At 40.0% G+C, this 57671-nt stretch carries 44 protein-coding genes (2 of these 44 cut by a window edge); 22 read left to right on the top strand and 22 right to left on the bottom strand.

The window, feature by feature from the left end; translation table 11 throughout:
* From AAEY62_RS10660 to AAEY62_RS10630, 7 genes are all read left to right on the top strand, one after another.
* A protein-coding gene (locus AAEY62_RS10660) for a glycoside hydrolase family 31 protein (protein WP_350634933.1) crosses the window boundary here: on the top strand, positions 1–661 show its final stretch. Its footprint begins 1400 nt before the window's first position; only the last 661 of its 2061 coding nucleotides appear in the window; its start codon lies off the left edge, out of view; it ends in the stop codon at positions 659–661.
* Positions 662–763: 102 nt separating this feature from the next.
* On the top strand, positions 764–2503 hold the full coding sequence (locus tag AAEY62_RS10655) for a solute:sodium symporter family transporter (RefSeq protein WP_024589599.1): 1740 nt from the start codon (positions 764–766) through the stop codon (positions 2501–2503).
* Positions 2504–2708: 205 nt separating this feature from the next.
* The gene (locus tag AAEY62_RS10650) at positions 2709–5144 is read left to right on the top strand and encodes a TonB-dependent receptor (protein ID WP_024589600.1); all 2436 of its coding nucleotides are present in this window, start codon (positions 2709–2711) and stop codon (positions 5142–5144) included.
* A 210-nt stretch (positions 5145–5354) separates the two neighbouring features.
* Positions 5355–6944 (top strand): alkaline phosphatase, encoded by a 1590-nt coding sequence (locus tag AAEY62_RS10645; RefSeq protein WP_350634932.1) that lies wholly within the window; start codon positions 5355–5357, stop codon positions 6942–6944.
* 11 nt (positions 6945–6955) lie between these two features.
* The gene (locus AAEY62_RS10640; protein ID WP_350634931.1) at positions 6956–8746 is read left to right on the top strand and encodes an alkaline phosphatase; all 1791 of its coding nucleotides are present in this window, start codon (positions 6956–6958) and stop codon (positions 8744–8746) included.
* A gap of 138 nt (positions 8747–8884) precedes the next feature.
* Positions 8885–9598 (top strand): hypothetical protein, encoded by a 714-nt coding sequence (locus tag AAEY62_RS10635; RefSeq protein ID WP_350634930.1) that lies wholly within the window; start codon positions 8885–8887, stop codon positions 9596–9598.
* 264 nt (positions 9599–9862) lie between these two features.
* Positions 9863–10939, top strand: coding sequence for a toll/interleukin-1 receptor domain-containing protein (locus AAEY62_RS10630; RefSeq protein ID WP_350634929.1), 1077 nt, complete (start codon positions 9863–9865; stop codon positions 10937–10939).
* 83 nt (positions 10940–11022) lie between these two features.
* Here the strand turns inward: AAEY62_RS10630 and AAEY62_RS10625 are convergent, their stop codons facing one another.
* The 11 genes from AAEY62_RS10625 to AAEY62_RS10575 form a co-directional block, all read right to left on the bottom strand.
* Positions 11023–12912 (bottom strand): monovalent cation:proton antiporter-2 (CPA2) family protein, encoded by a 1890-nt coding sequence (locus tag AAEY62_RS10625; protein WP_282115002.1) that lies wholly within the window; start codon positions 12910–12912, stop codon positions 11023–11025.
* A 162-nt stretch (positions 12913–13074) separates the two neighbouring features.
* The gene (locus AAEY62_RS10620) at positions 13075–15471 is read right to left on the bottom strand and encodes a PKD domain-containing protein (protein ID WP_350634928.1); all 2397 of its coding nucleotides are present in this window, start codon (positions 15469–15471) and stop codon (positions 13075–13077) included.
* Between the two features lie 298 nt (positions 15472–15769).
* Positions 15770–16663, bottom strand: coding sequence for a DUF4097 family beta strand repeat-containing protein (locus AAEY62_RS10615; protein ID WP_350634927.1), 894 nt, complete (start codon positions 16661–16663; stop codon positions 15770–15772).
* Between the two features lie 203 nt (positions 16664–16866).
* Positions 16867–18870 carry a methyl-accepting chemotaxis protein gene (locus tag AAEY62_RS10610; RefSeq protein ID WP_182672113.1) on the bottom strand — a complete coding sequence of 668 codons (2004 nt, stop codon included), beginning with the start codon at positions 18868–18870 and terminating at the stop codon, positions 16867–16869.
* A 288-nt stretch (positions 18871–19158) separates the two neighbouring features.
* Positions 19159–21690 (bottom strand): TonB-dependent receptor plug domain-containing protein, encoded by a 2532-nt coding sequence (locus tag AAEY62_RS10605; protein WP_350634926.1) that lies wholly within the window; start codon positions 21688–21690, stop codon positions 19159–19161.
* Between the two features lie 268 nt (positions 21691–21958).
* Positions 21959–22804 (bottom strand): DUF4198 domain-containing protein, encoded by an 846-nt coding sequence (locus tag AAEY62_RS10600; RefSeq protein WP_350634925.1) that lies wholly within the window; start codon positions 22802–22804, stop codon positions 21959–21961.
* 34 nt (positions 22805–22838) lie between these two features.
* A complete protein-coding gene (locus tag AAEY62_RS10595; protein WP_350634924.1) occupies positions 22839–23348 on the bottom strand; it encodes a DUF2271 domain-containing protein in 510 nt (169 codons plus the stop codon).
* Positions 23348–23980, bottom strand: coding sequence for a PepSY-associated TM helix domain-containing protein (locus AAEY62_RS10590; protein ID WP_007580451.1), 633 nt, complete (start codon positions 23978–23980; stop codon positions 23348–23350). The genes AAEY62_RS10595 and AAEY62_RS10590 overlap by 1 nt, the downstream gene beginning before the upstream one ends.
* A gap of 124 nt (positions 23981–24104) precedes the next feature.
* A complete protein-coding gene (locus tag AAEY62_RS10585) occupies positions 24105–24500 on the bottom strand; it encodes a YbaN family protein (protein WP_350634923.1) in 396 nt (131 codons plus the stop codon).
* A gap of 127 nt (positions 24501–24627) precedes the next feature.
* A complete protein-coding gene (locus AAEY62_RS10580) occupies positions 24628–25953 on the bottom strand; it encodes a putative porin (RefSeq protein ID WP_007580455.1) in 1326 nt (441 codons plus the stop codon).
* A 99-nt stretch (positions 25954–26052) separates the two neighbouring features.
* Complete coding sequence (locus AAEY62_RS10575) at positions 26053–26535, bottom strand: MarR family winged helix-turn-helix transcriptional regulator (RefSeq protein ID WP_007580457.1); 483 nt, start codon at positions 26533–26535, stop codon at positions 26053–26055.
* Between the two features lie 427 nt (positions 26536–26962).
* Between AAEY62_RS10575 and AAEY62_RS10570 the strand changes: the two genes are divergently transcribed.
* From AAEY62_RS10570 to AAEY62_RS10555, 4 genes are all read left to right on the top strand, one after another.
* Complete coding sequence (locus tag AAEY62_RS10570; RefSeq protein WP_007580460.1) at positions 26963–27811, top strand: D-hexose-6-phosphate mutarotase; 849 nt, start codon at positions 26963–26965, stop codon at positions 27809–27811.
* A gap of 36 nt (positions 27812–27847) precedes the next feature.
* Complete coding sequence (locus tag AAEY62_RS10565; RefSeq protein ID WP_024589616.1) at positions 27848–28381, top strand: PH domain-containing protein; 534 nt, start codon at positions 27848–27850, stop codon at positions 28379–28381.
* Positions 28374–29921 carry a PH domain-containing protein gene (locus tag AAEY62_RS10560; protein ID WP_350634922.1) on the top strand — a complete coding sequence of 516 codons (1548 nt, stop codon included), beginning with the start codon at positions 28374–28376 and terminating at the stop codon, positions 29919–29921. The genes AAEY62_RS10565 and AAEY62_RS10560 overlap by 8 nt, the downstream gene beginning before the upstream one ends.
* 122 nt (positions 29922–30043) lie before the next feature.
* Positions 30044–32860, top strand: coding sequence for a TolB family protein (locus AAEY62_RS10555; protein ID WP_024589618.1), 2817 nt, complete (start codon positions 30044–30046; stop codon positions 32858–32860).
* Positions 32861–32876: 16 nt separating this feature from the next.
* Here AAEY62_RS10555 and AAEY62_RS10550 read toward each other — a convergent pair whose 3' ends face one another.
* Positions 32877–34037, bottom strand: a complete 1161-nt coding sequence (locus tag AAEY62_RS10550) for a tetratricopeptide repeat protein (RefSeq protein WP_024589619.1) — start codon at positions 34035–34037, stop codon at positions 32877–32879.
* 49 nt (positions 34038–34086) lie between these two features.
* Positions 34087–35220 (bottom strand): PepSY-associated TM helix domain-containing protein, encoded by a 1134-nt coding sequence (locus AAEY62_RS10545; protein ID WP_350634921.1) that lies wholly within the window; start codon positions 35218–35220, stop codon positions 34087–34089.
* A gap of 290 nt (positions 35221–35510) precedes the next feature.
* Here AAEY62_RS10545 and AAEY62_RS10540 point away from each other — a divergent pair, with 290 nt between their 5' ends.
* The 4 genes from AAEY62_RS10540 (at position 35511) to AAEY62_RS10525 (ending at position 38298) form a co-directional block, all read left to right on the top strand.
* Positions 35511–36125 carry a PQ-loop repeat-containing protein gene (locus tag AAEY62_RS10540; protein ID WP_033012533.1) on the top strand — a complete coding sequence of 205 codons (615 nt, stop codon included), beginning with the start codon at positions 35511–35513 and terminating at the stop codon, positions 36123–36125.
* A gap of 70 nt (positions 36126–36195) precedes the next feature.
* Positions 36196–37020 (top strand): hypothetical protein, encoded by an 825-nt coding sequence (locus AAEY62_RS10535; protein WP_350634920.1) that lies wholly within the window; start codon positions 36196–36198, stop codon positions 37018–37020.
* A complete protein-coding gene (locus AAEY62_RS10530; protein ID WP_154903804.1) occupies positions 37017–37490 on the top strand; it encodes a pilin in 474 nt (157 codons plus the stop codon). Before AAEY62_RS10535 ends, AAEY62_RS10530 begins: the two co-directional genes overlap by 4 nt.
* A 19-nt stretch (positions 37491–37509) precedes the next feature.
* Positions 37510–38298 carry a PhzF family phenazine biosynthesis protein gene (locus AAEY62_RS10525; RefSeq protein ID WP_350634919.1) on the top strand — a complete coding sequence of 263 codons (789 nt, stop codon included), beginning with the start codon at positions 37510–37512 and terminating at the stop codon, positions 38296–38298.
* A 69-nt stretch (positions 38299–38367) separates the two neighbouring features.
* Here the strand turns inward: AAEY62_RS10525 and AAEY62_RS10520 are convergent, their stop codons facing one another.
* Positions 38368–40875, bottom strand: coding sequence for a zinc-dependent metalloprotease (locus tag AAEY62_RS10520; RefSeq protein WP_350634918.1), 2508 nt, complete (start codon positions 40873–40875; stop codon positions 38368–38370).
* A gap of 287 nt (positions 40876–41162) precedes the next feature.
* Here AAEY62_RS10520 and AAEY62_RS10515 point away from each other — a divergent pair, with 287 nt between their 5' ends.
* Together AAEY62_RS10515 and AAEY62_RS10510 are read left to right on the top strand one after the other, a co-directional pair.
* Complete coding sequence (locus AAEY62_RS10515; RefSeq protein ID WP_007580481.1) at positions 41163–42341, top strand: efflux RND transporter periplasmic adaptor subunit; 1179 nt, start codon at positions 41163–41165, stop codon at positions 42339–42341.
* Positions 42342–42353: 12 nt separating this feature from the next.
* Positions 42354–45476, top strand: a complete 3123-nt coding sequence (locus AAEY62_RS10510; RefSeq protein ID WP_024589624.1) for an efflux RND transporter permease subunit — start codon at positions 42354–42356, stop codon at positions 45474–45476.
* A 90-nt stretch (positions 45477–45566) separates the two neighbouring features.
* Here AAEY62_RS10510 and AAEY62_RS10505 read toward each other — a convergent pair whose 3' ends face one another.
* Positions 45567–46019, bottom strand: a complete 453-nt coding sequence (locus AAEY62_RS10505) for a c-type cytochrome (RefSeq protein WP_197236933.1) — start codon at positions 46017–46019, stop codon at positions 45567–45569.
* A gap of 226 nt (positions 46020–46245) precedes the next feature.
* Between AAEY62_RS10505 and AAEY62_RS10500 the strand changes: the two genes are divergently transcribed.
* Both AAEY62_RS10500 and AAEY62_RS10495 read left to right on the top strand, forming a co-directional pair.
* Positions 46246–48579, top strand: coding sequence for a S8 family serine peptidase (locus AAEY62_RS10500; RefSeq protein ID WP_101163831.1), 2334 nt, complete (start codon positions 46246–46248; stop codon positions 48577–48579).
* 11 nt (positions 48580–48590) lie between these two features.
* A complete protein-coding gene (locus AAEY62_RS10495) occupies positions 48591–49124 on the top strand; it encodes a serine protease external chaperone (protein ID WP_101163830.1) in 534 nt (177 codons plus the stop codon).
* A 74-nt stretch (positions 49125–49198) separates the two neighbouring features.
* Here AAEY62_RS10495 and AAEY62_RS10490 read toward each other — a convergent pair whose 3' ends face one another.
* Entirely contained in the window at positions 49199–49669 is a 471-nt protein-coding gene (locus AAEY62_RS10490) for a DUF2721 domain-containing protein (protein ID WP_024589627.1), read from the bottom strand.
* 191 nt (positions 49670–49860) lie between these two features.
* On the opposite strand from AAEY62_RS10490, the gene AAEY62_RS10485 reads away from it, so the two are divergent.
* Positions 49861–52035: a S9 family peptidase gene (locus AAEY62_RS10485; RefSeq protein ID WP_024589628.1), complete on the top strand. Its 2175-nt coding sequence runs from the start codon at positions 49861–49863 to the stop codon at positions 52033–52035.
* A 37-nt stretch (positions 52036–52072) separates the two neighbouring features.
* Here the strand turns inward: AAEY62_RS10485 and AAEY62_RS10480 are convergent, their stop codons facing one another.
* The 4 genes from AAEY62_RS10480 to AAEY62_RS10465 all read right to left on the bottom strand — a co-directional run bounded on the left by AAEY62_RS10480 (position 52073) and on the right by AAEY62_RS10465 (position 55805).
* Positions 52073–53560, bottom strand: coding sequence for a sensor histidine kinase (locus AAEY62_RS10480; protein ID WP_024589629.1), 1488 nt, complete (start codon positions 53558–53560; stop codon positions 52073–52075).
* Positions 53561–53570: 10 nt separating this feature from the next.
* Positions 53571–54296 carry a response regulator transcription factor gene (locus AAEY62_RS10475; RefSeq protein ID WP_024589630.1) on the bottom strand — a complete coding sequence of 242 codons (726 nt, stop codon included), beginning with the start codon at positions 54294–54296 and terminating at the stop codon, positions 53571–53573.
* 62 nt (positions 54297–54358) lie between these two features.
* Positions 54359–55093: a spondin domain-containing protein gene (locus tag AAEY62_RS10470; protein WP_024607274.1), complete on the bottom strand. Its 735-nt coding sequence runs from the start codon at positions 55091–55093 to the stop codon at positions 54359–54361.
* 10 nt (positions 55094–55103) lie between these two features.
* On the bottom strand, positions 55104–55805 hold the full coding sequence (locus tag AAEY62_RS10465) for a spondin domain-containing protein (protein WP_350634917.1): 702 nt from the start codon (positions 55803–55805) through the stop codon (positions 55104–55106).
* 184 nt (positions 55806–55989) lie between these two features.
* On the opposite strand from AAEY62_RS10465, the gene AAEY62_RS10460 reads away from it, so the two are divergent.
* A complete protein-coding gene (locus AAEY62_RS10460; protein WP_007580507.1) occupies positions 55990–56355 on the top strand; it encodes a DUF4870 domain-containing protein in 366 nt (121 codons plus the stop codon).
* 227 nt (positions 56356–56582) lie between these two features.
* The gene (locus tag AAEY62_RS10455; protein WP_024589631.1) at positions 56583–57017 is read left to right on the top strand and encodes a YqaA family protein; all 435 of its coding nucleotides are present in this window, start codon (positions 56583–56585) and stop codon (positions 57015–57017) included.
* A gap of 19 nt (positions 57018–57036) precedes the next feature.
* Here the strand turns inward: AAEY62_RS10455 and folX are convergent, their stop codons facing one another.
* Positions 57037–57393: a dihydroneopterin triphosphate 2'-epimerase gene (gene folX / locus AAEY62_RS10450; RefSeq protein ID WP_007377309.1), complete on the bottom strand. Its 357-nt coding sequence runs from the start codon at positions 57391–57393 to the stop codon at positions 57037–57039.
* A gap of 4 nt (positions 57394–57397) precedes the next feature.
* Positions 57398–57671, bottom strand: partial view of a GTP cyclohydrolase I FolE gene (gene folE / locus AAEY62_RS10445; RefSeq protein WP_002962341.1) — the 3' end only. The gene runs 281 nt beyond the window's last position; only the last 274 of its 555 coding nucleotides appear in the window; its start codon lies beyond the right edge, outside the window; the stop codon is at positions 57398–57400.

Here is a 57671-nt window from a genome sequence, read left to right as displayed (position 1 = left end):
CAGCCAACGTTTTCCTGCACAGTGGGGCGGCGACCCGCAAGCCGATTGGCAGGGTTTAGCGGCAAGCATTCGTGGCAGTTTAGCGTGGGGTATGTCGGGTGGGCCATTTTTTGCAACTGACATTGGTGGTTTTTACAAAGACACCCGCGACGCAGAACTTTACGTGCGCTGGGCACAAGCGTCGGTATTTAGCGCACATATGCGCTTACACGGTATTGGTCCTCGCGAACCGTGGTCTTACACCGAGCAAGCAAGTGATGCGGTATTTGCAGCACTTAAATTACGCTACCAGTTAATTCCGTACTTACAAACATGTGCAGAGCAAGCGCAGCAAACAGGCTTGCCGATTCAGCGTGCCATGGCATTGGCATTTCCTGATGATGTACTGGCACATAGTTTTGATCAGCAATTTATGTGCGGTGAAAAATTACTGGTTGTGCCGTGTGTAGTACCAAACGGTAAAGTTAAGTTTTATTTACCGCAAGGCAATTGGATTCGCTTCCCCGATAAACAAATTTACGAAGGGAGTAAGTACTACGAGCACACACTCGCACTTGAAGAAATGGCAGTATTTGTACGCGAAGGCGACAGCCTAATGCTTGGCCCAGAGGTTCAACACACAGAACAAGACATGAGCCAATTAACAGCATGGCCTAAATAAAACTCGGCTTAATAAAAAACACACACAACACATATACAACACACAATAATAAAGATATTAGCTTACTTTTTACCGAGTAAAGTAAGCTAAAAGGGGCGCAAGATGGAAGGTATGAACATTACCATGACACTGCTATCGTGCTTGGCGTTTATGGCGCTGGTGGGATATATCTCGTACCAAAAAACCAAAGGGGAAGTTAACACCCAAGATGGCTACTTTTTAGCGGGTCGTGGGTTAACAGGTACATTTATAGCAGGGTCGATGATCCTCACTAACTTATCGGCCGAGCAACTAATTGGCCTTAATGGCTCAGCTTATGGTTACAACCTAAGCTCAATGGCGTGGGAAGTAACCGCAGGGATCTCAACCATTATTATGGCGTTGATCTTTTTGCCTCGTTATTTAGCGGGCGCGTTTTCTACCTTACCTGAATTTTTACGGGATCGTTTTGACGATACCGTACGACGCATGACGGTGATCTTATTTATGGTAGGGTATTGTTTTATAACGATCCCTTCTGTTTTGTACTCAGGATCAATTGCCGTACTTAGACTTTTTGATGTACCCACCTTATTAAATATGAGCTACCAAGCAAGCCTAATTGTGACCATTATTACAGTGGGTTCAGTTGGGGCTATTTATGCTGTATTTGGTGGTTTAAAGGCGGTTGCGGTATCAGATACCATTAACGGTGTTGGGTTATTAATTATTGGTATTTTAGTGCCAACACTGGGCTTAATTGCATTGGGTGATGGTAGTTTTTCAGAAGGGTTAAGCACCCTAGTAAACACCGACACAGAAAAGCTCAATGCTATTGGTAGTAGCGATGATCCCGTGCCATTTGGCACTATTTTTACAGGGATGATCTTAGCTAATTTGTTTTATTGGGGCACTAATCAGTATGTGATCCAGCGTACATTGGGCGCTAAAAACTTAGTTGAAGGTCAAAAAGGGGTGTTGTTTTCAGGGTACTTTAAAGTGCTAGTACCGTTTATGATGATGATCCCAGGCGTTATTGCTTACCATCTTTATAAACACGAAAGCCTGCCAACTATCGATTTAGCTTACCCACATTTGGTAAAAGAAGTACTTCCACAGTATTTATCTGGCTTCTTTTTGGCCGTATTGCTAGGTGCTGTATTTAGCTCATTTAATTCATTGCTCAATAGCGCGGCGACCTTATTTTGCTTAGACGTTTATAAGCCAATGAAAAAAAATAAAGTAACAGACGGCCAACTTATAAAAGTAGCCAAAATTACCAGTATTGTTATTGCCATATTGTCGTTTATAACTGCGCCATTATTGATGTTTGCACCTGAAGGTTTATGGCACATTATTCGTGTGTTTACAGGTTTCTACAACATTCCGGTCATCACAATTGTATTGGTTGGTTTGTTTACTCGAAAAGTGCCTGCACTGGGCGCTAAAGTCGCGATTATATTCCATATTATTGCCTACACCTTGCTTAAATTTGTATGGGATGTAGACATTAACTTTATTCATATTTACGCCATTTTGTTCTTAATTGAATTGGCAATAATGCTGGGTATTGGTTACTACAAACCACTTAAAACACCATGGCAATTTACACGCAAAGCCGAGGTAGACCTTAATCCTTGGAAATACGCATTACCTTGCGCAATTGTATTAGTAGGCTTGATTGTTAGCTTGTATATATTGTTTTCGCCGCTCGGATTAGTGGGTGGAACCAGTGTGTACTTTGTACCAAGTTTAGTTGCTGTTTGGTCTACTGTTTTAGTGCTTAGCTGGTGGAGTGTACGTCGTTGGCAGGTTCGTTACGAAAATAGCTTGGCGCGTATTGGGGCTAAAAACGCCGCATAACGTGCGGCTATATTCTGTATACCAAACTTAAATCACATTTAATTCACATAATGTTTGCATTAGTAAGATAGTTTGTTTAAATTTAAAGCTCTTATATAAGATATAAGAGCTTTAAGGAAAGCATCACACACTGACACCGCTTTTTAGCAACTCACACAATTGCTAGCGCGGTACCACACAGCACACGCACAATATGGAGAATGACATGAGAGCTAAAAAGTCCGTCTTAAGCTTGGCAGTCACGTTAGCAATGACAACCGGTTTAGCGCTTAGCGCGCAGGTACATGCACAGCAAGAGCAAACCGAACAAGAACAACAAAAAACAGAAACAGCTAAAAACGATACATTTGAAAAAATAGTCGTTACTTCACAAAAAAGAACGCAAAGTTTAAACGAAGTACCTGTTGCGGTATCGGTGCTTAATAGCGATCAAATTAATTCAGCTTTTGCTAATAACATGGAAGGCTTACAGTCACTTGTTCCTTCGGTTAGCTTTAGAAAAGGCACCACAACACGTAACTCAGCGCTAACAGTGCGCGGTATTGGTACTATTTCATTTAGTATTGCTGCCGAACCAAGTGTGGCAACTGTTGTTGATGGCGTGGTACTTGGCCGCTCGGGTCAAGCATTTGCCGATTTATACGACGTAGACCGCATTGAGGTATTACGCGGGCCACAAGGTACGTTATTTGGCAAAAACGCCTCAGCAGGTGTGGTAAATATTACCACTAAAGATCCGTCGTACGACACAACCGGCAGCGTAGAAACCTCGTTTTATCAAGATAACGAATACCGTTTTAAAGGTGTTATAAGCGGCGGTTTAACCGACGATTTAGCCGCTAGCTTAACGGTATTTAAAGGCAAGTTTGACGGTTACATTGATAACGTTTACAACAACGAAAAAGTAAACGGTTATGACCGCGAAGGTGCACGTGCTGTATTTAAATATGAGCCAGAGGACGACTTAAGCGTAAAATTTATAGCTGAGTTTTATAACGCAGATGACGACTGTTGTGCCGATTTAGAAGCCCTGCCAAGTGGTCGTAATCCTGATTCAAAAGCAGCGCCAAACAGTAACGGCATTGTGGATGGTGTAGCCGATATTGACCTAGACCAGCGCAAAGTTGACCATGACTACGAGTCGCGCACAATTGACGAACATAGCGCATTTTCGGTGCAAGTTGATAAAACAATTGGCGACTATACGTATACTTCAATTACTGCACAGCGTTCATGGGATAACACAGAATACCGCGAAGGCGACTTTACCTCTATTGCTGGCGACAGCAGTGAGCCGGTATTTGGCGCGCCGTTTCAGTTACATGATATTGGTGCACAGCAATGGGATCAGTTTTCACAAGAGTTTAGAGTTACATCAAACCTAGCTGGGCCATTTAATTATGTTGCCGGCTTATTTTATTGGAACATGGATTCACAACGTAACTTTACTCGCGATGCAAGTTGCCAAAATAATGCTGGCCAGCTTGATAGCGCAATGGCTTTTTACGCGCAAAATAACTTATCGGGCGCTGAGCTTGATACAGCACTTGCTGATTTAGAAGGTTACACACAAGGCCTAGGCATTAGCTGTAACGCAAACGATATTGTATCGGCCACCGCTTTTATGAGCACAGAATTTAATAACTGGGCAGCCTTTGCCGATGGTACCTACGATTTATCTGAAGATTTACGCGTTTTATTTGGTATTCGTTACACCGACGATGAAGTGTCTTACACGCATCGCCGTGTAAGTAACGATGTATATGGCCGCACCGGTGTAGGCGTGCGCCCAGCAACACTTAATACAGATGATGAAGGCAAAGCCGAAGAAACCAACGTATCGGGTCGTTTAGGTATGCAATACGATTTAGGCGATGGCCAAATGGTATACGGCACTTACTCGCAAGGTTACAAAGGCCCTGGTTTTAATATTTATTATAACTTTAATCCAGATAACGACAGCCGCGAAATAGCACCTGAAGAGTCAGACGCTTATGAAATAGGCTACAAATACGCAAGCCGCGAATTTGTATTTAACATGGCTCTTTTCAGAACCGAAATTGAAGGCTTTCAAGCTAACAACTTTGACTGTTCAGACGGCACCTGTATTACCCGCTTAACCAATGCGGGCGACGTAAGTACACAAGGTGTTGAAGTTGACTTTATGTGGGCTGCAACAGAGTCGCTAACGCTTACCGGTGGTGTTGCTTACATTAAAGCTGAAATTGACGAGTTTAATTGTCCGGCAGAGGTAGCCGCTGGCTCGTGTACTGACCGCTCAGGTTTAGATGTCCCATTTTCGCCAGATCTTAAATATTCACTAACGGCTGATTACTTTATTGAAACCGACCATGGTTTTAACGTACACATAAACAGCTCATACATTTACACCGATGAGCAATACTCAGACCTACCAGACAACGTAGGCGAATTTAATCCAGCTGCTTTATTACCAGATTACGGTATTTTAAATGCAAGTGTGGGTTTATCGTTTAAAGATGACGCGTTTAGAGTATCGCTTATTGCTAAAAACTTAACCGACGAAAGCTACGTAACTACCTACAGTGGCGATAACTTCCGTTACCAAATACCGCGCGATGCAGAGCGCTACTTTGGGGTATCGTTTAAAGCACGTTTTTAATTCCCTCAATAATTCCCTCAATAATTTCCCTTAGAAGCGCAACGTTTAACACGTTGCGCTTTTTTTGTGACTTATTTTTGTAATAGTTTAGTCATCTTACTTTCATCAAAATTACCTTTATCAGTCACATCTGTTTTCTATAGTGCAGCGGTTGATCTTTTTTGTGTTTACACATTTCAAAAAATAACCACTAAACAATGGGAATTACGGATGAAAATTAAAAAAGTCGCTGCGGCAATCGCGCTAACATTTGCATTTAGCGCAGTGAGCCATGCTGATGTACTACCGCAAAGCCAAAAAGACAGCAGCTGGTATAGCGCTGCGCAAACTAAACTAACAACAAAAACAGCACAAGCGCAGGCTACACAAGCCACTAAAGCTAAAAACGTCATTTTATTTGTGGGCGATGGCATGGGTATTTCTACACTTACCGCCGCGCGCATTTTACAAGGGCAGCGTAATAACCAATCTGGCGAAGAAGGTTATTTAAGTTTTGAAGAGTTCCCATACTCTGCACAAGTTAAAACGTATAACGTAGATGCGCAAACTCCCGACTCAGCCGGCACGATGACGGCTATTATTTCCGGTGTAAAAACCGATGTGGGCGTTATTGGTGTAGACGAAGATATTGAACGCGGCGTGTGCTCAACAGTGGCAGGTAACGAGCTTCTTACCGCGACCGAATTGGCTGAAATTAAAGGGCTATCTACCGGTATTATTTCTACAGCACGTATTACTCATGCAACCCCTGCTGCAACGTATGCTAAATCGGCTGACCGTAACTGGGAAGACGTATCAGATATGCCAGAAGATGCCGTAACGGGTGGCTGTGAAGACATTGCATCGCAACTGGTTAACTTTGAAAAAAACCTAGAAGCACGATTTGTAGGTATCGACGTAGACGGCCTTGATTTTGTAATGGGTGGCGGTCGTCGTCACTTTTTACCAAAAGACGAAACGGCTAACTCAACAGATGCAGTAAGCGCTATAGAAGGCGACCGTACTGACGAGCGCAACCTAGTGACTGAGTGGCAAACACAATACCCAGATGCTACGTACGTGATGGATCAAACAGGCTTTGATTCAATTGCAGATGACGCAACTAAAGTATTTGGTTTATTTAACGAATCCCACATGCAATACGAAGCTGACCGCGCAAACGATGTAGCGGGCGAGCCTTCGCTTACCGATATGACCACTAAAGCAATTGAAGTGCTTGGTAAAAACGATAACGGATTTTTCTTAACGGTTGAGTCGGGTCGAATTGACCACGCGCACCATGCGGGTAATGCATACAACGCGCTTAACGACACCATTGAGTTTGCTAAAGCCGTGCAAGCAGCGGTAGATAACACCAATCCAGAAGAAACCCTTATTTTAGTAACCGCCGATCACAGCCATGTATTTACTATTGCAGGCTACCCTAAGCGTGGCAATCCAATTTTAGGTCAAGTAGTTGCAGTAGGCGAAACAACACCAAGCCTAGCCGCCGACGATATGCCGTACACCACCGTAGGTTACGCAAATGGCTTAGGTTTTAGAAATCTAGGCGACGAGACCGATGCTGATGCAAGCTACACAAGTGCTGCTGTAGCAGGGCGTGTTGAGCTAAATGGCGTTGATACAACAACCCCAGGTTTTCACCAAGAAGCAACTGTACCAATGGGTTCAGAAACACATGCAGGTGAAGATATATCTTTGCATGCTAAAGGTCCTGGTGCTCAGCTAGCACAAGGCGTAATTGAACAAAACGTTGTATTTCATTTAATTAATCAAGCTCTTGAACTAACTCAGCAATAATGGCGGCTAACATGAACAAATTAACGGTACTTTCTTTGGCAGTAATGGTCGCGCTAGCAGGTTGCTCGAGTGACGATAACAAAAATGAAAACAATATTATCGCAGTAGATAATGCTATTGCAGTGGGTTCTGAGCAGTGCATTAATGGTGGCGTAGAGACGCAAGTAGGCGCAGATACCAATAATAATGACGTGCTAGATAGCAACGAAGTTAATTCAACTAATTTAGTGTGTAATGCACCTGCAACGTCGTTAACAAGCGAGCAGTTAGCCTCGCTCACTAGCAATACGTGGTTTAGTGAAGCACAAACAAAATTAGGTGCTGCACAAACAGCCAGTAGCAACATTGTTACAGAATCAGGCAAAGCTAAAAACGTTATTTTATTTGTGGGCGATGGTATGGGTATTTCTACCATAACTGCAGCACGTATTTTAGCGGGTCAGTTAGAGGGCGAAATGGGTGAAGATCACCAGTTAAGCTTTGAAACTATGCCTTTTTCAGGCTTTGTAAAAACATACAACGTAGATGCGCAAACGCCAGATTCGGCAGGCACTATGACCGCAATGGCATCGGGCGTTAAAACCGACGCGGGCGTTATTGGTATTGATGAAGCGGTTGAACGTGGTAATTGTGCATCAGGCAAAGGGCACGAACTTGTTACCTCGTTAGAGCTTGCTGAAATTGCAGGCAAAGCAACAGGGATTATTTCGACAGCGCGTATTACTCACGCAACACCCGCTGCAACGTATGCTAAATCGGCAGAGCGTAACTGGGAAGATATCTCCGATATGCCAGAAAGTGCCGCAACGTGTGAAGACATTGCATCGCAACTGGTTAACTTTGAAGCCAACCTAGAAGCACGCTTTAGTGGTGTTGATGTAGACGGTATTGACGTAGTAATGGGCGGCGGTCGTCGTCACTTTTTACCAAAAGATGCCGCGTTTAATTCAGCCGATGCAGTAAGTGCTGTTGAAGGGGATCGTACAGATAACCGCGACTTAACCGCAGAGTGGAAAACGCAATATCCAAATGGCACGTACGTAATGGATCAAACCGGTTTTGATGCAATAAGTGACGACGCCACTAAAGTGTTTGGCTTATTTAACGAATCCCACATGCAGTACGAAGCTGACCGCGTAAACGATGTTGCAGGCGAGCCTTCGCTTTCACAAATGACCGAAAAAGCAATAAACGTACTTGATAACAACGAGCAAGGTTTTTTCTTAACGGTTGAGTCGGGTCGAATTGACCACGCGCATCATGCGGGTAACGCTTATAACGCGTTAAACGACACAATTGAGCTTGCCAAAGCCGTTAAAGTGGCGATGGAAAACACCAACCCAGAAGAAACATTAATAGTTGTAACTGCCGATCACAGCCATGTATTTACCATTGCTGGTTACCCTAAACGCGGTAACCCAATTTTAGGTAAAGTGGTTGCAGTAGGTGCAACTGAGCCAAGCTTAGCTGCCGACGATATGCCTTATACAACGGTTGGTTACACCAATGGTGGTGGCTTTAGAAACCTAGGTAGCGAGACTGATGCCGATGCAGGTTACGCGTTTGCACCTGTTACAGGGCGTGTTGATTTAACAGATGTTGATACAACAACACCTGGTTTTCATCAAGAAGCACTGGTACCAATGGGCTCTGAAACACATGCCGGTGAAGACGTAGGTGTTTATGCAATGGGACCAGGTGCACACTTGGTAACAGGCACAAACGAGCAAAGCTTTTTATTCCATGTAATGGACTTTGCCGCTGACTTTGTAAAAACAGCAGACGAAAAACTAGCGCAATAAATACCGGCTAGTTATAAATTTAGTTAAATATATCTAAATAAAAACCCCGCATACTGTGCGGGGTTTTTGTCATTAAACTGACATTTATAATCGTTATGTTATTGCCATAAACCTGAAATATAAATAAGAGATAGCTAAATGAAAAAAGCGTTATTAATAATTGCCACGCTTGTGAGTACAAGTAGCTTTGCCTCGCAATGTGATATTGATGCCAAGCATTTAAAAGCCGATTATAAAATTACCAACAGTCATAAAGCGCAGCAAAGCAGCGAGTCACTTACCCTTTGGCGAAAAAACCAGCAAGTAGCGCATCAAAGTGAAGTAATAACCGAGCTTTGGCAGCACTTAGCCAATAATAAAATACGCCCAATACGTTACTTTAATGCCCAGCAACGCGGTATTGAATATCAACCATCTGAGGTACGCGGCGTACAAAATTGGAGTGCTAAAAGTCAGCTGGTGGATAACCACTTAATCGAAAAAATGACCCTAGTAAGCACACAAGGCAAAGGCTGCGATGAAGTAAAAAACTATACACTGAGCGAAAATGGCAACGACTTTAACCTTGCCTTTATTACGCATTCAAAATTAGTTAAAACATTTAGTATTAGTAATAAAAAAAGCCAAACAAGTACATTGCTAAGCCTTAACAATATAAACACTGATGTGCCATTAATTACCGCTCAATTTGCACAGTGGGATCGTTTTCAAACCACCGATTACGCCGACATTGGCGATAACGAAGGCGACCCATTTTTAGCTAAAATGATAAACCTTGGTTTTATTGAGCACAGCGCAACAGGTTTTTACAACCAGCAGGGCGAGGCTATTCAAGGCGGGCATCACCACTAGGTTTTTAAATGTAGTAGCTCATAGCTGGAAGAATGACAGGCGGCTATGAGCTACAAGTAGGTATTTAAAAGTAGATTAATTTAAGCCATTCCCGCCCAAGTAATACTGCAAACACTTTCCCATTTTTATAAAACACACACCATCAGCTGCATAATATTTATAGTTGGTATTAACTTACACTATTTGCTATTAATAGAAGTTCACTCAATAGGGACATTTTAATATGAAATGTCGTCTGATAAAGCTTTATAAATAAGGGGTAAAATGGATAAGCCTACAGTGTTTTTTAGCCACTCATCAATCGATAGAGACTACATATCAGAATTACAAAAAGGTGTTAATTCAAGAACTTCTGGGACTGTAAATATATTTCAATCGAGTGATGGTGAAAGTATACCTTTTGGTAATAACTGGGTTCATCAAATTGAAGAAAACCTTCATAAAGCAAAAATAATGTTTGTTTTCATCTCTCCTGAATCGATGTCGTCAAGTTGGATCTATTTTGAATCAGGTTTTGCTTACTCTAAAGGTGTAAAGGTTATTCCTATTGGTATAAAAGGTGTGGATATTGGACAACTTAAGCCACCTTTAAATTTATTACAGGGTTTTAATATTGTTTCAAAGGACGGGATGAACAATATATTAAGTATTATGAATGATGAGTTTCATTGTTACTTTCCGGCATCCTTCGAAAAGTCGGACTTCGAGAGTATCTCAATTCACGATGATAATTCTATCGCTCAGAACAGCGAAGTATTTTCTGTAGTTGACCATATTACTTTAGAGTATCCTTTTCGATTCGGAAAGGTAGGAAGTGACGATGAGAATAAACTCGCCGACAACTCTATTGCACTTTTTCAAGAAAAATTAGATAAGCTAGGTTTACAATCGTCTTTTAGCGGACAAAATAAGTTACATGCACATGGATTAGTTGCAGTAAGTGGTAATGAGCAAAATTCTTCATATGGTTTAACTGTAAAAATAGACCCCTTCATGCTTAAGACTTATGAAGCTATTATTTCAGATTTTTTTGAAGGGATGTACGAAAAGAAATTACCAGAAAAATGTTGGTTTAATGTTTTTTTTAATGAAAAAAGTCATATAGAAACAACTGATTATAAAGTTTCATCTAAACTTTCTCGAGTGCACATTAATTTATCCGATTTGAATGGAAATTTTTATAAATTAGATAACCTTGATTTTACTTTAATACCCAAAGGAAGCCACAGACTTCACAACACTCAAGCTAAATTAAGAGTTATCTATAAGCAGGGTCAATTTCTGGCTACTGAGCTAATAAACTTGATGTCTGTTTTAAAGAAAGCGAGAGTAGTTGAATAAATATTGATAGCAGGAATGATAAATAAAAAGAGTGAGTTAAGGCGGTTGTCATATTTTAACTCACTATTTAAGTTTGTCTTGTACTACTCCAAATGAGAATCATCAGCCTTTTTAGGCCTATCAGCTAGCTCTGTTAAGCCGTCTTCGCAATCACCGCTGTCGCAGGTATTTAAATCGCTTTGTGCTTGTTTATCTTGTTGCAGAACTTGTTTTAAATCTTCCATACGTTGGCGAACTGCTACGCCGTAGCTGGCGTCGTCTCCCCATAATGCAGCCAGTTGCAGTACTGCAGCGCGGTCGTGGTCTCTAAATAGCTTACCGGCGCGCTCTGCATCTTGCTTAGTGTTACCTAATAGCTCGAGTGCTTCTACGGCAAGGTTAATAGCTGAGTCGACTGTTTCGCGGTTAAACGCATCTACTTTTAAATTAAGTAACTGATACGCATGGCGGCGGTCGATTGCGCGAGCAACTATTTTAAGTTGCGGGTAGTTTTTATGCGCGAGCTTAATTATCTCAATAGTTTTATCGGGGTTATCAATTGCAATTACCAGCATTTGCGCAGTGTGCGCGCCTGCGGCTTCAAGGAGTTCTTGGCGTGCGGCATCGCCATAAAATACAGTATTGCCAAAACGGCGTAGTAATTCTATTTGGCTAGGGCTGTGATCAAGTACGGTAATTTCGTAGCCTTGCGCGTGCAGTAAACGCCCCATAATTTGACCAAAACGTCCGTAGCCCGCAATAATTACGTGCTTAGCGGTGCTAATTTGCTCTGGCTTATCAAACTCAGGCAGAGCACTGCTGCTGCGTTTTTGTATTTGCTCATAAACCATAAGTAATAACGGCGCTATTAGCATTGATACCGCCACAACTAAGGTAACAAGGCTGGTTTGCTCGGGCGTTAAAATACTTAAGGTAGTGGTTACGCTTAACAGTACAAAGGCAAACTCACCCCCTTGGGCAAGGGCTAGGGCAAATAATAACTGCTGTTTACTGTTAATTTTAAAAGTAACGGCAAGGGCAAATAAAATGCAGGCTTTAACTACAATGAGTAAAACCACTAAGCCTATAACGGTACTAAACTCGTTAAATAGCAGTTCAAAGTTAATTGATGCGCCAACAGTTATAAAAAACAATCCTAACAGTAAGCCTTTAAAGGGCTCTATATCGGCTTCTAATTCGTGTCTAAATTCGCTCTCGGCAAGTACAACGCCTGCTAAAAAAGTCCCCAAAGCAGGCGATAAACCAATACTTTGCATAACCAGTGCAATAGCGACTACTAAAAACAGTGCAAAAATAGTAAATATTTCACGCATGTGTGTTTGAGCAATGTATCTAAATAACGGGGCCGATACATATTTACCGCCAGCAATAATAGCGGCAATAACCGCAACCGATACACATACTTGTTGCCATACCGGCCAGCTTGCAATAATCGAATCGCTGATTTCTTTTGTGCTAGTTTGCGGGGCAAATGCGAGCAGTGGCAATAAGGCTAAAATAGGAATAATGGCGATGTCTTGAAACAGCAATACCGAAAAAGCGTTTTGTCCGGCTTCTTGTTTTAGCCAGCCTTTTTCTTCAAGGCTTTGCAGCACAATAGCGGTAGAGGAGAGCGCGAGCATTAAACCAATGGCGAGTGCAGTTTGCCAATGCATGGCAAAAAACCAATAACAAAATGCAAATATAGCCGCTGCCGATAGCACAACCTGTAAGCCACCAAGCCCTAAAATAGAGTGGCGTAATGTCCATAAACGCGAAGGTTGTAGTTCAAGGCCCACTAAAAACAGCATCATTACTACGCCAAATTCAGCGAAGTGCATTACATCTGTTTGATCGCCCACAACACCCAGCGCATAAGGGCCAATGAGTATGCCGGCAATTAAATAACCTAACACTGAGCCAAGTCCGACTCGTTTTGCAATAGGGACAGCTACTATGGCTGCTGCTAAGTAAATTAAAGCAATTTCTAACACGCGTTTATCCTAATAACATCAAGGCTTTTAGAATGGCTTAGCTGCTTATAAAATACAATGGATTATATGGCTCAAAGTTGCTTATTTATCAGTAGCTATAACACTAATGGTTATAACTACTGGGCTAAAAATAGCACTTTATGTTGAAGGGCTTGTTGGGGACTAAATATTACAAATATTTATAATTGCTGAGCTTGGTTGGCCTGAATCAGAATGGTAAATAGTAATGTTTGAGCTGATTGTATTTTCAACGCTTGTTTCAATTACTGTTACTTCAAATTCGGCTGATGCAGGTAGGTCGATATCCAATTCGCTATCGAGGTAAGTACTTCCGCTTTTTTGCAAAGTAAGTGGTTTGGTTTGATCAAAGCTAAATTGAAAGCTATCTGACGCTAAAAGTGTATCTACCATGTTAAAGCGTAGGTTAATGGTGTCGGGGCCTGAAAACTCAGCACACACAAATACCGAAACCTCAACAGCTTGTAAAACGGGCATGCTATTTTGGCCTATATCCACAGTAAAGTTGCTTTGCGTAATCGCTACAGAGTTGTATTCCCCAGCTGCAAGCCTTTGATCTGCTGTTGTTATCGTTATTTTTTCACCTTGCGCTAAATTAACCTCTTCATCAAAAAAGCCGTTTGTGTTGGTGCTGTACTGCTGTCCATTAATTGTTAGCTGTGCATTGCTTATAGCCGCTTTTTGCACATTAGTGAGTTGCCCTTTAATGCGACCGGTAAGTAGGGCAGAGCTGGTTACTGTAATTGAAAATTGCACACTTTTTGAAAAGCCATCAGCATCAGTTGCTATAACGGTTAGCGTATAACTACCTGTCATATCGGCGATAAATTCGGTAATACTTTGGTTTGTATTGCTTAAGCTGGTGCTCGAGCCTGAAGGCGCTGATAGCGTCCAAGCGTAATCGAGAGAGGTTCCTTCTGGGTCGTAACTTTGGCTTACATCAAATTTAACTGCATTGCCCACTACATCGTAGCGTGATTGCTCCCCCGTGAAGCTAATTACTGGCAATGCGTTTTGTATTACATCAATTGTTAGGGTTTTTGTGTCAGAGAACTGCACGCCATCGTTAGTGCGTAACGAAATAACAACTTGTCCCTCTACTGATGCGCTAAACGTTGGTTTTGATATTGTATTACTGCTAAGCGTTGCTTGGCCTTGCGACGAAATGATTTCCCATTGGTAGCTTAGTGGCTGGCCCTCTGGATCGTAACTAGTTGAGGCATCAAGTAAAACTTGTTCATCAACCGTTATGGAGGTTGCATAAGTTACCAAAGTAATAGGCTTTTTATTGCTACTGGCGTGCAGTACTGAGGTTGCTTGGTTTGAGCTTAATTGCCCATCAGACACTGTAAGCACTACAACGTAGTCGCCTTCTTTATCGGCAACAATAGAGGGCGTTGCTGATGTACTGTTAGTCAGTTGCGATGCACTATTTACAGGCTTGGCTTGTAACTGCCAGTTATAGCTCAGCGCATCTCCGTCTGGGTCGCTGCATTGTTGGCACTGCAAAGTGGTTGATTCGTTTAACGTAATATCACGTTCGGATTCAAGTGTTGCTATTGGGGCTTTATTACTTGTGGTAACAGTTAAAGTAACGGATGCGGTATCACTTTCGTTTTGTTGATCGGTAACAGTGAGTGAAAGCGAGTAATCTCCAGCTGTTGACGCTGAAAACCCAGCTGTATGATTTTGCATGCTTGAAAGAGCTGGTGTGCTGCCCTGGGGTTTTGCTGTAATTGCCCACGCATAACTAAGTGTATCGTTTTTATCGGGATCAGTACTTTGGTTACCGTAAAGTGTAACAACTTCATTTGGAGCAATTGTTTGATTTTCTACGTTTATAACCGCTTGTGGCGATGAGTTAGAGTTAAGCGATTCACTTTTTATGAGTACGACAGTGCTTGCTGTATCACCTTGTGAATCAGTAACGGTAAGCTCAACTTTAAACTCGCCTATTTCGTCTGCAACAAACTGGCTTTTAACTTGAGTCGCATTTTCAAGCGTTGCATTACTTGCTACAGGCTTAGTAATAAATTGCCATTTGTATTGATTAATGGCGCCGCTGGTTGTGCTACTTTGCGCGCCATTTAAAAGCACAACATCACCTTGCTTAACGGTTTGTGTGCTACCTGCGTTAGCAATTAGTTGGGTATTTGCAGTAACGGTGAGTTGTTTTTGTGCAGGTGTGCTTGAAAGCTTGCCGTCACTCACGGTTAATACTAATTGGTACTCTTGTGCTTCAGATACTGAAAACTCAACGGTACTTTCATTATTAACCGTAATCGGTATTTCTACTTGCGCATTTTTGCTGGTTAATTGCCATTGATAAGTGAGCGAGTCGCCATCGGGATCGTTACTTTTTGCTGCGCTAAAAACGAGGGTGGTATTTACTTTAAACTCCGATTGCTCGGTGGTAATAACCGCAACAGGCTTTGTGTTAGTGCTGAGCGGTTTAGTTACTGTTTTGGAGTCTGAACCTCCAGAGCCACAAGCTACGAGGGTGAATAAAGCAGTAATTAAAATTAATAACTTCCATTTCATAATATTAATATCCTTTTAATAAGTTGAATATTAATATGTACCCAAATTAGCTATAAAGCAAAAAAATAAATCAAATAAATACTTTTTCATTATTTTAGGAAAGAGTTAACGCGAAACAGTACTGCTTTTAAATAACTTATACTTTGAGGGGAGTGCTTTATGCCCAGATTGATAGGGCATAAAGTATATTAAATGGTAGTTAAATAACCTGAGCTCTGACTAGAGAAAAATAAATTTAAATATCATCATAATTCAAAGTGTCAGTAAATCTCTTAACCAGAGTTCAGGTTAAATAAAATTAGTCAGCTACTTTTACTGAACCGCTAATATTATCGATACTTACATCGCCCGAGCCCGACTCTGTAATAGTCAGCCCCTTTGCATGATTAATGCGAATATCACCCGAACCATCTTCAATTGTTACGTTTGAGCCAATATGCTCAATAAGCAGGTCGCCAGAGTTATCATCAACATTAACAGCACCGCTTATATTATTGATTGTTATATCACCCGATCCATCTTCAACGTTTAGCGAACCGCTTATGTTGCTCACGTGCATTTCGCCAGAACCATCGTCAATAGTTGCATTGCCGGTTACGTTGTTTATATGAATACTGCCAGAGCCGTCGGTTAGTTCTAAATTACCTGCGATGTTTTCAAGGTTTACTTCACCTGAGCCATCGTCAACAGTTAGGTTTTTAGCACCGCTTATTGTTAAATCTCCTGAGCCGTCTTTTACATCAATATTGCTTTGCATAGCATTTATTAAAATGTCGCCAGAGCCATCATCAATATCTAAATTTAGATTACTTGGCACAGTAACCACTAAATTAATACTTGGAGATTGACCACTGTAAAAGCTAATACCATTACGGCTTTTATTTTGGGCAACAAGCTTTGCCTGTTTACCGTCTTGCTCGAGCGTTAGCTCGTATTCGTCTTCAATGTCGGCTGTGTAAATAGTGGCATCAACACTAATGCTGGTGGCCGTTTTTGAGCCTTTTATTTCAAGGCTACCTGCGCCGCTTAACACATTTAAATATTCTAAATTATTACTTGGCAGTGATAGCTGTTTAGTTTTTTTTACCGACGCAACGCTTGGCGATATATGAAATACACAGCCACTTAATAATAAAATGCCGCCAATAAGTGAAAGTGGTTTTGCAATGCTTAATTGTGTTGATGAGCTCATGTTTAGTCCTTTGGTATTTATTGTTTGTATTTATATAAACAATATAGAGCAAAAATGAGGCCGAAATGTAAGTTATTGTTTTATATAGGGTGGTGGTTTTTTATGAAAGTTGAAATACTAATAAGTGGTTAAAATAACTAACTATTAATAAAAAAGGATGCGCGATGCATCCTTTGTTTAATTTAGAAACTTTAACTGTGGTATTAATGTGCTCTGAAGTAGCTTATTTGTTGCTTAATTTTTTCAGCTAATGTCATTAGTTCACTTGCCGAATTTACAGTGCTTTGCGTGCGAGACTCACCCTCTTTAGCGAGCTGGCTTATAGAGTGTAGGTTTTGAGTGATTTCTGCAGCAACGGTGCTTTGTTGATCTGTTGCCTCAGCTATATTATTTGATGAGCGAGTTAGATCACCAATACTTTGAGTGATTAAGTTAAGTTGCTCTCCTGTTTTTTCGCCCTCTTCAGCTGATTTAATACCCAACTGACGGCTTTGTTCCATTTGTTTAGTTGCGGCGGTAACTTGTATTTGTAGCTGTTCAATTGTTTGGCTAATTTCTAAAATTGATTTTTGAGTGCGCTGCGCTAATGTTCTAACTTCATCAGCTACAACTGCAAACCCTCTACCTTGTTCGCCAGCTCTTGCCGCTTCTATTGCTGCATTAAGTGCTAGTAAGTTTGTTTGCTCAGCAATCCCATTAATTACTTCGGTTACTTTACTTATTTCGTTACTCGCGGTGTTTACTTTTTCTACAGAGTTATGGCTATCATTTAACTGTTGGCTTAGTTGCATTAAGTCATTAACAACTTGGGTTAATTGTGTTCGACCTAATTGAGCTTCTGCATCAACTTGTTGGGTTCGTTGAGCGCCTTCATTTGCGTTATTGGCTACATCTTTAATGGATACTGACATTTCTTCGATGGCGGTGGCTATTAGATCTGTTTGCCCCATCATTGCATGTGCTTCTTTGCCGTTAGTGAGTGCAATTTTTTTGGAGATGCCCGCTTGCTTTTCCAGCTCAACTACAGAGTTTTGTAAGGCGAGTATTAGTTTTTTGAGTTCAACCGACATGCTGCTTACACTCGCGGTAATTTGGTCTATTTCATTTTCACTATTTGTGTTGGTATTTAAAAAATGTTGTGACAAATCACCTTTACCTAATGCATCAACGCTACGTGTTAACTGTCTTAATGGTTTAAGTGTTTTTACTAGCACCCAAAAAAGTAAAATTGAGATAGCAAGGATCCCCCCAACAGACGTTATGCTGTTAACTACCATTAGTTTTATGCTTTCTTCAGTGAGTTCGCTTTCTTTTACACGACCAAGTAAGGTCCAATCCCACCCAGGTACCGTTTTACTGTAAGCAAACATCGGGGTGTTATTTTCACTATTGTATTTTAATGACAGACCTTTTTTAATTGCCTCTAGATTAAGCCCATCAAGTGCTTTGGAGTTCACTTTTGAGTCAACTGCGGCCTCTTTACCCGCTATAACTACATCATTTGTATTTCTGAAAACAAATAAGTTACCGCTTTCTTCAATTACTATTTTATTAACAGACTCTCTCAGCGATGCCAGTGCATCGTTTATATTAAAACCTATGTATAAAATACCAATTACTTGGTTTTGTTTATTTTTAATTGGTTGGTAAACAGTCATATACTCGTTGCCGAATAATTTAGCGTAACCTTCATAGCTTTGACCGTTCATAAGAGGCTGATAGCCTGGGTGTTTTTTTCCTAGGTATGTGCCAATAGCCCGTTGCCCATCACTCTTTTTTAAAGAGGTAGTAATACGAAAAAAATCATCCCCATCTCGCATAAATACCGTGGCGTTACCTCCGGTTAATTTAGCGTAATTTTCAACAATATCGATATTGTTATTAACCTGTTCACCATCATGTAAAAGAATAGGAACCATAGTATCTACGACCATTACTTTTTGATCGCTTTTTTTAAATTCACCAGGGTACATACCTTTAAATACGGTCGCATTGCGTTTTGCTATTGCAAGTAGGCTGTCGTATTGGAGTTCTAAAAGATCTGAAATAGCGGTTATTTCAGACTTAATCGCAGTTTCACTTTTTTCAGAAAGTGTATTAGCCGAGATTAAATAGGTAGATAGTCCCACTAAACTAAAAATACATAACGTTAAAGTGAATGCTAGGGCACCAATTTGTTTTGATATTGACCAGTTTTTATAGCTCATACTTCACTCCAAAGAAAGACGGTATTTATGCGTACTTAGTTTAATTATAGGCGTTTTAAGTTGTTTTTTGATGACTTACTAGCAACTAAATTAACCTAATAATCAATTTATCATATAAAAAAAATTTAATAATAATAAAAAGTTAGCAATTTATGTTGAAGGTGTTATTGCTGAATTTATTTGATTATAGCTAGGATGGTTATTTTTATTACTATTTTTTAAATATAAAAAATCCGATATGGCATGCCATATCGGATTTTAATTTAACTCATTAAATTTAAATTTAAATTAAAAGCTGTAAGTAATATTACCGTATAAGAAACGCCCGTCTAATCCGTAAGGTGCATACGGTGTGTACGGGAATATTTGGCCAAAGTCAGAGTAACCAATGTTATCCACGGTTGCTTGTGGGTACTGATCGAATAAGTTGTTTGCACCAACGGCAAATTTCCAATATTCGTCTGGACGGTATGCCACTTCTAGGTCGGTGATCCACTTAGGGTCTAGGTATTCATCGCGGTCAGCTGTAGTTGATATATCAGCGACTTCACCATAACGTGTGGCACGAAGCGTTGTTTGCCATTCGTTAAAGTTCCATACTGCTGATAGGTTCCATTTGCTATCTGGCGTGCCTTCTTCAAAGCGACCTACTTCACGACGTGCAAACACTACATAGTCGTCACCTAGTGAGTTAAGCTGTGCTGGGTTGTCGTTTACGTGCGTTACTTCGGTATCGTTAAAGTTAGCTGCTACGTTTAAACGTAAATCACCTAAGTTGTCTAAATCTAAGTTATAAGTGGCAACGATATCTACACCTTGCGTGCGTGAGTCGATAGCGTTGGTAAAGTAACGTACGCTTTCGGTATTTAGCTCACCGGCATTTTGTAGTATTTCAACAACTGCATCGCCTTCTAAGTTTTCAGACAATACAATACGGTCATCAATATCAATACGGTACGCATCAACAGTTAAGCTAAAGCTGCCTTGAGTGTAAATAAAGCCCGCAGTAACGTTTACTGACTCTTCAGCATCTAACGGCTGTGCACCTAGCGCTTGCGCTGCTGCAGAATCAGTTGGGAATAAACCAACTTCAAATGGTTGGTTGTTTTCAAGTACGGTTGATATTTGGCGGTACGAGCTTTGCGCTAAAGATGGCGCACGGAAACCTGTGCTAATTGCACCGCGCAGCGATAGGTTTTCAGTAATGCTGTAACGCGAAGCAAGCTTAGAAGTAAATGTGTCACCAAAGTCGCTGTAATCTTCATAACGACCCGCTAAAACGACGTTCCACTTTTCTGTTAAGTAGGTATCAAACTCAACAAATAAAGCGATGTTATGACGGCTTTCGTCAGTCGCACTTTCTGGTCCAAAACCAGCAAGTACTTGCGCGCCACCGGCTGCAATTGGGTTACCGTCGCTATCAAGTGCGGTGATGTAAGACGCTTCTTCGCCTTCTTCTATTTTGTAGCTTTCATGGCGGTATTCAGTACCTACGGTAAAAAATACGTCATCAGGTAAGCCTAAATCCAGTGTGGTATTGGCCGTTGCGTTTACTAAAAACTGATCGTAAACCAATGCACCGTTGTCAAATTCGGTTGGGCTGTCGGCACCTAGTGATGTGTTAATACTATTTACAACACCGAAACCAAAGTCGTTGCGGCCGTAGTTGGTACTTACATCCCATGTCCAGTCGTTAGTTTCGCCTTGTAAGCCCAGTGCAAATGAGTAGTCTTGTACGTCAGTTTCAATTTGCGGCAAAAAGCCATCTGGGTACACTTCTAAAACGTTACGGCTGTCTTTTGCTCGGCGGTAAAAACCACCTGAATTACCTTCACGCTTTGAGTAGCTACCAAATGAATAAAGGTTTAAGCCGTTATCTAAATCGTAACCCATGTTGTAAAACAACGCGTAATCTTCAAGGTCTGCTTTACCAAAGCGGTGATTGTAACGATCGATAGTAAATTCACGTGGGTCTAGGCTGCCATCATCAAGGCGGCTGTATTGTTCGCGAGGGTCAAAACCTGAGCGCTGAGTTGAGTCGTTATCACGGTACTCAATGGATACGTTTACAAAACCGTTATCAGATAACGCAAAACCAGAGTTTGCACTAACAGTGCGTGTTGCACCGTCGTTTACTTCTCTGTCGCCACCGGTATTAAAGGCTAAGTCGCCGTTTGCATCTGCATAGGTGCTGTCTAGCTGAGATACACCAGCCATTTGAGTGTCGTATTTACCGTACGTTACGCTTACGCTACCGCCTTCTGAGACATCTTTAAGTACAATGTTAATTACCCCAGCAATTGCATCAGAACCGTACTGTGCGGCTGCACCGTCACGTAGTACTTCAACGCGTTTAATTGCAGAGGTTGGAATCATGTTCAAATCAACAGCTGTAGAGCCTCGGCCAACAACACCTGCTAAGTTTAATAGCGCACCGGCATGGCGGCGTTTACCGTTTATAAGTACTAATGTGTGATCGGGTGCTAATCCACGTAAAACAGCTGGTTTTGCATGGTCAGTACCATCACCCATAGTGGCACTTGGGTAGTTAAAGCTAGGTACTTGGTTTGCTAGTATTTGGCTTATTTCTAGCTGACCCGTACTTTGCATATCACCGCTGGTAATAATGTCTACGGGTACCGTACTTTCGGCAATACTGCGTAAGCTTCTGCGAGTACCGGTAACCGAAATTACTTCGATATTCTTTTCTGCTTGATTATCTTGCTCTGCGGCAACGGCCGTAGAGTAAGGTGTGCTAAGTGCAGTGGTAACGGCCAAGCTAAGTGCTAGTTTATTTGCAGATAAACGCTTAAAAGTCATTAATTGTTCCCCAAGAGCTGCTAGTCGAAAAGGAGCGCATCATATAGAAGCGACTACCCTAGTGCAAAGATAAAAACTATCTAAGATATTCTAAGTTGTTAACATATAAGGTCACTGTTTACGCGCGATATAGGCGTTTGGATCGTTGTAGTTGCAATCTTGTGTCGAATGGTTGCGAATTCAAGGGAATTTTAGATAAAAGTTAGTAAGACGTAAAAAGGCCAAGCAAATGCTTGGCCTTTCAATTTTTTAAATTTAGTGATTTAAATTATTCAGGGGCAACTTCAAGCGTTGTAAATAATGCATAACGTCCTGCATCTACGCCTTCTTCATTTACGGTAACCTTGTTAGAGGTTTCGATTAGGTATAGGCCTGGTTCTTTCCATGTAATTGTAAACATACCTTCTTTATCGGTCGTTACTTTTACTTCGCCACGCTCGTTACGGTAGCGCGTGTCGCCTTTTAAAATACTTACTTCAATGCCTTCACCAGCAGATTTACCATCTTGTAGTAATTGAAAACGTGCTTGCTCACCTACAAATAAATCGTTTGGATGCGTTGGACCGCTAAGCTCTAAGCCTAAACCTAACAGGGCAGGCTTTGAGGTGCCATTTCGGCTTACAAATGTATCTACTGTTGAAACAACCTTCGTTGTAGTTACATCTTTTGCATTGCTAGGTAACTCGGCGTCTGTTTTCTTACCAAATACACGCTTGCGCTTACCTTCTTCGTTTTTATAGAAGGTCATGTACATTGGCTTTTGGGTCATTACAATGTGGTAAGTGCCTTGCTCTGTTGAGCTTACCGCAGCTGAGCTTTTACGTTTTAAGTAATAAGCACGGATGGTTTCAGATACTGGCTCACCATTAGGCGCAAGTGCCATTAATAATGTGTCGTCGTACTCGGCGCCTTTTTCTTTAGGTTTAAAGGCTTTGTCAGGTGCAAAAATTTCGTTTGAAATACTTGCGTCAATCATTACGTAATGCGCTTTATCGCCTGATAAAGATGTATGCGAAGGTAGTAACCAACGTCCGTGTGCACTTGCTGAAGTTGACACTAAAGCAGATAAGCTCAATGCGCCGATTAATGCGGTTTTTAATAAATTAATTTTCATTGTATTTCCTTAAATTTAAATGATTAAGTAGCAGCTACTTAGTGCTTACAGTGACGAAACTTTGTGAAAACTCGTTTTTACCATCAATTGTAATTTTTCCCGACTTTGTTAAATCAAGCTCAACGCGGGTGTAATCTCTGCCGCCTTCTTCGCGTACAACTTCAATATTTAGTAAGTATTTACCTGGTTTTACTGAGTTACCGTCTAAATCGTTACCTTGCCAATTTATAGTGTAAGTACCCGCGCGCTTGGTTGCGCCGCTAATGCCGTCAAAGTTAGCATCGCTTTTACCGGCTTTACGCCACCATTGGCGTAAGTCTTTAAACCATTCTGCTTTTTGTACCCAAAGTGCAAGCGTTGTAACGTGTTTGCGCTCTGGTGTTTCAAGCCAAACTGCAACGTATGGACGGTGATACGGTTGTACTTCTAAGTCGGGAAGCGTTAATTCAACATCTAGCTGTGGTGTTTGCGCATGCGCCGTTGTTTGAAAAAACGCAGCTACGAGCAGTAATGCGGCGCTTATAAATAATTTAAATTTAACCATTAAGACACTCCTTTTATTTGTGGAACCCAACATAAATAAATAACCAGTGGAGTTGCGACTCCTAGTAAGGTTATCCATATTCCTGCTAAGCGTTTTTTTCTATTTTGAAACAAAATAATCATGCCGGTGATGGCAAATAAAATCATTAGTACGGCAGATATATCAATTACCCAACTCCATACTTCACCGCTGTGGCGGCCTTTATGTAAGTCGCCAATGAGGCTTAAAAAACCACCTGTTTGGTAATCAAGATTTAGCTCGCCAGTTGTAAAATCAAGCTCTGCGTAGGCAAACCCTGCAGGCAGTGGGTAGTCGAGCATGACGAGCGCGTCTTCTTTTTCCCACTCAATGCTTTTTACTTTTGTAAGTGCATATTGCTCGGCTAAGTAAGCTTCTATTTCTGGGTAAAGCGTTGGCAACGTATTTAACTGCTCATTCGCTTTGGTAACTAGCTCAGCTGGAATTACCGCCGTTACTTGGCCGTTATTTTTATCGTTTTTAAGCCAATCAATATGGTTGAGCACAATGCCGCTAACGCAAAATAAAATAAGCAAAAAAAACAAAGCTGTAGAAATATAAATATGTAGAGCACGGCTTGTACTATACAAAGCCCGCTTATTAATAAACGACATAAAAACAGTAAATAAATTAAATTTACAACATGATAATGATTTGCATTAGCTATTACAAATTTACTTACTTATCTTTACATAAAAACTTTAAAACAGAGGTGGTACGCAGGTAAAAAATGAATATTTAATGCTTAGGGGGGCTGGAAGGTCTTAAAATAAGGTAAATCATTACCGATACTTCTATTACTGCAACGAGATAAATAACCCAAATAGGGGCGGCTGAATACAGTAAAAATATAAATCCAATTAACATGCCAATGGCGGCGTAGCATTTGGCTTTAACAGGCACTACTTTATGGGCTTGCCATTGCTGCAGAGTTACACCGTAACGAGGGTGGTTTAACAGCCATTGTTCAAGCACGGGTGATGAGCGAGTAAAGCAGGTGAGCGCTAAAATAAAAAATATAGTGGTAGGCATGACCGGTAACACAATGCCAATAATACCCAAGGCTACAAGTATTAAGCCAAGCGCTTTAAACCATAAGTTTTTATAACAAATAAACACTGCTTTTATATTCACTTAGGCTCTTTTTAGGCGTGTTATGGTATCTCTAATTGTAGGCTAAATAGCTATTAATTCGTAGCTTAAAATCAATAAAAAAGGGCAAACTAAGTTTGCCCTTTTAAAAATAAATGCGGTTAACAGTTTAGAAGTAGTAACCAATATTTATGTTGAAGCGACGTTCTGTATCGCCATCACCAATAATTGTTCCGCCAATAAATGGCTGGTTACGTGCTTGAATAAAGTCGAAGTAACTAAAGAAACCACCTGCAGCAACACTCATACCCGTTACGTTCATCCATGTATCTGCGCTATCGTCAGACTTGTCATAAATAATACCGTAATCGTTGTAAAATTGAATGTCGGTAACTGGACCCCAATCAAGCGAGTAATTATAAGCAACGTTAAAGTTAGTCATAGTTGCTTCGCTAGATACGGTATCGTAATAAGCATACGCACCAACAACAAAACGGTCGCTGCTGTCGTCTAGATCGTAGTCGTATTCACCGTGTTGAAATTGGATATTCCAGTTGTTAATTGTGCTATCAACATGAAATGCCCATGCGCCGTAGTTACCTGCACGATCGTTACCGTCATGTAAGCCACCACTTAATAGTGATACACCCACATCGGTAGTTATATTTTTGCTGTGTTCAATTTGATATGTTGCACGCCCGGCAAACGTATTGTATTCGCCTATGCGAGAGCCAGGTGCATCGTATGTACCTTCCTCTGCTGAGCGACTACCAATAATGTCGTAAGAGTAACGATGGTTAATATCTGAAGAGCCACCGTCTATACCACCTAGCTCATCATTTTTGAAAAAGCCTAGGTCTAGTTTCCAGTTATCTTTAAGTTTACGTTTTACTACTACACCTAAATCAAAATCGTCTTCTAGACCTACGTAATAATTAGTACTGAAAAAGTAGCTGTGTGAGTTGTATGGGCCATTACCAAAAGGCACGGGTGCAATACCTGCTTGTCCTTCCCAGCCATCTGCAAACTCGTAACCTAAGTAAGCATACTTAACAACGGTCATGTAATCGTAAAAACGTATTTCGCCGTTAAGTGAAATATCGTTAATCTCACCAGATACATTTATACGGAAAATATCAAAATCAAAATCGCCACCGCGATCTTGGGTATCTTCATCGTATGTGTTGGTGCTGTAATTAAAGCGTATTGCTCCACCAACTTTAATGCCTTCATCTTTTTTCTCAGGTTCAGCTGCGGCAACTTCAACTACTTTTTGATCAGATTTTTTACTGATGTTTGCAACTTGTTGTTCGTGCTGCTTATTAATTTGCTGTTGTTTTGTTTTTTCATCAGCTAACTTATTTTCAAGCAATTGCATTTGTTGCTTTAGCTGTTTAAGTTGGCTTTGTAGTGTGTCTAGATCATCAGACGCATAAGAAGTGCTTGTAACACCACCTAGGACTAGTGCTAGTGTTAATTTTGAGAGTTTAGTCATAATAGCCGCTCTGCTTGTGATTAAAAAATAAAAAATTCAAGACGTCAAAAAACGCCTTACGTTTAGAGTAAGTACAAAACTATGTATTTTTTTTATTGTTTATTCTTTAGGAGCTTGAGTAAGTGCACCAACTTCTAGAAGGGGCGATGCATCTAATTTATCTGCATCCATCATCGCGGCTACACGCTGCATTGATGAGAGTAAAAGGCTCTGTTCCCACTCAGCAAGCGCAGAAAACTTTTCAATAAAGTGTTCTTGCAGTGGCTGAGGTGCTTTATCAAGTAACTCTTTTCCTTTATCGGTGAGGTATAAGCTCACTCTGCGTTTATCCATTTGACTGCGTACGCGTGTTACTAAGTTTCTGCTTTCTATTCTGTCGAGAATATTGGTGACCGTTGCTGGACTTAAATTTACGTTTTGAGCAATACGGCTCGCCGTTATTCCATCGGTTTTTTTAACTTCTTGCATTATAAGCAATTGTGGGCCAGTTAAACCCGAAGTTTTATTTAGCTGCTTAGAATGTAAGTCAATCGCGCGGATCACTTTACGTAAAGAAACCAATAACTCGTCATATTTTTGCATTTGCTTATCTCATCGATGGGGCGGTAGTTTGCCGTAATCGCGAAATGTTACACATCAAATAAATTGAATTCAAACAATATATTGCACATTAGGCCGCTTTTGTTGGTTTTTAATAGTTAGAGCAGTAACTAATGTAAAATTATATTGTTTAAATTATAGTAAATTTTCTTAGCATCTTGTGTGCATTAAGTTGCGCACAGTACGTATGTTGTGAATAATTGGCAAGTCTTATTGTATAGACTTTAGTATTATTCATTTACAGCTGTTAGTACAAAGTAATTGTTTGTGAGTTTACTGTATATGTATTAATCGGCAATGAACAAATTCAGCAATCAATATTTAATATCAATAGCGTATACTTTAAGCATGCATTATTGTTTCTGCACAAATATTAAAAATCTTTAGTATCAGTATTATAGGGGAAGGTATGAAATTATCGCCATCAGTTAGCATTGAGCAAAGCGAAACCGGTCTTGAGTTTATTAAAATAGCTAGCTCAAAGTGCGATGCAAAAATATTTTTGCAAGGTGGGCAAATTACCGAGTTTATCCCTAAAAATAACAAGCCACTTATATGGGTATCACAAGACGAAACTTATCAAGAAGGGGCAAGTATTCGAGGTGGTATTCCTATTTGTTGGCCGTGGTTTGGTACACACGCTAATGATGGCTGGCCTGCCCATGGTTTTGCGCGCACAAGTGTGTGGCAAGCTGATGAAGTACACGAATCTGATGAGCAAATTACAGTTAGTTTAAAGCTACCCATGAAGCTTGTTAATACGACGTATTGGCCACATCAGTCAGCATTAAAAGTTGAGTTTGTATTAAGCGATAAATTACAGGTTCGCTTAACGACCGCTAACTTAGGGAGTGCGCCATTTAGCTTTACTCAAGCGCTACATACCTATTTTCCTACATCAGACATTACAAATACCCATGTAGATGGTTTGCAAGGCGCGCAATATATTGAGTTTAGTGAAGGGCCATTTGTACAAAATGATGTTGTAAGCTTTAATCGCGAAACCGATATGGTTTATACACAAGCAAGTACAGTGCAAACCATTAATACGCCAGAAGGTGTTATTAATGTGAGCCGCGAAAACTCAAGTTCGTGTGTACTGTGGAACCCATGGATAGAAAAATCAAAACGCTTATCTAACTTTGCTGACGATGAGTATAAAACAATGCTCTGCTTAGAGGCTGCTAATGTACTGACAGATAAAGTAACGCTTGAGCCAAAACAAAGCCACACCTTAATAACCACCATTAGTTGGTAAGCTAGCCATAATTAAAAGCAGGAATAGGGACAAATAGTGTTTAACAATCAACAAATAATGGATTTACCAAAGCATAGTGATATTAGCTTTAAGCCATTGGCTGATAAAGCCTTATTACATACACAGCTTAGCTCGCTTCTGTTTTATATACCGCTAATTGGAGCGCTTATTGCTGTTTGTTATTTTAATGAAGCCTTTGCTAATAATGCACAAACGTATTTGCTAATTGGTATGCCTATTTTGGTGGCCGTATCTATGCTGTACAACATGATAAGTGTGAGGTTACGAGGTTTTGCAGTGCGAAATCATGACATTGCTTTTAAAAAAGGCGTTATTTGGCAACAAGTGACGGTATTACCTTTAGCGCGTGTACAGCATATGGAAATACACCAAGGGCCAATAGAGCGAAAACTTAGCCTTGCGAGTATTAAATTATTTAGCGCTGGTGGTGTAAGTGCCGATTTACAAATTAGTGGGCTAACCCATGATGATTGTAAAAATATGCGCCAATTTGTACAAAACTACCGCCAAGACGACGCAACTACTCAGGCAGCTTTAGTCGATGAGTAATACAACTATCGAAGATAAAGCGAGCCCTATTTACTGGCAGAAAGTATCGCCCTGGGCACTTTTATACTTTGTTGTGCACTTTAGTGTGCGCTTTGTAAAAGATGGCCTTTTAAACTTACTACCTATGCTTGTCGTGTTTGTTACTCAAGTAGAAAATAAGTTGTTTTGGGCACAGGTTGCAGGTGGGATTGCGCTAATTTCGTTGCTTATTTACTCATTTTTATATTATTTAAATTTTAAGTTTTGTATTAGTAGCGACAACGAAATATTGCTTAACAAAGGTGTATTTAAAAAAGAGCGACTTACGCTTAAATTTGGTCGTGTGCAAAACGTTAATATTGCCGAGCCATTTTATTTTACCCCCGTAAACTTAGTTAATTGTATTTTTGATGCAGCTGGCAGTGTGTCACAAGAAGTTGTTTTACCTGGCGTCACTAAAGATTATGCACAGCAAATGCGTAAACAAATATTTGATTTTAAAGCACAGCAACAGCAAGAAATACAAAATACTGAACAAAGCAAAACAGACATTATCGAAAACAGCCTAAGCATTAGCAATAAAGAAATAGCTAAATTTGGTTTAATGTCGAATATGGCTATTTTAGCAATCGCTGCTTTGGCCCCTTTTATAAACCTGATTGTTGATTTTTTAGAGAAGCAAATTATTGCGAAAGTAGAAGGCTTTTACCAACAAGAGCTTGGTATGCTGGCAAGTGCTGCTACCTTTGCGATGATCACCTTAATTGTTTTGTTAGTTTTGGTGGCTGTAATGCTATCGGTGACTATGTCGCTTATTCGTTTTTATAACTTTGAGCTTTATTTTAAAGGTCAAAAGTTTAAACGTATTGCTGGCTTGTTAGAGCGCCATCAGCTTTCAATGAGCATGGATAAAGTGCAATCTATTGTTATTAAGCAAAACCTAATGGGGCGATTACTAAAGCGATTTACCGTTGAGTGCTTGCAAGCAAGTAGCGGGGGAGTAGCAGCCGGTGTTGCGGCTAAAAAAAATAAACAAACCTTGGTATTACCCGTATTAAATAGCGAACAAGTTGATAGTGTATGCCAATGGATTTACCCGTGGTTTAATAGTAAAAAACTCGCTTTTAAGCGCGCAGAGCGAGCGCTTTTGTATAAAAATTTAGGCTTTTATTCACTGTTACCGAGTGCATTAGTGTTTGGCTTTTGTTTTATTGCTGATATTAATACTTTGATAAGCCTTGGTGTTTTGGTGGTGTTTTCTGGCTTGGTAACTTTATCGTATCAGCGTTATGGTTATTACATGCATGAGGATAATGGTCGATTTTACATGGTTGTACGCAAAGGTATGATTGGCGTTCATTACCGTGTTTTTGAGCTTTATAAAGCGCAAAGTGCACGCAGTATAAGTACGTACTTAATGAGAAAATCAGGCTTAAAAAGCCTGTATATACAACTTGCTTCAGGGTTTGCATTTATGCCCTACATAAAGCAGCAAGATGCTGACTTTATTATTGATTTTACAATTAAGCAGATTGAGTCAGATACTCGCAGCTGGATGTAAACTCCCCTGATAAAACATGTGTAAATACACATTTGCACATGCTTTATTACACTTTCTTACTGCCCATGAAAGACATTTAATAATACCCTAGATGGTATTAAGGAATTCTTTTAGGGACGCTCATGAAAAAAACACTTATCGCATCAGCTTTATTACTAGCAGCACCAAGCTTTGCAGCCGATTGGCAAACTATTCATACTGAACATTTTAATATTCACTACAGTGTTGAGCATGCTGATTTTGCTAAATCAACTGCAACAGAGCTTGAAATAGTACGCACCAAAGTGCTTGAGCAGCAAAACAGAGCACTTGATAAAACAGTTGATGTAGTGGTGTTTGATCCCCTAAATGCAGCAAACGGCTTTGCGCTACCTACCTCAAGTAACCCTGTAATGGCACTTTTTACAACCCCACCACAATCCGACACAGTTATATCAAACAGCTCTGGCTGGCAGCAGTTGCTTGTGTTGCATGAATATATTCACTTAGTGCACTTAGCACAGCCTACACGCAATCACTGGCAGCAGAAAGTACGTGGTATATGGGATTTATACGACTTAACCTACAGTGATACGCCGCGCTGGGTAGCCGAAGGTTATGCCACATTGATTGAGTCTAAAATGACGGGTCGTGGACGTTTGTTTGATAACTACTCAGAGTCAACACTGCGAGAATTTGCTCAACAGGGCGCACTGCCAACCTATGGGCAGTTAAATGGCGAGCAGGGCTTTATGGGCGGCTCAATGGCGTATTTAATGGGTAGTCGCTTTTTAAATTGGTTAGAGAAAAACTATTCAGAACAAACACTCGATAGTGTTTGGACGCGAATGCAAGGCGTAAAAACGCGGAATTTTGATGAGGCATTTAGCGGTGTGTTTGGGCAAAGTGCAGCCAAGTTATATCGCCGATTTATAGCTGAATATACCTATAAAGCAATGCAAATAGAGCAAGGGGAGTCGTTACTTAATAGTGAGCTTTGGCTTGAGCTTAACTTATATGCAAGTAACCCAGTACTTTCAAAAGATGGTAGTAAAATTGCGATTGTTGAGCGAGATAAAGAGAGTAATACCAAGCTTATAATTTATAGCACTGATGACAACATTAAAGCGCAAGAAGAGTTTACTAAAGCGCAAAAAGAGCTACTCGAAAACGATGCACAAGACATTCCCGATACAGCGCCAAGTGTATTTAAGCGCGAACAAAAACAAGTGCTTAATCAAATTAACCGAGCCGTTATTGCAAATCCTCAATGGGTAAATAGCACAACGTTGTATTTCAATGCGTACAGCAATGAAGAGTCGGGTATTTATAACAAAGTGTCTGACATATTTAGCTATAACACTGACACTGGAAATATTAAACAGCTTACCGAACTTGCTGGTATACGACGATTTAGCGTAACCAGTAACGGTGAAACCTTGTATGGCGAGCAAATAAGAGATGGCTACTCTGAATTAGTAAAGGTTGATCTCAATACTCAAACCATCACACCATTATTTACAAAAAGCCTTGAGACAACTTACGATTACCCAATTCTCAGTCCTGACGAAACTAAATTAGTTTATTTATCAACATCATTAAATGAAAACTGGCAATTGTATATACAAGGTGTAGGCGGCAATCAGCAGCAATTAGTACCTATGCCAAACGGGTATCAATATTTAAGTCAGCCGAGCTTTAGTCTTAATGGCGAGTCAATTTACTTTGTTGCAGGTTTAAATAGCGCCACCGATATTTATAACTACAACATAGAGAGTAAAACACTCACCAAGTTAACCCAAGGGCAAGAGGCAGTTGCCCACCCAATTGAAATGGCCGATGGCTCGTTACTCTATTTTTCGATAACTGCAGATGGGCCAAATGTAAAAACACTGCCAAAAGCTATAAAAAGCACTGTAGTTACTGAGTTTGCAGCTAACAAAAAAGCACCGCTGCTAATAGTAAACGAACATACACTTCCAAAAGCTAAAATATATAAGCACGAAACTACAGAGCAAACAAATTACAACGTACTCGACCAGCACGCTACCTTTGCACTAGGAACGCAGTATTATTCGGCTTCTACCAGTTTGTTAGATTTAAGCATTAAAAGTAGCGACTTATTAAAGCAGCTCGACTTACAGGCGGGGTATAGCACTGATTTACACGATGGAGCACTGCACGGTGGTTATGTGCAGGCAAAATATAATGCGCTTGATGTAAAACTGAAACTAGCATTGTTTGACTATAATTTAAATACATCGCGCCAGTATCAGCAAAGCCTAAATGCAGACATGGATGCCCGTGGTGGTTTTGCTGCAATAAATTACCCTGTTAAATTAGGGCAGCTAAGTTTAACGCCAGAGCTTGCCTACAATTACACTGATTATAAGCAAAGCCATAAAAATTGGACGCGTTTAGGCGTTGCTCAAAATTGGCAATATGATCGTCAAGACTTTGTGATAGGCCAGAGCCTTTATGCGAGTTGGTACGATGGCAGCACCAAAAATAATAATTGGCAAGGTTACGATTTAGCCGCCAAAATTTTTGGTAAAGCGTTTGGTATTTCTCTTTATGCAAACTTTGATCAAAAGCAGCGTGATGATGGCAGCCTTGCATTAGGTGGCTTTAGCTCAAATCTTATTAATCAGCAGCAAAATAGTGAATATGTACTTTCATCTGAGCTGCCTTTTTACAGCGCAACTGCAAAGCGCTATCAAGGCTACGGTGGCGGCTTTAGCTTTAAAGAAGGCATGCCGTGGCTTTATTATAAGCAACATCAACTCGACGGCACCGTATATGCACAAAGTTACGGTTTAAAATACCAAGGTGATTTTAGTTTTGGAATGGGGCCTGCAGGCGTAAATGATTTAACATTTAATATGGGTGTGTCGCGGGTTGAGGGCAGTAGCTTTGATGATGAAATGCGTGCTTGGCTGAGCTTTTATTATTCGTTATAAATATCAATTGGCTAAGTTACTTATCCATCTGCAAGGATAGTAACTTAGCTTGATATACATCGAGTTTTTGATTATCACGTTCTAGTTCAATTGCTTTCTCAAGTAAGGTTTGTGTTTGTTTAATATTACCTTGTTGATAGCGAACTTTTGCGAGTTCCAAGTATAGCTCAGCAATGTAAGGCGCTTTAGTAATAGCTTGCTCAAGGTGTGCTTTAGCCTGATGAGCGTGGCCAGCTTGTAAGTCGTTTTTAGCGATTACTAGTAATTCGTATGGGTCTTTTTCTTTATTAACTAATTGTGAAGTGAGCTCTTTAACAAGCTCTTTGTCGCCTAATTTTTTAGCTAAAAGCTGATAGTTGCTGATTAAATTAATGCTTATTTCATTATTACTAAGTGCTGTTTGATAGATGTTTTTAGCGCTTTGTAAATCACCAGCCCGACGATGCAAAATGCCCGCTATATTAAATAATTCAGGATCATTGGGAGTGTATTTGTTTGCTTGTAAAATAAGCGAGTAAGCAATATCCAGCTGTTTGTCTGCTAGCGCTGTTGCAGCTAAATTACTGTAAAACTTCGAAACTAAATCGTTATAATCTGCACTGCTTGAATAAAAACTGCGACGGGTAGGAAAGTAGTCGATTAAGGTGCCCGCTCTGAAAAATTCAACAATATTATCATCTTTTTTCTCTACTTTTGGGGCGTATACTCTTGTTCTAAAGTGGCTTGCTACATAAACAACATTATTTTCTTTTGCGTATACAGGCTGACTTGTTACTTCTTGAAAGCTCGTTTCTAGTCCGAGAGTTTGTGCATAGCTTTGTGTTAAAACAGCTAAGCTAATACAGTTGCCTTGCGAAAGTTTTAAGGCTTGGGCTGAAGTAAGTGTATCGCCGTGGTATTTAAAGTTAGCTAAGTTGCTTTCGAGGTAGTTGTAAATAATGCGGTCATGACGGATTTCAGACTGTTTTTGTTTTTCGGCATAGGCTAAAAATTTTTCTTTTTCAGCATTTGGCAGCTCGAAAATACTGTACTCAGAAGGAGTGTCGAGTTTATTAAACAAAGAATGGTTTAATAGTTGTTCAAGCTCTATTTGTTGTTCTACTTGCTGAACCTTGGTTGTGTTACATCCAACTAAATATAAAAAAGTAATACAGACTGCTATTTTATAAAACATCATAAACCCACTCCATTGTTAAATTTTACATTACAATGTGGTGGGTTTTTAATCAAGCACTTGCTGTACTGCGTTTACTTAAGCGGTTTTTTTGTGATTGTTTTTTACGTTTTCGGCGAGTAAACCATAAGTAAAAACCAGTACCTGCTAGCCACACTGGGCTTAAACCAATTACGCACCACAGTATTTTACTTATTAGCCCTGCAAAGTAGCCAAAATGAAGCTTTCTAAAACTATCAATTACCTGCCAGCCAACGCCTACTTCGCGAATATCCCAGTTAGCTATGTGCTCGCCTGTTAGCTTGTTATAGCTAACAGTATTGGCATACTCACTAGCAAGTGGGTTGGCGGTATCGACTTCGCCGAATAAGGTAATGTTTTCGTCAGGCTCGAGTGGCATAACTAAAAACGTGCCGTTAAAAGTGGGTATTTGTTTTTTACTGTCATTGAGTATGTGTTGAAATGAAATATCGCTACTGTGTAGGTTTTTGGTTAGTACAAAGTGCTCTTCCTCTGCGTGTTCAATAACTTCGTGATACCACACCGCCCAGTTAAAGTAGCCACCTGTGATAGCTAAAATAATAATGATGGGAGATCCTATAACCCCCGTCATTTTATGAATGTCGCTAAGTACAATTTGCAGTGTTGCACGCCAGCGCACACTAAATAGACGCTGCCAAAATTTACGATAAATAATAAGCCCAGTAATACCTAATACCAATAAAAACAGAGCAAAAAAGAAGCCTAGTACAGTGCCTGTTTGCCCTGGCAGGTTTTTAAAGTCGTTCAGTAAAAAAGTGTAATGTAGTTCTAAAAACCAATCGGTAAAATAATGGCTGGTACCAACAGGTTCAGACAAAATGTCACCCGTATACTGGTTTAAATGAAACTTATACCATTGCTCTGTGCCGCGTTTGACTAAGTAAACCCGATCAGCTGTATCATCGTTAAATATTTCCCAACTACTTACTACATATTCAGGGTAAGCATGCTCTGTTTTGGCAATTAACGTGTCGATTGGCATGCGCTCTGGCAGTGCATTTACAACAAAGTGGCTGCTTGGCATAAGTAAGCCATCTATTTCACTTTTAAAAACTAATACGCTCCCTGTAATACTAATAACAATCAATGGAATGATAGCTATTAGAGCGATCCAACTGTGAATTTTAAAAAGAGTTTTTCTCATAGGTAGTTTTATATACAGCAGTTAATGACTTGCGCATGATAACAACTATCATTTTTATTTAATAGTTAGGCGGTGAGGCTTTCTATTAAACCGGTAAACCGTGAACTTAATTCTACGGTTTTTGTATACCTAGCTTGCCAGTACCTAAAACAAGAATTTCTTATTTAGTTGAGTTAAATTTACGCGGCTCTACAATGCCGCGCTCATAGTAAAAGCCTTTTAAAACAAATGTTTATTAAATGTTTTTATTTCTGCTTTTAATTAACATTTATGTAACGAGCGAGGTTGCTTTGGCGCATTATTTGCCTATATTGTCTTCATTTATTTTGGTTTTTAGTTTTTTACCATTACTAAACAAAATTCGAAAAAATCGTAGTGTCTCAGGTTTATCACTATTGATGATGACGTTTGGGTTAGCACAAAGCCTTTATTTTATAACCTACAATATTTATTTTGAGCGTTTTTATATTGCGTTACCATTTATTGTAACTGGTGCGTTAAGCGGACTTATTTTGTATTTTTTTGCACGTTATAACGCAGCTAAACGAGAACGGGTACAGTTGTTTACTATGCTAGGTTTTTCGTTACTGCCTTTTTCACTGCTTTTGAATTCAAGCCTCGATACTGCAACGGTATTAAGCGCTTTAACGTATGTTGGCCTTGTGATGAGTTCGGTACGTGTTATGCCGCAAACTTATAAAACATTGCGTACGGGTAATGTGAGTAATTTAAGCGCGCGCTACTTTAGCTTGCAGTTTATTGCTGGTATTTGCGGCTTAGTTGTTGAGCTTACAACAGCGGCTCCAAGCACAGCGCACTTACTTATGTTTATTATGCTATTGCTTACCAATGCTGTGCAATTTGGTTGTATGCAATATTATAGAATGCGACCTGTAATGGCTTGAAAACAAGCTACTTAAGTTCCTATTTAGCTTAATTTATGGCAAATTACTTTATCTAATAAAAGGATAAAGTATGAATTGGAATCAGTTTGGCTATATTTGCCGTGTTAATAGCTCTAAAACACTAAGTACAGAGCAAAAAGATGAGCTGAGTACACTGCCCCATTTAAATATGTATGCCAATAGCGGGTCGCATAGTGAATTAGCGCATAATCTGGCGACGCAAATTGCATCTCAAGATGAGGCAACATCGCAAAAGCAAGCTACGTATTATCAATGTTTACCGGAATTAGTTAACGAATTTAAGTTTGAGCACAAGGGCTGGCTTAGTTACTTAACCATTGTATTTGTTATTTATGTTTTATCCTCTTTGTTGTATCAGTCTTTTGTTGTGCCTACTTTTGTTGAGATATATAGCAAGCATACTGTTTCTTTAAATCATGTATTTGATGATTATTTTACGTACTGGTATGTGCCAATTATTTTACTCGTTTTATTGCAGAGTGTTATTTTTACCGTTATTTTAAAGCTAAAAAATGTAAGTGCTCTCACAGAGCTAAAGCCTTTTTCGGGTTTATTTAAATTTCTTATTCCTCGTCAATTAATTAATGAGCATAACTCTTTAATTACCACGCTATTATTTCCAAGTAATCATAAAAAGGGTGTTAAAGCCTCTACACCTCAAACCCAGCACTTAGCTCAATGCGAGCTGCTAGGTTTAGAAACCCAAGAAGAATTTAAAGCGTTATTAAAGCAGCAGCTAAAGTTACTTAATACACATATTAAAAGCTTTATAAATAAGCTCGTTATTGTTTATGGTTTGGTCATTGTTGTGTCTATTTGCTTATTTGTGAAAGCGGCTTATCAACCACTATTTATGCTAGGAGAAGTGCTATGAGAACAAAAGGATTTACGTTAATAGAGTTGATGGTGGTGGTGTCCATTATTGGTATTTTAGCTGCGGTTGCGCTACCTCAATACAGTAAGTATATACAACGAGCAGAACTTGTTGACCCACTTGCAATGGCAGCTGCCATTAGAGAAGACGTTACGGTTTATTATCTTGAAAACAGGCGTTTTCCAGCAAGTAATGAACAAGCAGGTGTGCCTGCAAGTAAATTTTTGATTGGCAATCGAGTAACAGGTATTACAGTTGATAATGGTGCTATTCATATTAGCTTGGGTAATAAAGCTTCACAGCTTTTGAAAAATACAGTTTTAACATTCAGACCCGCAGTTGTAACGGGAAGCCCTACAAGCCCGATTGCGTGGTTATGTGGGTTTGACGAACCGGTAACTGGCATGCAAGCGGTTGGCGAAAATAAAACAACAGTACCAAAAGAAATTTTACCTTCAGCGTGTATATAAAATTGTTTAGGGGATTAAAGTGCAATTAGCTATTCATCAAATTGATGCGTTTACGAATGAGTTATTTAAAGGTAATTATGCGGCAGTGATCCCACTAGAATCGTGGTTAAGTGACGATTTAATGCTAAAGATTGGCGCTGAGAATAACGTATCTGAAACTGCTTTTACCTGCCGGCAAGACGATGGAAGTTTTGTTATTCGTTGGTTTTCGCCGTTAATGGAAATCGATTTTTGTGGTCACGCCACACTTGCGGCTGCCTATGTTTTATGTGAAGAGCATAACATATCGCAAATTCGCTTTATTGCTGATGCGGTGGGCGAGCTAATCGTTAATAAAAACGCTGATGGTAGCTTTGCAATGACCTTTCCAAAACAAGCACCGGTTGAAGTGCAAAATGTGCCTCAGCAACTACTTGACGGCCTGTCTATACAACCGAGTAAAGTGCTTAAAAATCGCCAAGCCTATTTTGTTATTTATGAAAACGCCGATCAAATACTTGAATTAAAGACTAGCTCAGAGCTTTTAAAAACACTTTATCCACTTGATGTAGTGGCCACTGCTCCAAGTGCTGAATATGATTTTATATCTCGTTATTTTTGGCCTGCAAGCGGTGGCGACGAAGATTATGTAACAGGCTCTATTCATACTGGCTTAGCACCTTACTGGGCGCAGCAATTGGGTAAAACTACGTTAAGCGCTTATCAGGCTTCAAGCAGAGGCGGGCATTTACTATGTGAAGTGGGTGATACAACCGTCACCTTAACGGGGCATGCTGTAAGGTATTTAAAAGGCACTATTTATATTTGATCTGTGAATTAAGTTATAAAAAAGGCCACGTTAAACGTGGCCTTGGTTTACTCAATTAGCAGAGATATTTTACGCTTCTAGCGCTTTTGCAATTAAGCGATCAATATATTTTTTATGCGCTTTAGTCGCAGTATCTGCACCCCAAGCAACACTGGTATCGGCTATTTGAGTTAGCTGATATAACGCAGCTGTTTTAGCTAAGTTATCGTATTTACTTGCTTTGCCAAGACCTGCAATTGCGATTAGCTGATTAACATACTCAATTTGTAAGTTGTGACTAATAGAATTTGTGTCTTTGCTTTTCACAAAAATATTAGCGGTTAAATCTTGCATAAACTGAGTTAGGCTATATTCATTGCCGTACAAAGCAGTATCAGAAATACGCAGTAATACGGCTGGGTGTAATAGCTGCGCAAGTACAGATTTTTGCATACCTAAAATCATTTTGTGTGCTTTAGGGTCTTCATTTTTACCAAAGTGATTAAAGCCACGACGTTGCAGTTGCAAGTAGCTATATAGAGGTTGCATGTTTTGTAGTACGTCTGGTGCAAATACAAACTTTGCGAGTATATCCATCGCTTGTGTTTGACGCTCAAGAGATACCGGTGTAAATGGTTTATCTGCGTTTGCATCACCCACTACAGCACGCTCAACGTACACACCACCAATCTGGCGAGAAACAACACCCGCTTGAGCTCGGTACTGACCAAACAAGCTATTAGCAGAGGTAACAAGCTGTTGGTAAGACTCGCCTTTAACTGTTGCTTTATCTTTTAGCTCAGTAAATAGTTTATTAATTAGCGCCATACGATCTGCGCCATAGGCAGCAGGGTTTGACGACAAATCACCAATCATTACACGTGGATCGATATGGCGACCTGGTGCGCGCATATCGTCTGCATCGTTACCAAAGGCAAGGGCATGTTCACTTGAGCGAGCAAGTATTTTTTCAAGTCTAGCTTGCTCAGCAGCTTCATCTGCAAGTGCTACGCTGTAGCCGTAGTTAATTGCCCAATCATCGTAAGGACCTGGTTTTGTTTGAAAAATATCACCTTGCTGCATACCAATTGGGGCAATGTTAGCCGGTGCATAATCCATAACAGAACCGGTTACTATGCCTTGGGTTTTGTTTTTGTCGTGTACTTCTTTTTCATCCCACAAAATAGATGATTTCATATTGTGGTTAAGACCTAAAGTATGGCCAACTTCGTGAAGTACCAATTGCGTTAGACCCTGGCGAAGCATTTCTTTATCTTCAATTTTGTCGCCGCTAGCAAGACCTTTGGCAAGCATTAGATTTTGTTGAATCTCATGCCCTAGCGAGCAATTTAGCTCACCGGTATTTGTTGTTTCACCGTGGCTCATTGTTCCTTGAGTAAAAAGTGTGTCGTAAATCCAACGGTTTTTCATAAATACAAACTCAAGCATAATATCTGAGCCCAGTATTTCGCCTGTTAATGGGTTAGCAAGTGCTGGTCCGTATCCGCCAAATGGAGGCTTAGGTGACGAAGTCCAACGCAGTACGTTGTAATTAATATCGCCCGCATCCCAGTCTGCATCATCTGGTTGTACTTTTACCTCTAAGGCATTTTTAAAACCGGCTTTTTCAAAAGAAGTATTCCACGTTAAAACAGCGTCACGAATAGTATCGCGCCATTGGATAGGTGTGGTGTTTTCTATCCACCAAGTAATTGGTTTTACTGGCTCTGAAAGTGCTGCACTAGGGTCTTTCTTTTGTAGATCCCAACGTTTTATAACATCTTCATAAGGTGCCCAATCGGCAGATGTCATTTGATCAAATTGATTTGTAAAATAACCAATGCGCGCATCATCCATACGTGGTGCGTAGTTATTGCTAGGTAGAGCAACAAACGAGTGCTGAACTTTTACCGATATACTACGCGGGTCGCTTACTGCATTTGAGCCACGTACTGTTGGGCTTGGGTTAGTAAATACGTAATCAACAACCACGTCTAGATTATTAGGGTATGGACGCTGTTTAATAATGCGTGATTTTTTATCGTCTAATTTGCCTACTTTAAAGCGCTTTTTAGCGTTTTTATCAGCTGGATTTGGCGTAGGTGATACTTTATGAAGTGCTTCGCTTAAAAATAACTTATTTACGTTAAATGCTATTTTACCGTCTTCTTCCTTTTCTATTTTAATGCTCGCAAGTACCGCTTCACTAATATTGGCATCACTCGCTTTTGAAATTGCACTGTTTTCGTCAAATTTGTAGCGAGGTGTTTTGCTAATGATATCGATACGATCAAAGTATTTTCTAAATTCAATTAACTTAGTTTCACGGTACGAACCACGATAATGGCCTGCATCTGTAACGCCATCGACAGTGTGCGCAAAATATACAAACGGCGTATTAAGTTGGGACTCGTTAATCACCATAAGGTGCTTACCGGTTTTTTCGTCTTGATAAAGGCTAAATATACCGGCAAATTCGGTTTGTCCTTTGATCATTTCGCTAAGTGTTTTTGGCTCTTTTTCGTCTTTTTTATCGGCTGCAAGTGCATGGCTGCCAAACGCTAAGCTAAGCGCAAGGGTGATGGTCGTTAATTTCATTTTGAGACTTTTAATATTTGTTAATTTAATTGGACTGTACGTAAATTAATTTAATTTCGCACATCTTCGCGACGAAATTTAAGTGTACAACGCTAATTAACTGATATTAATAAACAAAAGTTTGTAACAAAATATAACGAATGAGGTGAGCTGCATGCAAAGTTATTTTTATAGCCCTAAATAGCAGTGGTTTATATGTATTTGCAACAGTTGCTTACAAATGTCACCTTAATGTTTCATATGGCTCTGGTATTATGACGTTAATAGAATTTTGGGGATAATAGGATATGCAAACAAATTCACTTAGATGGGTTTTTCCATTTGTAGCGCTAATTGTTGGTGTTGTTGGCTTTATGGGAATAAATGCCATTGCACAAGAGCCAGAAAAAAAAGAAGTAATTGATACTCGTCCAACAGTGCAAGTTGAGCCAGTGGCTGCAAACGATCATCAAGTTATTATTAATAGCTACGGTGAAGTAAAGCCTCTTGAAAGTACACAGCTTTCGGCGCAGGTGTCGGGTGAAGTGTTAAGTTGGCATCCTAATTTTGTAGCCGGCGGCATCGTTGCTCGCGGTGAAACGTTATTCACTATCGAAAAAGACAACTACGAAGCAGCAGTACTTGTTGCAGAGGCAGAAATTGCTCGTGCACAAGCAGGCTTAATTGAAGAGCAGGCCCAAGCTCAAGTAGCCGCAGATGAAGCAAAGCGTTTTCCAAGTAAAGCGCGTACCGACTTATTTTTACGTAAGCCTCAAGTGTTAAGTGCGCAGGCATCTGTAAAGTCGGCGCAAGCTGCATTAAAACGTGCACAACGTGACTTAGATAATTGTGAAGTAACAGCCCCTTACGATGCATTGGTTATTAGCCGAAATGTAGGTGTTGGTCAATTTGTCACTATGGGTTCGCAAGTTGCTGAGCTCAATAATATTGAAACTGCTGAAGTGATTATTCCTATAGCAGGGTTCGATAGCGTTTTTTTGCCAGAACGTATTAAAGGCATTACCGCAACGATTATTCAAAAAGGTCTAAACAGCTTCACGCGTGAAGGTGTAATTGACCGCGACCTAGGGATTGTTGATAACGCTACGCGTATGAGCAGTCTAGTAGTGCGTATAGAAGACCCATACGGTCTTAAGAATATACAACCAGCCATTAAGTTTGGCAGCTACGTACAGGTGAATTTTGCAGGTGCAATGCTTAATAATATTTACCGTTTACCGCAAGCTTTGGTTAACAACCAAACTGTGTGGGTAGTAAACGAAAACCAAGAGCTAGAGCCACGTAAAGTAACGGTTATTCGTGAAGAGGGTGAGTATTTTTATATTAGCAGTGGTTTAAATGCCGATGACAAACTCGTTATTACTTTACCTGAATACCCGCAAAAAGGAATGCAGGTTAAAATTGCAGGTGTAGCTGCAAAACCTGAAAGCTCAGAAACGAGCACTTCAAACACGCAACAGCTGTAGGGTGTAATAGTTATGAGCGAGTCAATACAACAAAAACAAACAGGGCTAATTGCCTACTTTGCTAATAATTCAGTAGCCGCTAATTTAATGATGTTTTTTATCATTATTATGGGGGCTATAAGTTACTTTACGATTCAGCGTCAAATGTTTCCTAATGTAGAGATTAACTACATTAATATTGAGGCTAATTACCCAGGTGCCTCTCCTCAGGAAATAGAAGAAAGTATTCTTATAAAAGTTGAAGAGTCACTTAAAGATATAACCGAAATTAAAAAAGGCGTGTATCGCGCATTTAGAAATGGCGGTACAGCAAGCCTGGAAATAAATACCGATGCAAAACTTACCGATGTGCTTGATAAAGTAAAGTTGCGTGTTGATGGCATTGCGACTTTTCCGGCGGGTATGGAACCGGTCACCATAAGTCAGGTTGAGTTTAGGCAAGACGTAATAGGTATGACGCTCGTTGCTGACTTACCACTTACAGAGCTTAAGCCTATAGCAAACCAAATAGAGGATGAGTTACTACAGTTATCTAACGTGTCGTTAGTGGTAAACGATGTTCCTCTTGATGAAATAGCAATTGAAATAGAGCCCGATACGCTGCGTCAATATAACCTAACCCTTAGTGATGTAATGAATGCAGTGCGTCGTTATTCAGCTAACTTTTCGGCGGGGCAGCTAAAAACAGACGCAGGTGTTATTTCTGTTCGCGTCGAGAATCAGTTTTACTCGGGTGAAGAGTTTAGGCAAATTCCGGTAAAAATTGGCGAGTATGGCGCTAAAGTTTTACTGCAAGATATTGCCGTGATTAAAGATCAATTTATCGAAGGTGAGCGCTACTTTAAGTTTAATGGCGAAAACGCGGTGTATTTATCGGTTAAAGCAACGCAAGAGCAAAACATGATTCCCGTTGCGGATTCGGTTAAAGCGTTTATTGATCAAAAAAATAAGCAACTACCGCCGGGTATTCGATTAGAGCCATTAATGGATATGACCTACTACCTAAATGCTCGCCTTGATATGATGAAAGCTAACCTGTTTCAAGGTGCAATTTTGGTGGCAATTATGTTGTCGTTATTCTTACGTTTTAAACTAGCGCTTTGGGTAATGATTGGCTTACCTGTTTGTTTTTTAGGGGCCATGATGATGATGCCACTATTTGGCATTAGCATTAATATTATTTCGTTATTCGCTTTTATAATGGTGCTCGGCATAGTGGTGGATGATGCCATAGTGATAGGGGAAGCTGCCTACACCGAAGTTGAAAAAAGCGGCGGTGGTGTAGAAAATGTTGTGCGTGGTGCTAACAGAGTTGCGACCCCTGCGACCTTTGGTGTGTTAACAACGATTGCTGTATTTGCACCATTCACAATGTCGAGCGGGCCAGAAAGTGCCTTCTTTTATGGTATAGCCGTTGTGGTAATGCTGTGTTTAGTATTTAGTTTGATTGAATCAAAGCTGATACTGCCAGCTCACATTGCTCATACGCACTTTTCGCCGATTAAAAAAGGTGGCTGGCGCGATCGCTTCAATACACGCTTTTTTGGTTTCGTAAATGGCCCATACAAACGTTTTATTGCTAAGTGTGTTGATTGGCGCTGGACTGTTTTGTTTGCTTTTATTGCAATGTTTATAATCAGTATTGCACTTATTACGTCTAATAAAGTACGTACAGTTCCAACTCCTAAAGTGCCGCACGACTTTCCACAAATTCAAGTAGAAATGAACGACAACGTTTCTGACTTACAAACCATTGCTGCTATTCGTGAAATAGAAGCTATGGTACTTAGAGTCGATGAAGAGACTGAACGTGAGTTTGGTCAAAAAATTATTCGTGATGTATTGGTATTTAATCAAGGCAGAACCGAGTCGCAGTTACTAGCTCCATTAGTTGACGAAGATTCACGTCCATACAATGCATTTGAGCTTTCTCGACGGTGGCGTGAGGCTATGCCGACTATTGCTGGTATTAAGTCGTTAACTATTCAAGACGATGTTGGTGGCGGCGGTGGTAATGGCGGCGGCGAGTTTGGCTATTTACTGTATGGCTCAGACATAGATACTTTAAATCAAGCGGGTCGTCGTTTTATTCAATTACTTCAACAGCAAAAAGGATTGTTTGATATTAGCTCAACCATAGATCCTGCGAGCAAAGAAGTGCAAATGAGCCTTAAACCTGTTGCTTACGATTTAGGCTTAGATTTAGCCGGTATTGCAAATCAAGTGGGTGCTAGTTTTTATGGTGGCGAGGCACAGCGTGTAATCCGAAACGGCGAAGAAGTACGCGTAATGGTACGTTACCCTAAGCTGACTCGTGAGGCATTTTCATCGCTTAAACACACCGTTGTTACTACCCCACAAGGGCGAGAAGTACTTCTTGGTGATGTAGTAGAGCTAACAGAAACGCCAGGTATTAGCTATATACGCCGCGAAGGTGGTTACCGTACCGTGTATGTTTATGGCAATATTGATGAAGAGCAAATTGAGCCAGGCGAAGTGGTTAAGCAAGTAAAAGAAAATCTACTGCCACAGCTAATAGAAGAATTCCCAAGTGTTAAATCAGAGCTTGGTGGCGCAATAGAAGAGCAGCAAGCTCAAGCTAATGAGCAAATAATGTTTTTTATTGGCGGAATGATTTTAGTATACATACTGCTAGCTGTGCCGCTTAAAAGCTATTCACAACCGCTTATTGTAATGTCGGTTATTCCGTTTAGTTTAACCGGGGCTATTTGGGGTCATTACTGGTTTGATTTAGATATGAGCTTAATGTCGGGATTTGGCTTAATTGCCGCAGCAGGTGTTGTTATAAATGATTCACTTGTAATGACAGATTATGTAAACCAAGTTCGCCGCGAAGGTGTTAGCGTTAAAAATGCAGTAATAGAAGCTGGTTGTGCCCGCTTTAGAGCAATACTATTAACGTCTATAACAACCTTTGCTGGTGTATTACCTATTATGTTTGAAACAAGCCTGCAGGCTAAGTTTGTAATACCTATGGCAGTAGCACTTGGCTTTGCTGTTATGTTTGCAACGTTAATAACGCTTATATTAGTACCGTGTTTATATATTATTCTAGGCGATATTGGTGCGTTATTTAAGCGCCCTTTTAAAAGCCGAGCTGCTAAAGTCTCGTAAATATAAAGCATAAAAAAAGCACTGACCGTTATTAACGCTCAGTGCTTTTTTATTATCTATTTATTGTTGTTAAACTGGCTACAACAATAATTAATCTTTAAATTGCTTATGGCAATCTTTACAGCCTTTAGCCCATGCGCCAAAAGCTTTACCAATTACGGCTTTATCGCCCGATTGGGCTGCTAACGCTAGCTTATCTGCATTTGCTGCAAAAGCATTCGCTTTTTCAACAAAGGTTGCATTTTCGGCCCAAACAGCAGCAAGTGCAGCTGTATCGCCTTTATCTGTCCCTTCGTAAAACGCTTCCCATGGCATTTTTGAAAGTGCAGCAGCGTTGTTAGCACGCATTTTAAATTGATCTGCGTCAAAAGGTACTTTACCTTTTAGCATTGCGCCCATGTCACCAATTTGCACTGAAATCATTGAAAACGCAGCTTGGCGGTATTCAATCGCGTCACTTGGTTCTTTAAATGCAGAATTTGCCGATACGCTAAGTGCACATGTAGCTAATGCTATACCTGCTAATACTTTTTTCAATTTCATGTTTGCCCCTTTAAAGTAATTGTTAATCCTGTTCTATATTAGCTTCTTTGAATGTTCAAGTTAATATATGTGCTTAATAATTGTTTCTTTAACTAAGCATACAACGATTACCCTATCGTTACATCTATTGTCTTTATTGTTAATGACTGTAAACACCTCGTTGTTATTTTGATTCCTGTTGTGTAACTTCCCCCCCCATCATAAAAATAACTAACAAAGAGAGTTTATGAAAAATAATATTTTTAAAATGTCAGCATTGTCTGCTGCAATAGTGGTATCACTTTCTGGTTGTGGAAGTAGTGATGACGATAATAAAAGTAGCGTACCATTAGTTACTGACGTAGCTCCTAAAGCGAGCGATGTAGTTGTTGTAGATTTAAAACAATGGATCCCTGTTACTGCAGAATTTAAAGCCAGCGATAACGATGGCGATGCACTTACATTTAGCTTCACTGAAAACGGTGAAGAAGTGATTGCAGAAGATGGCGTATTTACATTTAGTCACGGTACTCTAACTGTAGAGGGAACATCATTTACTTATGTTCCAATGACGGATGATGATGCAGTTATTGATTACACTGTAAACGCAAATGGTAAAACGGCTTCTGCGCAAATAAACATTTCAGGAGTTGTTGGTGACCCATTAGCAAATCAACAATGGCACCTAAATAATACAGGCCAAAAAGCATACTCATTAAGCGATGAAATGAAGCAGGGCTTAGTTAATTTATATGTAAATCTATTTGGCGATACAGAAGAAGAAGCGCAAGCAAGTGTTGATGCTAGTTTTGCTAATGCAGAAGCTACAGGTTTGGTTGCTGGTGAAGATATGAATGTAACAGCCGCTTATGCTCAAGGCGTTACAGGAGCTGGTGTAACTGCTGTTGTTGTTGACTCGGGCATGGAAATTCGCCACGAAGATTTAGTAGATAACGTATTACCAAATCGTTCTTTAAACCTTAACGCTGAAGCGCTAGATCGTACAGACCCTACAAGTACATCAAACAGTGGTGACCACGGAACAAGTGTTGCCGGCTTAATTGCAGCAAAAGGTTGGAATGGCAAAGGCGGCCGTGGTGTTGCACCTGATGCAGGCTTAATCGGTATGAACTACCTTGGTGGAGATAAAGTAGCACAAACTGATTTACTTGCTCATGGCTTCCCTGGTAGTGGTATTAGTACGTCTGAAAATATTTCAGCCTTTAACCGTAGTTACGGTATTACGTTCCCTACGTTTATCGGTTATTCAGAGCTAGATGAGGCAATTGAGTCTTACCCTAACCTTAACCTTCGTGACGGTAAAGGTGCGCTAAATATGAAATCTAGCGGTAACTCATTTGAAGACGGTGGCGATGAAGGTTCTTTATGTGCTGACAATGGTGCAAATGACTTAGGTTTAACTTGTTATAATGGCGCTTTTGAGCCAAGCCAAGGCCACCCTTATTATTTAAGTGTTGCTGCAGTAAATGCTAATGGTAAACATACTAGCTATTCTACAGCGGGTGCTAACGTAATGGTGTCGGCTCCAGCGGGTGAGTATGGTCGTTTTGCACCTGCAATGGTAACAACAGATCAAATGACTTGTATTAATGGTTATTCAGGTTTCAATGGTGGTTCTATTGCAGCATGGGCTGCTGCTTATGGTGAAGAGTTTGCTGCAAGTCAATATCCATTTAACTACCCAGGCCATGCAGACAATGCAAGCTGTAACTATACTTCAACGTTTAATGGTACATCATCTGCTGCGCCAAATGCATCGGGTGTGGTATCGTTAATTCTTTCGGCTAATCCAGATTTAACATGGCGTGACGTTCGCCATATCCTTGCATCAACTAGCACTTTAATTGATGCAGATAATGCTGCTGTTAAATTAACAGTTGGTGAAGGCGAATTTGTTGCTCACGACGGTTGGATTGAAAACTCTGCCGGTTATAACTTCAATAACTTATATGGTTTTGGCCGTGCTGATGCTGGAGCTGCGGTTTCTATGGCGAAGGCTTATGATGTTGCTTTAGGTGAACAAGTTATTACTCAGTGGAGCGGTGTTGGTTCAGTAATTGCTGAAGACGCACTTGCACTAGAAATTCCAGATAACAATGCAACGGGTCTTACACAAGAAATTGAAGTGACTGAAGAGCTAAGCATTGAAGCAATGCAGTTTAAGTTTGATGTAAGTAATGCTGAAATGGGCTTTGGCTTAAGCGATGGTACACAAACTTCAGCCGGAACAGATTTAGCTATAGAAGTTACATCGCCAGCGGGTACAAGAAGTGTATTACTGTCATCTAAGCAAGCTTTATTCTACCCAGCATATAGTTTCACTAGCAGTTGGAGTGTTGGCTATATACTAAAAGATGCAGTAATGCTTTCAAATGCGTTTTATGGTGAGTCGACTAAAGGCACTTGGACAGTTCGTTTACTAGATACGAGCGCAGATAGCTATGCACTTAGTAAAGGTGATGACAATGGTTTAGGTGTAGTAGGTATTAGCAATAATAGTTCAGCAAGTGTTTTAGAGGGTGTGTCTTTACGCGCATTCGGTCACGCAGGTCAAGAGTAAGGATTATGAAAATGAAAGTTAATAAATTAATCGTATTAAGTGCTGCTGCGTGTATTTCTTTAAGCGCTACGGCAAACACAAGCTTTGATAAAGAGCTTCAACTACCAAAGAAGCAAGCATCTAGCTTAAAGTATACTAAAGCTGATTTTGGTTCTTATAAAGTAGAGAAAAATTTACGCTTAGTGCCATCAAGTGTTGCTGCCGATGAGCATGTAGTTATGCAAAAAGGCGACATGGCGGTTGTTAATGTTGCAAGTACATCTGATGTAGTAACTAAAGGGTCATTAGTTCGTAATATTCTTACTAATAACTTAAGTTCTTTATCAGGTAATATTACGGTACTTTTAAAAGATGGTATTACTGCTAGCGACATTGCTGCAGCGGCTGGATTAAAAGTGGTGTCTGTATTTCCTGGTACTAAGATTGCCGTTTTAGCAGTGAATGATGGACAAGATATTTTAGTTGCAGCAGAGCAGTTAAATGCTTCAGGTTATGCTAAAGAAGCTAGAATTGAAGTGCTAGAGACGATTTATACTGCACAATAAGTTATTTTATTAAATAAGCTTATTTAATAAAAACCCCGAGCAACATTAGTTGCTCGGGGTTTTTTTATAAAAAATTAATCGTTTATATCAATATCTGCAAATATCATCCCGCGACGCATGCTGCGCGTTGCTAAAAATACTTCGCCTAATAACGACATAAATGCACATATAAGTAATGCCATTGCTGCTACAAAACAACAAGCAATGGTCACGCTTAAGTTAATTGATTGAATGTGCGACAAGAATAAAAACATAACCACAGCACATACAAGTAAGGCACTTAATACACTTAAACTAAAAGCAATATGTATACATCGAGATCTTTTTAATAAAGCGCGGAGTTCTGTTGCTAGCGACTTATTAAAATCATCATCTGTATTTACTTTTAATCTTCTCTCCAATAAGCGCGCTCTGTCGGTAATTCGTGCTAAGCGATTAGATAAAACACCTAAAGTTGCTGCTATACCTGTGATTAAAAATACGGGAGCAACGGCCGTTTGAATTACTTTTGCCATAGTTAAAATGTTAATTACTTCGCTATTCATTACTACCCTTAATCAGTTGAGCCTAAAAGTGATTTATATATCTACAGAGTACCTGATGTAGGCTTATTAAGAAAAGAGGAATTACGTTGATTTACTTTACATAGCTTCACAAACTAAATCACAACACAGGTTATTTTTAGGTATATTTAATTACTTAATAAAAAATAAAAATACAACAAGGACTTTGACTGATGAAACGTACCCCATTCGCACTCGCAGCACTATCACTCGCTATTTTAAGTGGCTGTAATCAAGCCCCTGAAGAAACCAAAAAAAGTAATACACAAGTTAAAACGGTTCAAGTAGTCCAAGCTGTTGCCCCGGTTGCTAAAAAAGTGCCACATGAAATGACTATTCATGGTGACACACGTATAGATGATTACTATTGGCTGCGTGATGATGAACGTAAAGCACCAGAGGTAATTAACTATTTAGAAGCTGAAAATACATACACTGATGCAATGCTCGCACATACTAAAACGCTGCAAAGTGAGTTGTTTGAAGAGCTAAAAGGGCGTATTCAAAAAGACGATGATTCAGTCCCAGTTAAAAACGGTGATTATTTTTACTCAACACAAACACGTGGCGATAACGAGTACACTACTTACTTACGCAGCAGCGATTTTGCAGGTACCGATCAGCAAGTTATTTTAGATGTAAATGAGCTTGCTAAAGGCCATGATTATTATGCAGTAAGTGGTTTAGATGTAAGCCCTAATGGCAATTTAATGGCTTATGGCGAAGATACTGTTAGCCGTCGTATTTATAGCGTAAAAATAAAAGATTTAACTACCGGTAAATTACTCGAAGACACACTTGAAGGCACCAACGGTGGCATTGTGTGGGCAAACGATAATAAAACGGTTTACTACATTAAAAAAGATTTACAAACTCTACTAGGTTACCAAGTGTATCGTCATACATTAGGTACATCGCAAGCTGATGATGAGCTAATTTACGAAGAAACTGATACCAGTTACTACATGGGTATGAGTAAAAGCAAAGATGAGTCAGAGATTTATATTTGGCACAGTAGCACGGCTGCATCAGGCGTATCGGTATTAAGTGCTGATGATACTAAGGCAATGCCTAAACGCTTAATTGAGCGCGAAGCAGGGCTTGAATATGATATTTCGAAGCTAGGGAATACTTACTACATTGTAACTAACTTAGATGCTGTAAATTTTCAGCTGATGAAAGTTGATATTGATAAAGCAGGCGACAAGGCTAATTGGCAAAGTGTGATCCCTGCGCGCGATGATATTAAACTCGAAGGCATTGATTTATTTAATAACTACTTAGTTTACCAAAAACGTGAAATGGGCCAATCAAAGTTGATTGCGCGTAATTTAAAAACAGGTAAAGAGTTACCACTGAGCTTTAACGATAGCGCTTATACAATTGGTACTTATGGCAATAACGATATAGATAGCAGCACGTTACGTGTTTACTACACAAGCATGACCACTCCAAGCTCATCGTACGATGTAGATTTAGCGACTGGCGATAAAACGCTTCTTAAGCAACAGGTTGTGTTAGGTGATTTTGATGCTGACAATTACGCGTCAGAGCGTATTTTTGTAACAGCACGTGATGGCATAAAAGTACCGGTAAGCTTAGTTTACCGTAAAGATGCGTTTAAAAAAGATGGCACTAACCCGCTACTGCAATATGGTTACGGTTCTTATGGCGCTACCATGGATCCAACGTTCTCAAGCTCACGTTTGAGCTTGTTAGACCGTGGCTTTGTATTTGCAATTGCCCATGTACGTGGATCGCAAATGCTAGGTCGTCCTTGGTACGAAGACGGCAAGCTACTAACTAAAAAGAATACATTTAACGACTTTGTTGACGTAACTAAAGCACTGGTTTCTCAAAAGTATGGCGCAAAAGATGAAATATTTGCGTTAGGTGGCAGTGCTGGTGGCTTATTAATGGGCGCAGTAGCAAACCAAGCGCCTGAGCTTTATAAAGGCATGGTTGCTGCGGTACCGTTTGTAGATGTAGTGACAACGATGCTTGATGCGAGTATTCCGCTTACAACAAATGAATACGGCGAATGGGGTAATCCGAACGAAAAAGCGTATTACGATTACATGCTGTCTTACTCGCCATACGACCAAGTATCTAAGCAAGCATATCCTAATATGTTAGTAACGACTGGCTTGCACGATTCACAAGTTCAATACTTTGAGCCTGCAAAATGGGTTGCTAAGCTGCGTGACTATAAAACTGATGACAATAAGTTATTGTTTAAAATAGATATGGAAGCAGGGCACGGTGGTGCATCGGGTCGCTTTAAACGCTTAGAAGATACCGCGCTAAACTATGCATTTATGCTTGATTTAGCGGGTATTAAAAAGTAATTAATATTTAAATAGATTTAACTCAATAAGGTGCTTTTTAAGAAAGCACCTTATTTTGTGGCAAGTTAAAGCTAAACATAGTGCCTTTACCAATTTCACTTTGTACGTAAATTTCGCTATCCATCAGTTTTAATAACCCTCTGCAAATAGCCAATCCTAAACCACCTTGCTGGCGCCCTTCTTTATTAGAATTACTTGCTTGGTAGTGCGGATCAAAAATAGCATTCAGCTCATCTTCTTTTATGCCTACGCCCGTGTCTGATACATGCACAAATAGTTGATTATCGTCACTGCGTTTTACATGTACTGCAATGCTGCCGCCACGAGGGGTATGCCTAATTGCATTATCAATTAAGTTACTTAACACGCGCTCTAATTTAGCTATATCGGCAACCACAGGAAAATCACAAATCGCAGGTTCTACCGACAAACTAATGCCTTTTTTGTCAACGGCTAAACTAAATTTTGCCATGCAATCGTAAATGAGTTCACCTAAATTAAAGGTTTCTTTATTTATGTTTATTTCGCCATTTTCTAAGTGAGCAAGCTCAAATATTTGCTCTATGAGTAGCTTTAATTGCCCGCAATTATTAAGCGATACCTGCAAGTATTCTTGCTGCTCTTTTTTACTTAGCTGCTCGCCTGACTGATTTAATACTTCTAAAAACCCCTGCAGTGAAGCAAGTGGTGTACGTAGGTCGTGCGATAGATGGGTCAGCAACTCTTTGCGTTGTTTATCGCCTTGTTCAAGCGCTTTAAGCTGCTCATTAATACGCGTTAACATGGCTTGAATACTTCGCCCTAAACTATGCACTTCGTTACTTTTTTGCGTTGAATAGTTACTTAGCTTGGTGTCGGTAAGGCTGTAGTTAGCGGCTTCAATATTACTAACATCGCGTGCTAAGCGCTGAATTGGGTTGGTAAAAAAACGTAGTAAAATTAGCATCGCAATAAATAAAAATGCGAGTGCAGAGCCAAGCCATAAAGCAGCTAGCCATAACTTATCATTATTTTTTACAGTGCTTAGTGAGGTATCGTAAGCCTCACCACCAATAATTACATATAAATAACCTTGTAGCTTATCTTGATTAAATACTGGCGCGGCTGAAAATATTTTTTGTTGCTCTTTATTACGAGGATTGTCACCATAAATAGGTGCAGCGCTTGGGTCGTTAATCAGCCTTTTTAAAGGCGTTAAACTAATATGCGTGCGTTTAACTTTCCCCGGCTTTGCTGAGTAAGTAAGAATTTTTCCGGTTTCGTCTACAAAATAAAATTCAAACGCCGGGCCTAATAACATTAAGGTATGAAAAAGATTTTCAAGCGCTTTGTAGTCGTAAACACCTTCTTTTATTAATGGATTATCTTGTACTAAATGCTCCGCTAACGCTAAGTGCAGATTTTGTTCGGCGTGGTGTTTTGAAGTCAGTTCTAATTGCTTGCTCCAGCCGTAAACTAGGGCGCAAATAAAACAAAAAATCACGACTAGCGATATAGCTAATTTTTGATACAAAGATAATTTCATAATAGGTGTCTTAATTGAGTTGGCTAGGGTTTAGTTTGTAACCAACACCCCAAACTGTTTCGATGATAGGCGCTTGTTGGTGTTCTTCTAGCTTGGCACGTAAGCGGTTTATATGTGAATTAACCGTGTGCTCGTAACCACTGTGTTGGTAACCCCATACTTTATCGAGTAATTGTTGACGACTAAAAACATGATTAGGATGGCGTGCAAAGTAAACGAGTAAATCAAATTCGGTGGCGGTAAGGTTAAGGACTTGCTTGCCTAAATACACTTGGTGCGAGCTAAATTCTATATTGAGTGAGCCTACATTTAGTGTTTGTTCGCTATCAACGGGGGAGTTGTCGTTATTTTGGCTAGCGAGTAGTTGTGCTCTGTGGCGTAATTGGGTTTTTACTCTGGCTTGTAATTCGCGTGCAAAAAAGGGTTTACAAATATAATCATCGGCGCCCATTTCAAGGCCAATAACTCTGTCCATATCGCTACTAAGCGCGGTGAGTAAAATTACGGAGGTAGTTGGGTAATGCTCTTTTATTTTTCGGCATAAGCTCAAACCATCCATTTGGGGTAAGTTTATATCGAGTAAAATAAGTCCGTAGGGATGCTTAGCTATTTTTTTTAAGGCAAGTTCTGCGCTTACAACATGATCAACATGTAAGTTAAGCGACGTTAGCTGCGTGGTAATTAACTTACCTATTTCTCTGTCATCTTCTACTACTAATATTTTTTCGTGACGCATGTATTACCTCGTAAAAAGGGGGGCATCCGTGCTCCCTTACTTCCCCATTACAAGCTGGAACGTTACTGCGTGCGCGTAATTACTATTTTCGATACTGGGTTATCAAACTTATGTTCAACACCAAGTGCTGATGTAGATAATCCATCTTGATTTGAAACAATGCCCGGATGCATTGTTATTATATCGGCTGTATCGTCACGTATTTCGTTAAACCCTTCACCGCTAGCGGCAGGACCTGGCACAGTTTCAGCTGTTTCTGTATTTGCTTCCGTACCCGCATCATAAGCAGTCGTAGTGCGTGATAACGAACCGCCAACTTCTAATGTTGATACATCTAAAGAACTAAGACCGGTAAAAGCATCATTTGTATTCCCAAGCATGGCAGCAAATGACAAATTAAGCGTTTCTTGCTCTTCAACAGTAATGATTACTGTGGTGGTTTCACCAGGGCCAATAGCGCCTTCAGCTGAAACTGCAGCAAGTGCACTTTCGTAGCTGAGGTATTCTTCATTTGCACCGCTTTCTGCAAGCATTTCTAAACCAACAGAAGCTGTGGTGCCGAATGTCCAAGGTGCTTCATCTTCAAAAGCAATGACAGAGAGTGGTGACAAAGGCTGTCCTGCAGTTAAGTTACTAAAAGTAATAGTAAACTCACTGATCACAGGTTCTACAACAATTGGCTCAACAACGACCGGCTCTTCAACAACTGGGTCGTTATCATTATCGCTACACGCTGCAAGTGTGGTTGCAAGTGCAAGCACTAGTAGACTTTTTTTAAGGTTGTTAGCAGATGACATAATCATGCTCCTACTTAACTGTAACGGTTAATTGCGCTACTGGGTTTAACCATCTGTGTACTGTATTACTTAAATCGCTATTACCCGCTTCTAAATCGTCATCACCTAAGCTACCTGGGTGAATATGAATGCTAGTATTTGTATCACCACTTAATACACCTGTACCGCCAGTGCCAGCGTCGCCACCTGGAGCCGCAGGAATACCCGGAGTACCTGGAGCGCCAGAGCCTTCAACTACAAGCTCATTGTTTTGTTCTGTGCCTGCATCGTAAGCATTTAAATTAATAGTGTAAGTACCCGCTTCTGTTGGGATTTTCCAGCTGTTTAAGCCTACAAAGCCATCATTAGTTGGTAGCATCATTGCAGTTAAAGATAGGTACTCGTTACCGTCGGTAGTGGTTAGTGTTGCCGTTGTAGATGCGGCTGGTGCAAGTAAACCTTCAGCTGGATTTGCAGCCATATCACTGCCCGCTGCAGCTGCTTGTGCAACTAGCTCTGCAATATTGCCGCCTTCAGCCATTGTTTGTAATGCTGTAGATGCCTCTGTTGCGACTTCAAATAGTGTGTCTTCGCTGTTGTGTGCTGTAATTAACAGTGGAGTGAAGTGAATACCCTTGGTTAGGTTAGTAACTTTTAGGTCTAATTCTGCGGCCATAGTCGATTGGCTAGCTGCCGCTAAAAGAATTGCAATTGTTAATGTAGAAGTTTTCATTATTATTCCTGTAAGTGATGATTCGAGTTTAGTATTGAATAATCGTCTCCAGAAACTCTCACAAACTTATCACTTTTTTATCACAAGATTTTACGCTGTGATTTTTAAATACAAATACGTTGGTTGATTTGTAGACATTTGTTTAGTTAAGAGGCAACATACATAAAACAAAAAGGAGAGTGTTATGGAAGAAAATCAACAGGTTGAACCAGTTAATAAAGATGACCGTATGTGGGCTATGTTATGCCATTTGAGTGCGCTTGCCGGATTTATTGTGCCGTTTGGCTCAATAATTGGGCCATTAATTGTGTGGTTAATTAAAAGAGATGAGATGCCAGTTGTTGACGTGCACGGTAAAAAGGCGCTTAACTTTCAAATAACGATGGCAATTGCATATGTAGTTTGTTTTTTACTGATGTTTGTAGCAGTAGGCTTAATATTACTACCTATAGTGGCAATTTTTGGGTTTGTAATGGTTGTAATGGCGAGTATTAAAGCTAACGAAGGTAAAGAGTTTAATTACCCGTTTAGTTTAAATTTGATAAAATAAAACCTCAGTTATTTTTATACCAATTGCATTAAATTAGTGATCTATTATAGCGATAAGAAAATAGCTCAATAACAAGGCTAAAATTATGATACATAGTTGTTCTATATAAATAATTTTTAACGTCGTTAGTGAGTTATTTAATACGCTAGAGTGATCATGTTTTTAATAAAATTGGTATTATAAACCCAGCTATAGGCTGGGTTTTTACGTTTAGCCATAAGGACATTATGCTTTATCTCACGTTATTTATTAGCGCATTTATATCTGCCACATTACTGCCCAGCTCTTCTGAGGTGATAATGGTGGGGATGATTGCCCAAGGTAAAGTTAATTTATGGCTTATGTGGTGCGTAGCAACACTTGGAAATGTATTGGGAAGCTGCGTTAATTACTGGTTAGGCACGCAGGTACTGCGTTTTAAAGATAAAAAATGGTTTCCTGTATCGCAAAAAGGGCTTGATAGCGCACAAAAGCAATTTAATAAATATGGTGTATATAGTTTGTTATTTGCTTGGTTACCGGTTGTGGGAGACCCATTAACGGTGATTGGAGGCATATTTAAAGTGCGATTTAACACCTTTTTACTGTTAGTAACACTAGGCAAAGGCGCGCGCTATTTAGCGGTTATCGCCCTTGCCGTAGGATTCGAAAAGCTTTTTTAAATAAGTTTTTTTTAAGGCCTTATTTAGCCCAATCAAGCGTTAACGACACTGAGTCGGCAAAACGCAGTGCATGCGGTTTATCAACACGTGCTTTAGCGTAATGAACACTTGGGTGTGAGTGACAAACCGCAAGAATTTCAGCCACTAATTTTTCGAGCAGTAAAAAGTGGCCTTGCTCTACTAAGCTAATTACTTCTTTGGTGATCACTTTATAATTAAGTGCTTGGTCAACTTCATCCGTTTTACACGCGTCATCAGCAGGGTAGTGAATCTCTAGGTTGATCACTACATCTTGCTTTTTTTCACGCTCATCGGGGTTAAAGCCAATAAACGTACGCAGGCGCAAATTAGTAACGTTAATAATTGCATTAGCCATAGGGTTAACCTTTTATAAGCTGCAAAAATTCGTTACGTGTTTTAGGATCGCTTCTAAAGTTACCTAACATTACTGATGTACGCATGCTTGAATTTTGCTTTTCTACACCGCGCATCATCATACACATGTGTTTTGCTTCAACAATAACGCCCACACCTTTAGCGCCAGTAACTTCTTCAACTGCTTTAGCGATTTGATGCGTTAGCTGTTCTTGAATTTGAAAACGGCGTGAAAACATATCAACAATACGTGCAAATTTAGACAAGCCCAATACTTTA

It is taken from the genome of Pseudoalteromonas sp. GW168-MNA-CIBAN-0100, from assembly GCF_040309225.1.
Taxonomy (GTDB): Bacteria; Pseudomonadota; Gammaproteobacteria; order Enterobacterales; family Alteromonadaceae; genus Pseudoalteromonas; species Pseudoalteromonas arctica.
This window is presented reverse-complemented; position numbering and strand designations above follow the sequence as displayed.

Excerpts from the sequence above, each read along its gene's own strand:
- AAEY62_RS10505 (WP_197236933.1), bottom strand. The coding sequence starts at position 46,019 with ATGAAATTGAAAAAAGTATTAGCAGGTATAGCATTAGCTACATGTGCA.
- AAEY62_RS10655 (WP_024589599.1), top strand. The coding sequence starts at position 764 with ATGGAAGGTATGAACATTACCATGACACTGCTATCGTGCTTGGCGTTT.
- AAEY62_RS10555 (WP_024589618.1), top strand. The coding sequence starts at position 30,044 with ATGAAAAAAACACTTATCGCATCAGCTTTATTACTAGCAGCACCAAGC.
- AAEY62_RS10545 (WP_350634921.1), bottom strand. The coding sequence starts at position 35,220 with ATGAGAAAAACTCTTTTTAAAATTCACAGTTGGATCGCTCTAATAGCT.
- AAEY62_RS10580 (WP_007580455.1), bottom strand. The coding sequence starts at position 25,953 with ATGACTAAACTCTCAAAATTAACACTAGCACTAGTCCTAGGTGGTGTT.
- AAEY62_RS10515 (WP_007580481.1), top strand. The coding sequence starts at position 41,163 with ATGCAAACAAATTCACTTAGATGGGTTTTTCCATTTGTAGCGCTAATT.
- AAEY62_RS10535 (WP_350634920.1), top strand. The coding sequence starts at position 36,196 with ATGAATTGGAATCAGTTTGGCTATATTTGCCGTGTTAATAGCTCTAAA.
- AAEY62_RS10570 (WP_007580460.1), top strand. The coding sequence starts at position 26,963 with ATGAAATTATCGCCATCAGTTAGCATTGAGCAAAGCGAAACCGGTCTT.
- AAEY62_RS10605 (WP_350634926.1), bottom strand. The coding sequence starts at position 21,690 with ATGACTTTTAAGCGTTTATCTGCAAATAAACTAGCACTTAGCTTGGCC.
- AAEY62_RS10475 (WP_024589630.1), bottom strand. The coding sequence starts at position 54,296 with ATGCGTCACGAAAAAATATTAGTAGTAGAAGATGACAGAGAAATAGGT.
- AAEY62_RS10650 (WP_024589600.1), top strand. The coding sequence starts at position 2,709 with ATGAGAGCTAAAAAGTCCGTCTTAAGCTTGGCAGTCACGTTAGCAATG.
- AAEY62_RS10460 (WP_007580507.1), top strand. The coding sequence starts at position 55,990 with ATGGAAGAAAATCAACAGGTTGAACCAGTTAATAAAGATGACCGTATG.
- AAEY62_RS10645 (WP_350634932.1), top strand. The coding sequence starts at position 5,355 with ATGAAAATTAAAAAAGTCGCTGCGGCAATCGCGCTAACATTTGCATTT.
- AAEY62_RS10480 (WP_024589629.1), bottom strand. The coding sequence starts at position 53,560 with ATGAAATTATCTTTGTATCAAAAATTAGCTATATCGCTAGTCGTGATT.
- AAEY62_RS10500 (WP_101163831.1), top strand. The coding sequence starts at position 46,246 with ATGAAAAATAATATTTTTAAAATGTCAGCATTGTCTGCTGCAATAGTG.
- AAEY62_RS10590 (WP_007580451.1), bottom strand. The coding sequence starts at position 23,980 with ATGTCGTTTATTAATAAGCGGGCTTTGTATAGTACAAGCCGTGCTCTA.
- AAEY62_RS10635 (WP_350634930.1), top strand. The coding sequence starts at position 8,885 with ATGAAAAAAGCGTTATTAATAATTGCCACGCTTGTGAGTACAAGTAGC.
- AAEY62_RS10520 (WP_350634918.1), bottom strand. The coding sequence starts at position 40,875 with ATGAAATTAACGACCATCACCCTTGCGCTTAGCTTAGCGTTTGGCAGC.
- AAEY62_RS10490 (WP_024589627.1), bottom strand. The coding sequence starts at position 49,669 with ATGAATAGCGAAGTAATTAACATTTTAACTATGGCAAAAGTAATTCAA.
- AAEY62_RS10495 (WP_101163830.1), top strand. The coding sequence starts at position 48,591 with ATGAAAGTTAATAAATTAATCGTATTAAGTGCTGCTGCGTGTATTTCT.
- AAEY62_RS10470 (WP_024607274.1), bottom strand. The coding sequence starts at position 55,093 with ATGTCATCTGCTAACAACCTTAAAAAAAGTCTACTAGTGCTTGCACTT.
- AAEY62_RS10600 (WP_350634925.1), bottom strand. The coding sequence starts at position 22,804 with ATGAAAATTAATTTATTAAAAACCGCATTAATCGGCGCATTGAGCTTA.
- AAEY62_RS10640 (WP_350634931.1), top strand. The coding sequence starts at position 6,956 with ATGAACAAATTAACGGTACTTTCTTTGGCAGTAATGGTCGCGCTAGCA.
- AAEY62_RS10575 (WP_007580457.1), bottom strand. The coding sequence starts at position 26,535 with ATGCAAAAATATGACGAGTTATTGGTTTCTTTACGTAAAGTGATCCGC.
- AAEY62_RS10455 (WP_024589631.1), top strand. The coding sequence starts at position 56,583 with ATGCTTTATCTCACGTTATTTATTAGCGCATTTATATCTGCCACATTA.
- AAEY62_RS10620 (WP_350634928.1), bottom strand. The coding sequence starts at position 15,471 with ATGAAATGGAAGTTATTAATTTTAATTACTGCTTTATTCACCCTCGTA.
- AAEY62_RS10595 (WP_350634924.1), bottom strand. The coding sequence starts at position 23,348 with ATGGTTAAATTTAAATTATTTATAAGCGCCGCATTACTGCTCGTAGCT.
- AAEY62_RS10465 (WP_350634917.1), bottom strand. The coding sequence starts at position 55,805 with ATGAAAACTTCTACATTAACAATTGCAATTCTTTTAGCGGCAGCTAGC.
- AAEY62_RS10610 (WP_182672113.1), bottom strand. The coding sequence starts at position 18,870 with ATGAGCTATAAAAACTGGTCAATATCAAAACAAATTGGTGCCCTAGCA.
- AAEY62_RS10550 (WP_024589619.1), bottom strand. The coding sequence starts at position 34,037 with ATGATGTTTTATAAAATAGCAGTCTGTATTACTTTTTTATATTTAGTT.
- AAEY62_RS10630 (WP_350634929.1), top strand. The coding sequence starts at position 9,863 with ATGGATAAGCCTACAGTGTTTTTTAGCCACTCATCAATCGATAGAGAC.
- AAEY62_RS10615 (WP_350634927.1), bottom strand. The coding sequence starts at position 16,663 with ATGAGCTCATCAACACAATTAAGCATTGCAAAACCACTTTCACTTATT.
- AAEY62_RS10485 (WP_024589628.1), top strand. The coding sequence starts at position 49,861 with ATGAAACGTACCCCATTCGCACTCGCAGCACTATCACTCGCTATTTTA.
- AAEY62_RS10560 (WP_350634922.1), top strand. The coding sequence starts at position 28,374 with ATGAGTAATACAACTATCGAAGATAAAGCGAGCCCTATTTACTGGCAG.
- AAEY62_RS10510 (WP_024589624.1), top strand. The coding sequence starts at position 42,354 with ATGAGCGAGTCAATACAACAAAAACAAACAGGGCTAATTGCCTACTTT.
- AAEY62_RS10530 (WP_154903804.1), top strand. The coding sequence starts at position 37,017 with ATGAGAACAAAAGGATTTACGTTAATAGAGTTGATGGTGGTGGTGTCC.
- folX (WP_007377309.1), bottom strand. The coding sequence starts at position 57,393 with ATGGCTAATGCAATTATTAACGTTACTAATTTGCGCCTGCGTACGTTT.